The 57,120-nt window shown below is 66.8% G+C and carries 50 protein-coding genes and 2 pseudogenes (2 of these 52 only partly in view); 23 read left to right on the forward strand and 29 right to left on the reverse strand.

The features are described 5' to 3' along the window. From J7I89_RS03260 to J7I89_RS03270, 3 genes are all read left to right on the forward strand, one after another. Nucleotides 1-201 carry the 3' portion of a DUF4244 domain-containing protein gene (locus tag J7I89_RS03260; RefSeq protein ID WP_374101992.1) on the forward strand. It extends 165 nt beyond the left edge of the window, so only the last 201 of its 366 coding nucleotides appear in the window; its start codon lies beyond the left edge, outside the window; it ends in the stop codon at nt 199-201. Nucleotides 202-347: 146 nt separating this feature from the next. Beyond that, a complete protein-coding gene (locus tag J7I89_RS03265) occupies nt 348-746 on the forward strand; it encodes a TadE family type IV pilus minor pilin (protein WP_308159789.1) in 399 nt (132 codons plus the stop codon). Then, nucleotides 743-1,114, forward strand: a complete 372-nt coding sequence (locus J7I89_RS03270) for an Rv3654c family TadE-like protein (RefSeq protein ID WP_214967243.1) — start codon at nt 743-745, stop codon at nt 1,112-1,114. The genes J7I89_RS03265 and J7I89_RS03270 overlap by 4 nt, the downstream gene beginning before the upstream one ends. Before the next feature lie 86 nt (nt 1,115-1,200). Here the strand turns inward: J7I89_RS03270 and J7I89_RS03275 are convergent, their stop codons facing one another. After that, nucleotides 1,201-3,600 (reverse strand): DEAD/DEAH box helicase, encoded by a 2,400-nt coding sequence (locus J7I89_RS03275; RefSeq protein WP_214967244.1) that lies wholly within the window; start codon nt 3,598-3,600, stop codon nt 1,201-1,203. Nucleotides 3,601-3,691: 91 nt separating this feature from the next. Further along, nucleotides 3,692-4,384, reverse strand: coding sequence for a GNAT family N-acetyltransferase (locus J7I89_RS03280; protein ID WP_214967247.1), 693 nt, complete (start codon nt 4,382-4,384; stop codon nt 3,692-3,694). Nucleotides 4,385-4,587: 203 nt separating this feature from the next. Between J7I89_RS03280 and J7I89_RS03285 the strand changes: the two genes are divergently transcribed. After that, nucleotides 4,588-5,481, forward strand: a complete 894-nt coding sequence (locus tag J7I89_RS03285; protein WP_214967248.1) for a rhodanese-related sulfurtransferase — start codon at nt 4,588-4,590, stop codon at nt 5,479-5,481. A gap of 57 nt (nt 5,482-5,538) precedes the next feature. On the opposite strand, the gene J7I89_RS03290 is transcribed toward J7I89_RS03285, so the two are convergent. From J7I89_RS03290 to J7I89_RS03300, 3 genes are all read right to left on the reverse strand, one after another. Continuing rightward, a complete protein-coding gene (locus tag J7I89_RS03290; RefSeq protein WP_214967250.1) occupies nt 5,539-6,102 on the reverse strand; it encodes a hypothetical protein in 564 nt (187 codons plus the stop codon). Nucleotides 6,103-6,308: 206 nt separating this feature from the next. Continuing rightward, complete coding sequence (locus J7I89_RS03295) at nt 6,309-6,752, reverse strand: hypothetical protein (protein WP_214967252.1); 444 nt, start codon at nt 6,750-6,752, stop codon at nt 6,309-6,311. Nucleotides 6,753-7,018: 266 nt separating this feature from the next. Next, nucleotides 7,019-7,567 (reverse strand): hypothetical protein, encoded by a 549-nt coding sequence (locus J7I89_RS03300; protein ID WP_214967254.1) that lies wholly within the window; start codon nt 7,565-7,567, stop codon nt 7,019-7,021. Between the two features lie 180 nt (nt 7,568-7,747). On the opposite strand from J7I89_RS03300, the gene J7I89_RS03305 reads away from it, so the two are divergent. Next, nucleotides 7,748-9,379, forward strand: a complete 1,632-nt coding sequence (locus J7I89_RS03305; protein ID WP_214967255.1) for a methyltransferase — start codon at nt 7,748-7,750, stop codon at nt 9,377-9,379. A 14-nt stretch (nt 9,380-9,393) separates the two neighbouring features. Here J7I89_RS03305 and J7I89_RS03310 read toward each other — a convergent pair whose 3' ends face one another. Next, nucleotides 9,394-9,711 (reverse strand): hypothetical protein, encoded by a 318-nt coding sequence (locus tag J7I89_RS03310; protein WP_214967257.1) that lies wholly within the window; start codon nt 9,709-9,711, stop codon nt 9,394-9,396. 217 nt (nt 9,712-9,928) lie between these two features. Here J7I89_RS03310 and J7I89_RS03315 point away from each other — a divergent pair, with 217 nt between their 5' ends. The 5 genes from J7I89_RS03315 (at nt 9,929) to proC (ending at nt 16,510) form a co-directional block, all read left to right on the forward strand. Beyond that, nucleotides 9,929-10,618 (forward strand): winged helix-turn-helix domain-containing protein, encoded by a 690-nt coding sequence (locus tag J7I89_RS03315; RefSeq protein WP_374101991.1) that lies wholly within the window; start codon nt 9,929-9,931, stop codon nt 10,616-10,618. Between the two features lie 126 nt (nt 10,619-10,744). Next, nucleotides 10,745-13,468 (forward strand): type I DNA topoisomerase, encoded by a 2,724-nt coding sequence (gene topA, locus J7I89_RS03320; protein ID WP_214967259.1) that lies wholly within the window; start codon nt 10,745-10,747, stop codon nt 13,466-13,468. 211 nt (nt 13,469-13,679) lie between these two features. After that, a complete protein-coding gene (locus tag J7I89_RS03325) occupies nt 13,680-14,129 on the forward strand; it encodes an SseB family protein (protein ID WP_214967261.1) in 450 nt (149 codons plus the stop codon). Nucleotides 14,130-14,207: 78 nt separating this feature from the next. Beyond that, complete coding sequence (locus J7I89_RS03330; RefSeq protein ID WP_214967263.1) at nt 14,208-15,197, forward strand: Ppx/GppA phosphatase family protein; 990 nt, start codon at nt 14,208-14,210, stop codon at nt 15,195-15,197. Between the two features lie 479 nt (nt 15,198-15,676). Further along, entirely contained in the window at nt 15,677-16,510 is an 834-nt protein-coding gene (gene proC / locus J7I89_RS03335; RefSeq protein ID WP_214967265.1) for a pyrroline-5-carboxylate reductase, read from the forward strand. Between the two features lie 81 nt (nt 16,511-16,591). Here proC and J7I89_RS03340 read toward each other — a convergent pair whose 3' ends face one another. Further along, entirely contained in the window at nt 16,592-17,278 is a 687-nt protein-coding gene (locus J7I89_RS03340) for a TrkA family potassium uptake protein (RefSeq protein WP_104140747.1), read from the reverse strand. Continuing rightward, entirely contained in the window at nt 17,271-18,704 is a 1,434-nt protein-coding gene (locus J7I89_RS03345; RefSeq protein ID WP_214967267.1) for a TrkH family potassium uptake protein, read from the reverse strand. The genes J7I89_RS03340 and J7I89_RS03345 overlap by 8 nt, the downstream gene beginning before the upstream one ends. Nucleotides 18,705-18,809: 105 nt before the next feature. On the opposite strand from J7I89_RS03345, the gene J7I89_RS03350 reads away from it, so the two are divergent. Beyond that, nucleotides 18,810-20,021: an acetoin utilization protein AcuC gene (locus J7I89_RS03350; RefSeq protein ID WP_214967268.1), complete on the forward strand. Its 1,212-nt coding sequence runs from the start codon at nt 18,810-18,812 to the stop codon at nt 20,019-20,021. 69 nt (nt 20,022-20,090) lie between these two features. Next, the gene (locus J7I89_RS03355; RefSeq protein WP_214967271.1) at nt 20,091-20,735 is read left to right on the forward strand and encodes a helix-turn-helix transcriptional regulator; all 645 of its coding nucleotides are present in this window, start codon (nt 20,091-20,093) and stop codon (nt 20,733-20,735) included. 80 nt (nt 20,736-20,815) lie between these two features. On the opposite strand, the gene J7I89_RS03360 is transcribed toward J7I89_RS03355, so the two are convergent. Then, nucleotides 20,816-22,162: an alpha-hydroxy acid oxidase gene (locus J7I89_RS03360; protein ID WP_285290174.1), complete on the reverse strand. Its 1,347-nt coding sequence runs from the start codon at nt 22,160-22,162 to the stop codon at nt 20,816-20,818. 109 nt (nt 22,163-22,271) lie between these two features. On the opposite strand from J7I89_RS03360, the gene J7I89_RS03365 reads away from it, so the two are divergent. Then, complete coding sequence (locus tag J7I89_RS03365; RefSeq protein ID WP_214967272.1) at nt 22,272-22,964, forward strand: FadR/GntR family transcriptional regulator; 693 nt, start codon at nt 22,272-22,274, stop codon at nt 22,962-22,964. 84 nt (nt 22,965-23,048) lie between these two features. On the opposite strand, the pseudogene J7I89_RS03370 reads toward J7I89_RS03365, so the two are convergent. Continuing rightward, nucleotides 23,049-25,398, reverse strand: a pseudogene (locus J7I89_RS03370) (beta-glucosidase). A gap of 177 nt (nt 25,399-25,575) precedes the next feature. On the opposite strand from J7I89_RS03370, the gene J7I89_RS03375 reads away from it, so the two are divergent. Then, a complete protein-coding gene (locus J7I89_RS03375) occupies nt 25,576-26,166 on the forward strand; it encodes a TetR/AcrR family transcriptional regulator (RefSeq protein ID WP_214967274.1) in 591 nt (196 codons plus the stop codon). Here the strand turns inward: J7I89_RS03375 and J7I89_RS03380 are convergent. Continuing rightward, nucleotides 26,163-27,185 carry a LacI family DNA-binding transcriptional regulator gene (locus J7I89_RS03380; protein ID WP_214967275.1) on the reverse strand — a complete coding sequence of 341 codons (1,023 nt, stop codon included), beginning with the start codon at nt 27,183-27,185 and terminating at the stop codon, nt 26,163-26,165. The genes J7I89_RS03375 and J7I89_RS03380 overlap by 4 nt on opposite strands. Before the next feature lie 180 nt (nt 27,186-27,365). Here J7I89_RS03380 and J7I89_RS03385 point away from each other — a divergent pair, with 180 nt between their 5' ends. The 4 genes from J7I89_RS03385 to J7I89_RS03400 all read left to right on the forward strand — a co-directional run bounded on the left by J7I89_RS03385 (nt 27,366) and on the right by J7I89_RS03400 (nt 31,954). Then, nucleotides 27,366-28,844 carry a Gfo/Idh/MocA family protein gene (locus tag J7I89_RS03385; protein ID WP_214967277.1) on the forward strand — a complete coding sequence of 493 codons (1,479 nt, stop codon included), beginning with the start codon at nt 27,366-27,368 and terminating at the stop codon, nt 28,842-28,844. A 64-nt stretch (nt 28,845-28,908) separates the two neighbouring features. Then, nucleotides 28,909-29,901: an NAD(P)-dependent oxidoreductase gene (locus J7I89_RS03390; RefSeq protein ID WP_214967278.1), complete on the forward strand. Its 993-nt coding sequence runs from the start codon at nt 28,909-28,911 to the stop codon at nt 29,899-29,901. Continuing rightward, nucleotides 29,898-30,803: a 5-dehydro-4-deoxyglucarate dehydratase gene (locus J7I89_RS03395; protein ID WP_214967280.1), complete on the forward strand. Its 906-nt coding sequence runs from the start codon at nt 29,898-29,900 to the stop codon at nt 30,801-30,803. The genes J7I89_RS03390 and J7I89_RS03395 overlap by 4 nt, the downstream gene beginning before the upstream one ends. Beyond that, a complete protein-coding gene (locus tag J7I89_RS03400) occupies nt 30,803-31,954 on the forward strand; it encodes a mandelate racemase/muconate lactonizing enzyme family protein (protein WP_214967281.1) in 1,152 nt (383 codons plus the stop codon). Before J7I89_RS03395 ends, J7I89_RS03400 begins: the two co-directional genes overlap by 1 nt. Nucleotides 31,955-31,978: 24 nt before the next feature. On the opposite strand, the gene J7I89_RS03405 is transcribed toward J7I89_RS03400, so the two are convergent. Genes J7I89_RS03405 through J7I89_RS03415 form a run of 3 tightly spaced genes read right to left on the reverse strand, consistent with a single transcriptional unit; the run spans nt 31,979 to nt 36,641 of the window. Beyond that, entirely contained in the window at nt 31,979-33,115 is a 1,137-nt protein-coding gene (locus J7I89_RS03405) for a Xaa-Pro peptidase family protein (protein WP_214967283.1), read from the reverse strand. Next, on the reverse strand, nt 33,112-35,385 hold the full coding sequence (locus tag J7I89_RS03410) for a DUF6807 family protein (protein ID WP_214967285.1): 2,274 nt from the start codon (nt 35,383-35,385) through the stop codon (nt 33,112-33,114). The genes J7I89_RS03405 and J7I89_RS03410 overlap by 4 nt, the downstream gene beginning before the upstream one ends. 2 nt (nt 35,386-35,387) lie before the next feature. After that, the gene (locus J7I89_RS03415; RefSeq protein ID WP_251044867.1) at nt 35,388-36,641 is read right to left on the reverse strand and encodes an acetylesterase; all 1,254 of its coding nucleotides are present in this window, start codon (nt 36,639-36,641) and stop codon (nt 35,388-35,390) included. A 403-nt stretch (nt 36,642-37,044) separates the two neighbouring features. Here J7I89_RS03415 and J7I89_RS03420 point away from each other — a divergent pair, with 403 nt between their 5' ends. From J7I89_RS03420 to J7I89_RS03430, 3 genes are all read left to right on the forward strand, one after another. Next, nucleotides 37,045-37,989, forward strand: a complete 945-nt coding sequence (locus tag J7I89_RS03420; RefSeq protein ID WP_214967287.1) for a carbohydrate ABC transporter permease — start codon at nt 37,045-37,047, stop codon at nt 37,987-37,989. Then, on the forward strand, nt 37,982-38,935 hold the full coding sequence (locus tag J7I89_RS03425) for a carbohydrate ABC transporter permease (protein ID WP_214967289.1): 954 nt from the start codon (nt 37,982-37,984) through the stop codon (nt 38,933-38,935). The genes J7I89_RS03420 and J7I89_RS03425 overlap by 8 nt, the downstream gene beginning before the upstream one ends. 306 nt (nt 38,936-39,241) lie before the next feature. Beyond that, entirely contained in the window at nt 39,242-40,600 is a 1,359-nt protein-coding gene (locus J7I89_RS03430) for an ABC transporter substrate-binding protein (protein WP_214967290.1), read from the forward strand. 90 nt (nt 40,601-40,690) lie between these two features. Here the strand turns inward: J7I89_RS03430 and J7I89_RS03435 are convergent, their stop codons facing one another. The 12 genes and pseudogenes from J7I89_RS03435 to J7I89_RS03490 all read right to left on the reverse strand — a co-directional run bounded on the left by J7I89_RS03435 (nt 40,691) and on the right by J7I89_RS03490 (nt 54,146). Then, nucleotides 40,691-42,547 carry an HNH endonuclease signature motif containing protein gene (locus tag J7I89_RS03435; RefSeq protein WP_214967292.1) on the reverse strand — a complete coding sequence of 619 codons (1,857 nt, stop codon included), beginning with the start codon at nt 42,545-42,547 and terminating at the stop codon, nt 40,691-40,693. A 163-nt stretch (nt 42,548-42,710) separates the two neighbouring features. After that, complete coding sequence (locus tag J7I89_RS03440) at nt 42,711-42,902, reverse strand: hypothetical protein (RefSeq protein ID WP_214967294.1); 192 nt, start codon at nt 42,900-42,902, stop codon at nt 42,711-42,713. 306 nt (nt 42,903-43,208) lie between these two features. Then, nucleotides 43,209-44,129, reverse strand: a complete 921-nt coding sequence (locus J7I89_RS03445; protein ID WP_214967296.1) for an AEC family transporter — start codon at nt 44,127-44,129, stop codon at nt 43,209-43,211. A 117-nt stretch (nt 44,130-44,246) separates the two neighbouring features. Then, nucleotides 44,247-45,575 carry an enolase C-terminal domain-like protein gene (locus tag J7I89_RS03450; protein ID WP_214967298.1) on the reverse strand — a complete coding sequence of 443 codons (1,329 nt, stop codon included), beginning with the start codon at nt 45,573-45,575 and terminating at the stop codon, nt 44,247-44,249. Beyond that, nucleotides 45,572-47,188 carry an aldehyde dehydrogenase (NADP(+)) gene (locus J7I89_RS03455; protein WP_214967299.1) on the reverse strand — a complete coding sequence of 539 codons (1,617 nt, stop codon included), beginning with the start codon at nt 47,186-47,188 and terminating at the stop codon, nt 45,572-45,574. Before J7I89_RS03455 ends, J7I89_RS03450 begins: the two co-directional genes overlap by 4 nt. A gap of 41 nt (nt 47,189-47,229) precedes the next feature. Next, complete coding sequence (kdgD, locus tag J7I89_RS03460; RefSeq protein WP_214967301.1) at nt 47,230-48,144, reverse strand: 5-dehydro-4-deoxyglucarate dehydratase; 915 nt, start codon at nt 48,142-48,144, stop codon at nt 47,230-47,232. 102 nt (nt 48,145-48,246) lie between these two features. After that, nucleotides 48,247-49,247 (reverse strand): annotated as a pseudogene (locus tag J7I89_RS03465) (mandelate racemase/muconate lactonizing enzyme family protein). Next, nucleotides 49,241-50,533, reverse strand: a complete 1,293-nt coding sequence (locus tag J7I89_RS03470) for a glucarate dehydratase family protein (protein ID WP_308159790.1) — start codon at nt 50,531-50,533, stop codon at nt 49,241-49,243. The pseudogene J7I89_RS03465 and the gene J7I89_RS03470 overlap by 7 nt, the downstream one beginning before the upstream one ends. Before the next feature lie 73 nt (nt 50,534-50,606). Then, nucleotides 50,607-51,008: a universal stress protein gene (locus tag J7I89_RS03475; RefSeq protein WP_214967306.1), complete on the reverse strand. Its 402-nt coding sequence runs from the start codon at nt 51,006-51,008 to the stop codon at nt 50,607-50,609. Further along, entirely contained in the window at nt 51,005-52,537 is a 1,533-nt protein-coding gene (locus tag J7I89_RS03480; protein WP_214967307.1) for a tripartite tricarboxylate transporter permease, read from the reverse strand. Before J7I89_RS03480 ends, J7I89_RS03475 begins: the two co-directional genes overlap by 4 nt. Before the next feature lie 8 nt (nt 52,538-52,545). After that, nucleotides 52,546-53,133 (reverse strand): tripartite tricarboxylate transporter TctB family protein, encoded by a 588-nt coding sequence (locus tag J7I89_RS03485; protein WP_308159791.1) that lies wholly within the window; start codon nt 53,131-53,133, stop codon nt 52,546-52,548. Then, nucleotides 53,130-54,146, reverse strand: coding sequence for a tripartite tricarboxylate transporter substrate binding protein (locus J7I89_RS03490; protein ID WP_251044868.1), 1,017 nt, complete (start codon nt 54,144-54,146; stop codon nt 53,130-53,132). Before J7I89_RS03490 ends, J7I89_RS03485 begins: the two co-directional genes overlap by 4 nt. Nucleotides 54,147-54,295: 149 nt before the next feature. Here J7I89_RS03490 and J7I89_RS03495 point away from each other — a divergent pair, with 149 nt between their 5' ends. Together J7I89_RS03495 and J7I89_RS03500 are read left to right on the forward strand one after the other, a co-directional pair. Then, on the forward strand, nt 54,296-55,177 hold the full coding sequence (locus J7I89_RS03495) for a LysR family transcriptional regulator (RefSeq protein ID WP_214967309.1): 882 nt from the start codon (nt 54,296-54,298) through the stop codon (nt 55,175-55,177). 52 nt (nt 55,178-55,229) lie between these two features. Beyond that, complete coding sequence (locus J7I89_RS03500; RefSeq protein WP_214967479.1) at nt 55,230-56,177, forward strand: hypothetical protein; 948 nt, start codon at nt 55,230-55,232, stop codon at nt 56,175-56,177. Nucleotides 56,178-56,188: 11 nt separating this feature from the next. Here J7I89_RS03500 and J7I89_RS03505 read toward each other — a convergent pair whose 3' ends face one another. The 3 genes in view from J7I89_RS03505 to J7I89_RS03515 are tightly spaced (at most 56 nt apart) and all read right to left on the reverse strand, a layout consistent with a single transcriptional unit that may run on beyond the window. Further along, the gene (locus J7I89_RS03505) at nt 56,189-56,464 is read right to left on the reverse strand and encodes a DUF1387 domain-containing protein (protein ID WP_214967311.1); all 276 of its coding nucleotides are present in this window, start codon (nt 56,462-56,464) and stop codon (nt 56,189-56,191) included. Nucleotides 56,465-56,484: 20 nt separating this feature from the next. Continuing rightward, entirely contained in the window at nt 56,485-56,949 is a 465-nt protein-coding gene (locus J7I89_RS03510; RefSeq protein ID WP_214967313.1) for a DUF6194 family protein, read from the reverse strand. Between the two features lie 56 nt (nt 56,950-57,005). Continuing rightward, on the reverse strand, nt 57,006-57,120 hold the 3' end of the coding sequence (locus tag J7I89_RS03515; protein ID WP_214967315.1) for an alpha/beta fold hydrolase. It continues 698 nt past the right edge of the window; only the last 115 of its 813 coding nucleotides appear in the window; the start codon falls outside the window, past its right edge; the stop codon is at nt 57,006-57,008.

Genomic DNA, 57,120 nt, shown 5'->3' on the forward strand with positions numbered 1-57,120 from the left:
GGAGCCAGTTCTGCGCCTCGCATCAAAGCGCGCACGCGGCGGCGCCTCATGGCCTCCGAGGCCGGGATGGCGACGGCCGAGTATGCCATAGCCACCCTGGCCGCGGTCGGATTCGCCGGGCTCCTCGTGTTCATCCTGCGCAGCGACGAAGTCCGAGGCTTCCTGCTCAACCTGATCCGTACGGCGCTGGCTTTGCCGTGAGCCTGCTACCGCAGGCCCCACTGGCGGCGGCACCGCCGTCGGGGACCGGACGCTCCCGGGGCAGGACGGTGCAGCAGCGATTGGGCCGCTGGGCGGGGAATCCCCGCGGCCGGGGGAGGGCCCGCGGAAGGAACACCCGCGGTGCCGTGACCGCGGAATTCGCAGTCGCACTTCCTGCCGTCCTGCTGCTCCTGGCCATGCTGCTGGCGGGGTCTGCGGCAGGAATTACCCAGCTCCGGCTGGAGGAGGCGGCCCGGGCCGGCGCCCGGGCGCTGGCCCGCGGAGAGGAGCCGCTCGCCGTCGAGGGAACGGTCAGGAAGCTGGCGGGTGCCACGGCATCATCAGCTGTGGTGGCGGACGGCGAATGGCTGAGCGTTACAGTGTCGGACCGTGTGGCCGGACCCTTTGGCACCGTGGTTCCGTGGACACTGACAGCCAAGGCCGAGGCCCGGGGCGAAACGGCAGAATCCGTGTCATTCCCGCCTACCGTCGCTCCGGCCGTGCCCGGCACATGGGAGGGCCCTTCCGCGAGGGGGCACGCATGAGCCGTGGCAAACAGCCGGACGGGGAACAGGATCCGGAGCGGGGCTCGGGCACCGTGCTGGCTGCAGGCCTCGGCCTGGTGGTCCTTGCGGCCATGGTCATGCTCCTCCTGCTGGCGCAGGCAGCGGTGATGGCCTCCAGGGCAGCGGCCGCGGCCGATCTCGCCGCCCTGGCGGCTGCGGACGCACTGCGTGGTGTTTCTGCCGGGGAACCCTGCCTGGTAGCGGCAGCCGTGGCAGCCCGGCACGATGCGAGGCTGGTCAGTTGTGTCGAGGGAGGTGATCAGTCCGTTGAGGTTCGCACCGAACTGATAGCCGGTGCCATTCTCGGCGCGGCCGCCGGGCATGCCCGGGCCGGGCCGCCGCCCTAAGGGGCGGCAGCCCAAAAGCCGCGGCCCTGACGGGGTTGCAGCGGAAGGCCGGGCCCTAAAGAGGCGGCAGACCAAAGGCCGCGGCCCTAAAGGGCAGTGGACGCGCGAGGATCCGCCGCACGTTCATGCGGCGGGGCCGCGGTCTCCGTCGCGTCCCGGAGCAGGACGTCGATCAGCGTCACGGCGGCGTCCTTGTCCAGCGGGTTGTTCTTGTTCCCACATTTCGGAGACTGGACACACGAGGGACATCCGGACTCGCACTCGCATGCCTCGATGGCGTCCCTTGTGGCAGTAAGCCACACCTTGGCCTTGTCGAAGCCCCGCTCCGCAAAGCCCGCGCCGCCGGGGTGCCCGTCGTACACAAATATGGTGGGCACGCCGGTGTCCGCGTGGATCGCGGTGGAAACGCCGCCGATGTCCCAGCGGTCGCTCGACGCAACCAGCGGCAGCAGCCCGATGGCGGCGTGCTCTGCGGCGTGGAGGGCGCCGGGGAACTGTGCCTCGATCAGGCCGGCTCCGGTGAGCGACCGGTTGTCCATGACGAACCACACGGCCTTCGTAAACAGCTCCCGTGCGCCGAGCTCCAGGGGCTCCTCGCCCAGCACCTCATTCGAAATCAGTGCCTTCCGCTGAAATGAGACCACCTGTGTCGTTACCTTCACATCGCCGAAGTGCACGGCGACGTCCCCCCACTGGACCGACCGCCGGGTTTCGAGCACCTCAATCTGGGTTATGTCCCGGGCGGTGGTGTAGTAGTCGGGGTTGGCTCGGCGCACCACCACGCAGTGATCGGCCTCGTTCAGGTCCTCCACCACATAGCTGTCGCCCTGATGGACATAGATGGCGCCGGTGTGCGCCTGGTAATGGGTCTGCGGCGAATCCATGGTCCCCAGCAGTGACCCCGTGTCTGCGTCAACGATGCTCACCGGTCCTCCGCCGTCGGCCCTCAGGTTCACCATGCCGGCCGCGCTCTGGGGATGAGTCCAGAACCATCCGGCCGGGCGTCGCCGCAGGTAGCCCTGGGCTACCAGCTGTCCGAGGAGCTTCTCGGCCGTGGCACCGAAAAGAGGCAGCTCCGCCACGCCCACCGGAAGCTCGGCAGCGGCGGCGCACAGATGGGGTCCGAGCACGTAGGGGTTCGACGGGTCAAAGACGGTTGCCTCGACCGACACGTCGAAGATGGCCTCGGGATGGTTCACCAAGTAGGTGTCCAGCGGGTCGTCGCTGGCCACGAAGGCGGCGATCGCATCCTGCCCGGCGCGGCCCGCCCTGCCGATCTGCTGGAAAAGGGATGCCCTGGTCCCGGGCCAGCCGGCGACCAGCACCGCGTCAAGCCCAGAGATGTCGATGCCCAGCTCGAGGGCTGATGTGCTCGAAATGCCTAGCAGCTGGCCTGCCCTCAGCGCCTTTTCCAGGGCGCGGCGTTCCTCCGGGAGATAGCCGGACCGGTACGCGGCCACTCGTTGGGGCAGGCTCGGATCAACCTCGTCAAGCAGCCGTTTAGCGATCGACGAGATGGTTTCGGCGCCCCGCCTGGACTTGATGAAAGCGATGGTACGGATCCGGGAAGAGACAAGGTTCGCGAGCAGGTCGGCGGTCTCGGCCACGGCAGTCCGGCGTTCCTTGGCGCCGTTCTCGCCCCGCACCTCGGTCAGCGCGGGCTCCCAGAACGCCACTGTGGTGGCGCCGTGCGGTGAGAAATCTTCGGCCACGCCGCGGACGGGCGCGCCGATCAGCCGGCCAAATGAGGTCTCGGGTTCCGACGCCGTGGCGGAAGCCGCGATGAAGACCGGGCCGGGGAAGGACGTGCCGGCTCCGTAGTAGGCGCAGATGCGCCGCAGCCGCCGCATCAGGTTGGCCACGTGGGATCCGAAGACACCCCGGTAGCTGTGGGCCTCGTCCACGATCACGTAGCGCAGCCGCCGGAAAAACCCCGCCCACCAGGCATGGTTGGGCAGGATTCCGAAGTGCAGCATGTCAGGGTTGGCCAGGATGAAGTTGGCGTGGTCCCGGATCCATCGCCGCGAGGCCTGGTCCGTGTCGCCGTCGTAGGTTTCGGCCCGGACGGTCGGGAGCTTCAACGAGCGGATCGCCGCGAGCTGGTCGGCGGCCAGCGCCTTGGTGGGGGAGAGATAGAGTGTCACGGCGCCGTCGTCGTGGATTTTTCCGGGCTCGGAGAGGACGCGGAGCTCGGAACGGTGGATCGCGTCCAGCGCCGGCAGCTGGTAGGCCAGCGACTTTCCGGACGCCGTGCCGGTGGCGATCACGACGTGCTCGCCGGCATGGGCAATGTTGGCCGCCCGGACCTGATGACGGTAGGGCTGCTGGATGCCCAGATTGCCGTAAGCCCTCACAATGTCCGGATGGGCCCAGTCAGGCCACGGTTCGTGCACCGCCTCGCGGGCCGGGATGGTCCGCACATGCCGGAGCTGCTCCGGGTCCGGGCCGCGGCCCAGCAAAGGAATCAGCGAGTCATGGGGGTTCACCCCAACATTGTTTCATCCGGGTAAAAATCGCCGCCGAAACCCAATCCGGTACCCAGGCCGGAGCCTGCCCGGAGCCGCGTGGAGAGGACTGTCAGCTTACGGAAAGGTCGGCGCCCTCATCGGAGGCGGAGAGCATCAGGACGTGGCATACCGAGGTCCAGCCAAGGTGCGAGTACAGCTTCTGTCCGTCGAGGGACGCCAGCAACAGGCCGTCCTCCACGTCATGCTCGAACGCCTGGGCCGCCAGCGCCTTCATGATGAAGCTGCCCAGCCCGCGACGTTGGAAGGCCGGCTCGGTCACGATCTTGTCGAACACCGCGGTCCCGTTGACAACGAAGACCTGCCCGCTCGCCGCCAGCGTGTCGCCGGCGCGCACCACGGCATGGTGAACGCCGTTGGATTCTGTCGTTTCCAGCGACAGTTCATCGTCGGATAGCCACGGATCCTCGGCGTCCTGGGTTTCCATGTCCACGACCATCATGCTCTGGGACGCCGACGTGACGTTGAGCCCGTGCTGCTCTGCCAAGGTCTTGTAGCGAAGTACATCATTGGTCAGGATGGTTAGCACCCGGGCCGGAACCTCGGCCGTCTTGGCGGCCAGCGCAGTAAACTCAGTGTCCGAGGGGTCTGACGCAAAATACTCCCAGTCCCCGGTGGTGTCGGCACGCAGGGCGGCCGGGAACCGACCTTCTGTGGCGGTCTCGTAGCCCCGGCAGCCAGCCCAGCCGGCTACCCAGACTTCAAGCAGATGGGTGATATCTCCAACCATGGCTTCTGGCGTCATGTGATGAGACTATTCCAGCGCTGTCACAAGTAACAGGGCTTTGGAACTTGCTTATGCAATTGTGATGGGCTGGGCCCGGCAACGTGGCGGCCCGTCGTGGGGCTCCCTCGCGGACGCCCCGAAAACCGGAGTGCCGTACCTCGTGCCTTCGCCTTCAGTCCCCTGAGTCCGGAGGTTTCTATGCACCAAGTACCCTTAAATACGTGGCTTTGAACCGAATCGTGCTCTTTTACGGCTTTACCCCCATCGCGGACCCGGACGCCGTCCGGCTCTGGCAGCGAGCTCTCTGCGAAAAGCTCGGTCTGACCGGGCGCATCCTCATCTCCAGGGACGGCATCAATGCCACCGTCGGCGGTGAGCTTAACGCCGTCAAGCAGTACGTGAAGACCACCCGTGAATACAAGGGCTTCCACGGCATCGACGTGAAGTGGTCCGACGGCGGGGCGGAGGACTTCCCGCGGCTGAGCGTCAAGGTCCGCGACGAGATCGTTTCCTTCGGCGCCCCGGGGGAGCTGAAGGTGAACGAGAACGGCGTCGTGGGCGGCGGAACGCACCTTAAGCCCGAGGAGCTCCACGAGCTGGTGGACGCAAAGAAGCAGAGCGGCGAAGAGGTTGTCTTCTTCGACGGGCGCAACGCCTTCGAGGCGCAGATCGGCAAGTTCAAGGATGCGATTGTCCCGGATGTCGCCACCACGCATGACTTCATCAAGGAACTCGACTCCGGCAAGTACGACTCCCTCAAGGACAAGCCGGTGGTCACCTACTGCACTGGCGGCATCCGCTGCGAGGTGCTCTCCAGCCTCATGGTGAACCGGGGCTTTAAGGAGGTGTACCAGCTTGACGGCGGCATCGTCCGGTACGGCGAAGCGTTCAAGGACCAGGGCCTCTGGGAAGGCTCGCTGTACGTCTTTGACAAGCGCATGCACCTTGAATTTAGCGAGGACGCCAAGACCATCGGCGAGTGCGTCCGCTGTGCGGCACCCACGAACAAATTCGAGAACTGTTCGAACCCCAGCTGCCGCACGCTCACGCTGTACTGCGCCGGGTGCGCCTCCAGCCCGGAAACCCTGCGCTGCCCGGACGGTTGCGCGGCCTGACCCCGCCCGGCCCCCCGCGTGCCTGAGCGTCACTGGCACCGGCGCACTGGCAACCCGTCAGATCCTGCTGATGCGGTAGGCGAAGTTTGCGTCCGACCTGGCCTCCACCGTCATCCGGAGCACGGAGTCCTTAGAAAGGTGCACAACGTTGACCCGCGACGTGCCGCACCGCAGGCTGAGGTCCACCAGCGCGAATTCGGCGTCGCGCACCGTGAAGGAGACTCTCCGCTCGCTCCGGCAGGCCAGCGTGAGGGAGTATGTTCCGCTGGGCAGCTGTCCCGTGGTCCCGGTCTTTTGGCGGCCCGCGGTCACGGTCCCGTAGTTAATGTGAAAAACCTGCCCCTCGGCGTCCGGCAGTACCTCCTTGGCCCACGCGTCGAGCTCGGCGCCCGAGACGGGCCGGTCTTGGAGGGGATCCCGCGGTATCGCCGCGTCGGTCACCACAGGGGCTCGGGGGAGCTCGCCGCGGCCGTCGTCGTAACTGTATTCACATCCGGCCAGGGCGGCTGCGGCGGCCAGCACAGCGGAAACCACGACGGCGGCTGCCGGGTTCCGCTGTCGCGGAACCCGCGGATACCGCCCAACGAGACAATGCACGGAGAACATCCGCACCGTGGGCATACTCCGACTTTAAGCCTGCCGGTGGCGCGAGACCATAGGCGGATGAACACCTGGCTGCAAGCGCATGTCGGCGGAGTTCAGCGCAGCCCGCCGTCCCGTGGGGCATGGTTCCCGACTGTGACCTGGAACCTGGGAACTTGCAAGGGGGCGAAGCCTTCCGGCACGGCCTCGGGCCGGTGATGAACAGAAAGCTGATGAACAGAAAGCTACTGAACGGGGACCAGCTGGTACGCGTAAATAAGCGGGGCGTCCACGCTGGACGTGCTGATCTCCACCGGCCCGGGTTCCGGCACCGTGATCTTCACGGTTTCCCGGCTGCCGTTGCACGCTGCGCCGGCGTCCGCGAGCTCTTTCCCTGCCAGTGTCACGGCGAAGAACGCCTTGCCGCCGCCGTCGCACGTCATGGTCAGCGTGTAGCGGCCCGCCGGCACATTGGCTGCCTCGCGGATGATCCGGTCCCGGTTGAGAATCTTGCCGGCGTCCTCAAGCACCGCGCCGCTGACGGACGGCAGCGCAGTGGCCTTCCACGCGGGCACGTCGGCGTTTTCGATCGAGACCACGGGCGAGCAGGCGGGCACCGCCAGCAAAAGGAGGGCAGCTGCCGCGGCACCGGACAGGACACGGCGCATCGCAGGGGAACGTTCAGCCATGCCTCCAACTTACCTGCTGAAACGGCTGCCCGGCGTCAACCGGAGCTGCCCGGCCGGAGCTGCCCGGCGTCAACCGGAGCTGCCCGGCCGGAGCTGCCCGGCCTCAACCGGAGCCCCCTGCCCAGCCGGAGCTGCCGGGCCTGAGCCTCCTGCCCGGCCGGAGACGCCCCGTCCCAGCCTGAGCCGCCGGGGCATCGCCCTGACCTTGTGGGCGGCAGCTCCGCCATCGTCGGCGTCACCGCCTGAGCCTGCGGACGCCGAGTTTGTCAGCGTCCGGCATGCCGCGATCCCACGAAAGAGACAAGTCTGTCTGCCTCCGTCAGGGCCTGCGCCATGCCGGTGGAAGTGGCGAATACCCGCTCGCCACGGGACTCGAGCTGAACCGGAATAACGTCGGCGCGGGCTGCGGGCCCGTGCTCCGGAGGATGCGTTGACGGCCAGGGGGTGTGGCCCGGCGCTGCGCTCGGTTCGTGGTCGGCGCTTGCCTCCGAAAGCGTCAGGGCGTCGATCTTGGCGCCGCCGATCTTGTCCAGCATCTGGTAGTCCTCGTTGGTGCAGAGATCGCTGGTGGCCAGGTGCTTGAGCGTGATCAGGCCTACGATGGCCCGGCTGAAGTCACGGTCCATGGCAAGGTCGATGGCCCACTGCGTCCGTTGCCACCACTGGTCGCGCCGGTCCGCTTCACGCCGCTGGGCCAGGGTCCGCCACGCTATCCATCCGGCGATTATGGCCGCCACAAGGGTGCTGAGGGGGGCGAATGCGGCCACGTACTGCAGCCATCCGGGATCAGCCACCGCTGCCTGGGTTCCGAGCATGGCCCCACTTTAGCCTCCCGCCCCGACAATATAGACGCGACATAGACGCGACAAAATAGACCCGGCAAACAGGCCCGGCATTGCACAGCCAAGACCGGCAGGCAGACCCGCCAATCTGGCCAGGCCATCTGGGAGGAGCCGCGGCATCCGGCCGCCGGGCACGGGAAATAGACTTGCCCGGTGACTGAATCAACGCGCTTCACGGCCGGAAACACGCCCGACGCCCCCCGCAGCGACCTGCCCGATCTCCTGGCCGCCCTGGCTGCTGACCTGCGGGACGTCGACTACACGGTGGACGGTGTCGCTGACCTGCTCGGCGCGTCGGCGTACTCGGCACTGAGCCGGGACCAACTGATTCCTGCGCTGATCGTCACCGAAGCAGCCGCCACCGGTGAGCCGCGCGCGGCGGCGCTCGCCGCCGTCGTGCGTTTGTGGCTCCTGGCCGTCCCGCAGGACGCGGAGGCTCTGGACGCCGCCCTGCCGCGCGTCCGGACGGAAGGGCTGGTGGCGCTGCGGCTGGCCGAGACCGTGGAGGGCCAGATCGCGGCCGCAGCGGACCTGCGGCCCTACGGCTGGGAAGCTACCGCAGGGGAGGGCAGCGGCGGCGCTGAACTCTGGGTGGCCAGCGACCTCGCCGCGCACCAGCGCGCGGGCGTCCTGCGGCATGACCACGTCCTCGGCATCGGGCAGGCCTCCACCACCCTGGTGCAGACCACCATCCGGCGGCACGCCGCCCGTGCCCTGGACCTGGGCGCCGGGTGCGGCATCCAGACGTTCCACCTCCTGCATCACAGCGAGCACGTCACGGCGACCGATATTTCGGAGCGCGCCCTCGCGTTCACGCGGTTCAACCTCCTGCTCAATGCCGAGGCCCTGTACGTGGACCGGGCACGGCCGGAGGAACGGGTGAGCCTTCGTCTCGGATCCCTCCTGGAGCCCGTGGCCGGCGAGGAATTCGACCTCGTGGTGTCCAATCCGCCGTTCGTCATCACGCCGCGCAGCACCGGCGAAGCGGCTGCGGACCAATTCACGTACCGCGACGGCGGCCTGCCCGGCGATGACATCGTGGCGTCGCTGGTCCGGTCCCTGCCCGGTGTGCTTGCCCCTGGCGGAACAGCCCAACTTTTAGGCAACTGGGAGATTGCGGCGGGCACTTCCTGGGAGGAACGGCCGCAAAGCTGGGCCAGTCCGGACACGGATGTCTGGTTCATCCAGCGCGAGCAGCTCGGCCCTGAGCAGTATGCCGAGACCTGGCTGCAGGACGCCTCGGAAAACCGGGACCGGCGGCACTACCAGGACGCCTACGCCGCGTACCTGGACGACTTTGCCTCGCGGGATGTGGGCGGGGTCGGATTCGGAATGATCTGGCTGCGGCGGCCCGCCAGGGGAGAGCCTAGGGTTTACCGGTTCGAGGAGATCACCTATCCGATCGAGCAGCCCGTGGGGCCGCACCTTGGCGCCGGCGTCGACCGCGAGGACTGGCTGGCCGCCAATGACCTGTCGGCGGCACACCTGCTCGTGGCTGACGACGTCACCGAGGAACGCCACCAGCGCCCCGGTGCCGAACATCCCGGTGTCATCCTGCTGCGGCAGGGAGCCGGACTCCGCCGGACCAACCTCCTGAGCACCGAGCTGGCCGGCTTCGTGTCAGCATGCGACGGCGACCTCTCCGTCGGGCAGATCATGGGCGCCCTCGAGGCCCTGCTGGGCGGGGCGGATGGGTTCGACGGCGATGCCTTCCGCGCCGGGCTGCTGTCCGAAGTCGCGAACCTGGTCCGCGACGGCTTCCTGCTTCCGTCCGACGATGCCTAGAGCGGCTGGCTCCCTCAGCTAGCGGCCGCTAATTCCACGGCGGCCGAAGGCGCGTCCATGGTGAAACCGCACATGCAGCGGTATGTGATCACATCGTCTGCCGCCGGACCCTTCGGCAAGCGAATTGGGTGGGAACCGTCGACATGGAGCGCCATGTCCAGGGACACTCGTTCCCGGTCCACGCGCTGCATCGGTTTGCGGCAATGCAGCCTGGTGCTAAAGGTAGCCAGCAACCCGTCATCTTCAGCCGCGCCGGCTTCGGTGCCTGGGCCGCTCCCTTCCGCGGCAAAGGCATCGGCCGCCGGGAGGGCATCTTCTGTGAGGGTAATCATGGCTGTCCTTTGGGCTTTTCACGGGGCCGCCAGCCTTGGCGGCCCCGCCGCGAACTGCTTGCGGGAGGTCTGCTTACCCAATAAGGAAAGCATGCTTAGTAATTTTTGGGCAAACCGGAAGCGGCTAATGTCCGGCGGGTTGCCAGGCTCATTTCTGCCGCGTCGAGAATGTCAAGCATTTATTTCATAACTCATTCCTGCTGGGTAGACTGGGAAAGTGAGTACTGAGACGCCCTCCGCGGAGCCGGCAAACAACATGACGCCCGGTGCGAATACGGGATCGATGCGCAGGCCACGCCAGGAAAAGAAAGTGGAGATCACCGACCCCAAGGCAATCCGGGCGCTGGCCCATGCCGCGCGGCTCGAAGTGATTTCGGAGCTGTACTCCACGCAGTCCAGCCGCACGGCCACGGAACTGGCCCAGCAGACCGGGCTGACTCCGAGCGCCATGAGCTACCACCTGCGGGCCCTCCAGAAGTGGGGGATCGTGGTGCCGGCCGAGACCGCCGGTGACGCCCGCGAACGCCGCTGGAAGGCTGCCGGCACGGACTTCGCCATCAACTCGGGCGGGCGTGTGGCCAGCCCCGAGTTCGCGGTGATCGATCTCGAGCTGGATGCCTTCCGCCGCCGCACCCACGCCTACGCCGGGGTCCGGAACGAGCAGCGCCAGCGCGGCGAGTCTCCGGAGTCCTCGTCGGTGGTCCTGGCCAGCAACCTCCTGTACCTGACACCGGGGCAGCGCAGTGAACTCAGCAGGCGAGTCTTCGAATTGCTGCGCGAATATGAGCTTGAGGATCCGAGTGTCATCCCCCCGGGAGCTGAGCGGACCGCCACGATGTGGTCCATGATTCCGGACGACCGCGGGGTGGCAGGGGCGGCCCGGAACGGTGCATCCGGCGGGAGTTAAGTAGGCCCGCTCGGCAGTGACGGTGGCCACCTCTTTTCCACATGACAGCGCATGATTCTCCAAAATATGGTGAACTAGGCCAATATGGGCTCATCTGCCCGAGCAACCTTTTTCTGTAGGAGCACTGTGCCAAGCAAGGCCAAAACCGGCAAGAAACTCGTGATCGTGGAGTCTCCGGCCAAGAGCAAGACCATCGCCAAGTACCTGGGCGAGGGCTTCATCGTTGAGGCCTCCATCGGTCACATCCGCGACCTGCCGCAGCCGTCGGAACTCCCCGCGGAGCTGAAGAAGACCTCCGTGGGCAAGTTCGCCGTCGACGTCGAAAACGGCTTCAAGCCGTACTACGTGGTGTCCCCGGACAAGAAGAAAAAGGTGGCCGAGCTCAAGGCCCAGCTCAAGGACGCTGACGCCCTCTATCTCGCAACCGATGGGGACCGCGAGGGCGAGGCCATCGCGTGGCACCTGCTGGAGGTCCTCAAGCCGAAGGTCCCGGTGTACCGGATGACCTTCGGTGAAATCACCAAGGAAGCCATCCACCGCGCCATGGACAACCTGCGCGATGTCGATGCCGCGCTGGTGGACGCACAGGAAACCCGGCGCATCTTGGACCGCCTCTACGGCTACGAGATTTCCCCGGTGCTGTGGCGCAAGGTGGCGCGCGGCCTGTCCGCCGGCCGCGTGCAGTCCGTGGTGACCCGCATGGTGGTTGACCGTGAACGGGAGCGCATGGCCTTCAAGGCGGCGTCCTACTGGGACCTGACCGGACAGTTCGGTGCCGATTCCGGCTCGTTCAAGGCGAAGCTCGCCGCGGTTGACGGCGCCAAGGTCGCCACCGGCCGTGACTTTAACGACGACGGCGAACTCACCTCCCGCAATGTGGCCCACCTCAACGAGGAACTCGCCACGTCCCTGGCGGCCGCGCTGCAGGACGCCGATTTCCGCGTCCGCTCCGTCGACACTAAGCCCTACACGCGCCGTCCGGCCGCGCCGTTCACCACCTCCACGCTGCAGCAGGAGGCGGGCCGCAAGCTGCGCTTCTCGTCCAAGAGCACCATGCAGGTGGCCCAGCGCCTGTATGAAAACGGCTACATCACCTATATGCGTACCGATTCGTCGGCGCTGAGCGACGAGGCCGTCACGGCCGCACGGCGCCAGGCCTCCGAGCTGTACGGTCCCGAGTACGTTCCGCAGTCGCCCCGCGTGTACACCAGCAAAGCCGCGAACGCGCAGGAGGCCCACGAGGCCATCCGTCCCGCCGGTGACTCCTTCCGCACTCCGGCGCAGGTTGCCAAGCAGCTCAGCGGCGATGAATTCCGGCTGTACGAGCTGATCTGGAAGCGCACCGTAGCGTCCCAGATGGGCGATGCCAAGGGATCCACGGCCACCATCCGCCTGGGTGCCGTGGCCTCCGACGGCCGCGACGCAGAGTTCTCGGCCTCCGGCACCGTGATCACCTTCCCCGGCTTCCTCGCCGCCTATGAGGAAGGCAAGGACGAAAGCCGCGGAGACGACGAGTCCGAGGAAGCGCGCCGCCTGCCCAACGTGGCCAAGGATGATTCCCTCACCGCCGCTGACATCATTGCTGTGGGTCACGAGACGTCGCCGCCGCCGCGCTTCACCGAAGCTTCGCTGACGGCCGAGCTGGAAAAGAAGGGCATCGGCCGCCCGTCCACGTACGCCTCCACGATCTCCACCATCCAGGACCGCGGGTATGTGCGTAAGCAGGGCTCGGCGCTGGTCCCCAGCTGGATCGCGTTCTCGGTGATCCGGCTGCTCGAGCAGCACTTCCATGACTATGTGGACTACGAGTTCACTGCCGACATGGAAGGCGACCTCGACAAGATCGCCAACGGCCAGGCCGTTGGCTCCGCCTGGCTCAAGCACTTCTACTACGGCGAAGACGCCGATCCCGGGCTGCTGAGCATCGTGAACAACCTGGGCGAAATCGATGCCCGGGAAATCAACTCGGTGCCCATCGCCGAGGGCATCACGCTGCGCGTCGGCAAGTTCGGGCCCTACCTGGAAAGCTCGGTCCCCACGGTCGATCCCAAGACCGGCGAGGTCGTGGAGTCTGCACGCGCCAATGTCCCCGAGGACCTTGCCCCGGATGAGCTCACCGCCGCCAAGGCCGTGGAGCTCATGGAAACCGCAGCGCCGGAGGAACGGGTGCTGGGCGCCGATCCGCACACCGGGCACACCGTGGTGGCGAAGAACGGCCGCTACGGCGCCTACGTCACCGAGGTTATCCCGGAGATGACCGAGGAGCAGTTGGCCAACCAGCCGGTTGAGTACTACAAGAACGGCAAGCCCAAGCCGCCGAAGAAGCCCGTGAAGGCCAAGCCGCGCACCGGTTCGCTGTTCAAGTCCATGACCGTGGATTCCATCACCTTGGACGAGGCGCTGCAGCTCATGAGCCTTCCGCGGGCGCTGGGCACGGACGCCGAGGGCAACGTGATCACGGTCCAGAACGGCCGCTTCGGACCGTACCTGAAGATGGGCACGGACTCGCGCTCCATCGGCTCGGAAGAGGAAATCTTCACCATTACGCTGGATCAGGCGCTGGAGATCTACTCCCAGCCCAAGCAGCGTGGTGCCCGCGCCGCCGTGCCGCCGCTGGCGGAGTTCGGCCCGGACCCGGTCTCGGAGAAGAACATCGTGGTGAAGGAAGGCCGCTTCGGGCCGTACATCACCGACGGCGTCACCAATATCACCGTGCCCCGGAGCACCTCCCTGGAGGAACTGACGCGGGAACAGGCTGTCGAACTTTTGGCGGAAAAGCGGGCCAAGGGCCCGGTCAAGCGCACCACCACGCGCAAGGCACCCGCCAAGAAGGCAGCGGCCAAGAAGTAAGGCGCGACCGGCTCGGGACGCGAGCCATCCTCGGCGTGCTCGCTCGTTCTCCCCACCGTCTCCCTGACCGAGCTTGCGAGGTTAGGGTGCGGGTGGGGAGCGCAACCTGCCGGGTCTCGACAGGCTCGACCCGCGCTCAGGGGCGGACTTCAGGCGGGGGCGAAACCGGGCTGGAATTGCGCCGCTGTGCTCAACGTGGTCGAGTAGATACATGACTGAACAGCCCGGACCCGCAGACACCACGCCGCTGAACGACCTCGAAGAGAAGCTGGCCCTCGGGGACCAGCCGGACGCCAACCCGGTGGATGTCATCCTCTCCTTCCTCAACAACGAGGTCTACATCATCAGCTCCGACGCCCTCGAAGGCGAGGACTCCCAAGTGGAGCCGCTCGTGCTCGGCAACGCGGAGGGCCAGCCCGTTTTGGCCGTGTTCTCGCACCCCAGCCGCGTTGACGAGCAGTACCTTGAAGCGGCCCCGAACGTGCTGGGCACGCAGGGCGCCGCGATCATCGCGAACATCGGGGACGAACTCGGCATGGTCATCAACCCGGGCGCCGTGTACGGTTTCGAAATCAACCCGGAGGGCATCGCCAACATCAAGCGGGACTTCAAGCGCGCCGATGAAGCTGATGCCGACCCGGCCGGCCTCGAAGGCGAATAGCCCGGCTCCGGGAACCGTGGCCCGCGAAATGTGATTGCCCGGTTACACCTGCTGCTCCTCCGGGGGAATAATGGCAGGATGCGGCTAGGCGTCCTCGATATCGGGTCCAATACTGTCCACCTCCTGCTCGTTGACGCCCACCCCGGCGCGCGACCGGTACCTTTTGCTTCACATAAGCGACCCCTCTCGCTCGTGCAGTATCTCGACGGCGACGGCAACATCACCGACGCCGGTCAGCATGAGCTGACGGAGTTCGTCCTTGAGGCCTGGGAATTCGCCGCCAGGCACAAAGCGGACGACCTGCTCGCCTTTTGTACCTCGGCCATCCGTGAGGCCACCAACGGCCCCGCCGTGCTGGCACGCGTGAAGCATGAAACCACGGTCACCCTGCAGGAACTGACCGGCAGCGAGGAAGCGTCCATGACGTTCTTTGCCGTCCGACGCTGGTACGGCTGGGGTGCCGGACCCGTCCTGAACCTGGACATCGGCGGCGGCTCCTTCGAAATGGCCTCCGGCCAGGACGAGCTGCCGGAGCTGGCCACGTCAGTGCCCTTGGGCGCCAGCCGCCTCACACGGGACTGGCTGGACCAGGATCCTCCCTCGGCGAGGAGCGTGAAGGAGCTTCGGCGCTACATCCGTGCAACCCTCAAGCCGGCGGTCCGAAGCTTCGACGCGGTCGGCCGCGCGAACCTGGTGGCCGGGACGTCTAAGACGTTCCGTTCGCTGGCGCGGATCGCAGGAGCGGCGCCCAGCGCTGCTGGTCCGTACGTCAAGCGCGAACTGCTCGCCACGGACCTCGGAATCTGGGCGCAGCGGATTTCGGCCATGAAAACGGAGGACAGGCTGCACCTCCCGGGAGTCTCGGAGGCGCGTGCCAACCAGCTCCTCGCGGGGGCGCTCGTGGCTGAGGCAGCCCTCGAACTCTTCGCATTCAAGAAGATCAGGATCTGCCCTTGGGCCCTCCGCGAAGGCCTCATCCTGCGCCGGCTGGACCAGCTGGTCTTTGACGGGCTGGAACCCGCCCCGCACGTGGGGGCCCAGCAGCCCGCGACGTTGCCCGCCGTCTAAATGATTGCCGGCATAAACGTCCAACGTTGGCGTCTTAAACAACGTTGACGTCTTAAGCGAGGAAGCGCCGGACGGTTTCGCAGAAGGAGCTGGGGGGAACACTCCTGCAACCGACCGGCGCCGTGCCAGTCCCTGGGGACCGGCTCCATCACTCGCACCTTGTGAGGCGTTAACGACACTAGCGAGCGAGTTTGAGTGTTCAGCGGGTTTTTCCTGAATGCCCGCTGGGAATCCTGCCGAGCTGAACCTGCAACCTTAAAAAGCGAAGGCACCGACGGCCTGCTGCAGGAAAATGGGTAAAACTGCTGCAGGCCGTCGGTGCCAGGCAAACATCCCCATGCTTGCCTCATCACTCGCACCCTCAATGAGGTAATAACAAACCTAGGGCCCAATTTTGTGTGAAACCTTCGGCCAACATGTGAGCTTCCTGTGAATGGCGCGGGCCTGCATCGCGGACGGTGAACTGCAATGATGGAGCCATGAGCAACCGAATCGCATTCCTTGGCTGTGGATCAATGAACGAGGCAATCATGGGCGGCCTCCTGGAAGCGGGCACAGACCCCATGGAGGTCGTGGCAACGGTCCGGCGCGCCGAGCGGGCCGCCGAGCTGGCGCAGCGCCATCAGGGCATTACCGCCATCGCCGGAGAGGAAGAGCCTGACAACAACAAACAGGCGGCGAAGGGATCCGGCGTCGTGATTCTCGGCGTGAAGCCGGTCGGCATCGCCGACCTGGCCCGCGAAATCAGTGGCTCTCTTTCCCGCGATGCAATCGTCATCAGCGTCGCCGCCGCAGTTTCCATTGCCCAGCTTGAAGCCGCCCTGCCGCCCGGCCAGCCGGTGATCCGGACAATGCCCAACACACCGGCAAAGCTGGGCCGCGGAGTGGTTTCCGTGTCCGCGGGCACCAGCTGCACGCCCGAGCAGCTCCAGCAGGCGAAGGACATCCTCTCCGCCGTGGGAACCGTCGTCGAAATTCCGGAAGAGCAGGTGGACGCACTGGGCGCCATCAGCGGCTCCGGCCCCGCTTACGCGTTCTACCTTGCGGAGGCCATGGCGGCTGCGGGGGTTGAACTCGGACTCGACGAGGAGCTGTCGCTCCTGCTGGCACGCGAAACCGTTGCCGGAGCAGGGTTCATGCTGGCGGAACCCGGCGCCGTGCCGGCTGCCCTGCGCAAGGCCGTGACCAGCCCGAACGGCACCACGGAACGTGCCATTGCCACGTTCGATGAGCGCGGCATGCCGGCAATCATCGCGGCCGGCGCACGTGCCGCGGCCGACCGCGCGGCCGAGATGACGAAGCAGCTGGGCTAGACTTCAGAACCACAAAACCCGGGCACCGCGGTGTCCGGGTTTTTCTGTGGTGAAGTCTGCCGCTGTTGGCGTAGCGGCGGGTTACGGCCGGGCGGCGAAGCGCTCCAGCAGGTCCACGTGCCCCGAGACGATCAGCATGTCGCGGGCGGATACCTTGGTTTCCGGGCGGGCGTAGGTGAAGTCCTCGCCCGGCGACTTCACGCCCACGATCGTCACGCCGTACTTGGAACGGACCTTGGATTCCTCAAGGGTGAAACCTACGGTCTCGCGCGGCGGGTACATCTTCACGATCGCGTAGTCGTCCTCGAACTCGATGAAGTCCAGCATGCGCCCGGAGACCAGGTGCGCGGCGCGGACACCGGCGTCGGCCTCCGGATAGATGACGTGGTTGGCGCCGATCCGGGTCAGGATCTTGCCGTGCGAGGGTGTGATCGCCTTGACCCAGAGGTGCTCGATGCCGAGGTCCACCAGGTTGACCGTGATCAGCACGGAGGACTCGATCGACGTGCCCACGCCCACGACGGCGGAACTGAACTCCTGCGCGCCGAGCTGGCGCAGGGCGTCGATGTTGGTGGCGTCCGCCTCCACGACGTGGGTGAGGACGGGGGACCACTTCTGAACGAGCGTGCGGTCGCGCTCGATGGCCAGCACTTCGCGGCCCTGCTTGACCAGCTGCTCCGCGGTGGCGGAGCCGAAGCGGCCGAGTCCGATCACCAGAACAGGAGCATTATGGGCGGGGCGGTTGACGGCGCCTGACGTACTAGCCAATGATTGGCCTCTCTTCCGGGTAGTGGTACAACTGGCTGCGCTGGCGCAGGGCAAGTGCAGCCGCAAGCGTGACGGTGCCGACGCGGCCGGCGAACATCAGGGCGGAGAGCACGTAGACGCCCGACGGCGGCACCTCGGCACTGAGGTTCGTGCTGAGTCCCACCGTGGCGAAGGCCGAAATGGTCTCGAACAGCACCCGGTCCAGTGATGCCCCGCTGATGTGCAGCAGCAGGAATGCCGAGACGGACACCAGCGTTGCACCGGCGACGATGACCGAGATGGCCACGCGCATGGTGCCCTCGGGGATGGTCCGGCCGTAGACCTTAACGTCCGCGTCACCGCGGGCTTCCGCCACGATGGCCAGGAACATGACGGCGATGGTGGTCACCTTGATGCCGCCGGCCGTGGATGCGGAACCGCCGCCGGCGAACATGAGGGCGTCCGTGAGGAGCATGGTGGTGGACTCCATCTGGTTCTGGTCCACGAGGTTGAAGCCGCCCGAGCGCGTCATGACGGAGGCAAACAGCGAGTGCGTGATCTTGTCGCCGAGGGCCATTCCTCCGATGGTCCGGGCGTTGTCCCACTCCATCAGCCCCCACAGCAGCGTTCCGGCAGCCAGCAGGATGAACGACACCTGGATGGTCAGCTTGGTGTGCAGGTTCCAGCGCTTCCAGTTGAGGCCGTTCTGCTGCAGGACCATGACCACGGGGAAGCCGAGGCTGCCGAAGAACACGCCCAGCATGAGCGGAGTGAGGATCCACAGGTCTGTCTCGTAGGGGACGATGCCGTCCGAATGTGGTGTGAAGCCGGCGTTGTTGAAGGACGAGATCGAGTAGAAAATGCCGTGCCAGACGGCCTGCCAGAACGGCTCGCCCAGGGTCAGGAACCGGGGGACCAGAGCCAGCGCGAGCACGCCCTCAATGATGACGGATGTGGTGATGACGATCCGCAGCAGCGTGCCCACCTCGCCCAGGCGGCCCGCGTTGTTCATGGCTTCCTGGGCGATGAGCTTGCCGCGGACACCGAGTTTCTTGCTCACCATCAGGGCCAGCAGCGACGCCAGCGTCAACGTGCCCAGGCCGCCGACGAAGATGCCGATCAGGATGATTAGCTGCCCGAAGAAGGACCAGTGGACCGCCGTAGACACCACGGTAAGCCCGGTAACGCAGACGGCGGAGACAGCCGTGAAAAGGGCCTGGTGGATCGGCGTGAAGTCGCCGGTGGCCGAGGCGGCCGGCAGCGACAGCAGCCCGGTGAAGAGGACGATCACCACAACGAACGCGCTCAGGGCCAGCCGGGCAGGCGATGTGTTGGCGATGTCATCGATAAAGTCGCGTAGCCGCGTGAAAATCCAGAGGCCTTCGCGTTCGGGTGCGGCAGGCTGCCAGCTCGCCGGGCTCTTTGACCTCGACTGGCTTTGCGTCATGTGTGGCTTTTCCTCGGTTGACTCTGCTTCCTCAAGTAGTAAACCACTAAAGTCCGGGCCGTGGCCGGGCTGAGGGCGGAAGCCGGCTCGGGTAGCCTGTCAGTGATGACTTTCGCCCACGGACTCAGCCTCCCCGCACTGCCAACGACGGTGGTGTGGGACGCTGCCATGACGGCGTACAACTTCGGCCCGGGCCACCCGATGGCGCCGGACCGGATGGACCTCACCGCCCGGCTGGCCCGGAGCCTGGGGCTGCTGGACCTCGACCACGTTCTGCTCGCAGCACCAGAGGTGGCCGGCGACGACGAACTGACGGCCGTTCACAGCCCGGAGTTCGTTGCCGCGGTCCGCCGGGTCAGCGAAAATCCGTGGACCGCTGACGAGGTCCACGGGCTGGGCACGGAGGATGATCCGGCCTTTGCCGGAATGCACGAGGCCGCCGCGCGCCTGGCCGGCGGCTCGCTGCTCGCGGCCAGCTCGATCCTGGACGGTTCGGCAGTCCGGGCCGTGAACTTCGGCGGCGGGCTGCACCACGCCTCCCGTGACCGCGCCAGCGGCTTCTGCATCTACAACGACGCCGCCCTCGCCGTCAGCAGACTGCTCGACGGCGGTGTGCAGCGCGTGGCATATATCGACATTGACGCCCATCACGGGGACGGGACGCAGAGCATCTTCTGGAACGACCCGCGGGTCCTCACCATCTCGCTGCACGAGTCCGGCATGACCCTGTTCCCCGGCACCGGTTTCGCCAACGAGATCGGCGGTCCGGACGCTTTGGGCAGCGCCGTCAATGTCGCACTGCCCGCGGGGACCGGGGACGCCGGCTGGCTGCGGGCATTCCACGCGGTGGTTCCGCAGCTCGTCAGGGCGTTCCAGCCCGAGGTGATCGTAAGCCAGCACGGCTGCGATTCGCACCGCCTGGATCCCCTGACGCACCTCAACGTCAGCGTGGACGGGCAGCGTGAGGCGGCCACCGCCGTCGCGAACCTCGCCGCCCGCCACTGCGACAACCGCTGGATCGCCACGGGCGGCGGCGGATACCACATCACGGGCGTGGTGCCGCGGGCCTGGAGCCACCTGATCGGCATCGCCGCGGGCCGCCCCGTGCCGCTGCGCACCCCGGTGCCGGAGGCGTGGCGGACGTACGTGAAGGAGCGGTACGGGATTGCCGCGCCCGAGCTCATGGGGGATGACGCGGACGTGTGGTGGCGGTCCTGGGAGGTCGGCTTCGACCCCAATGACGATATCGACCGAACCGTGATGGCCACCCGCAAGGAAGTTTTCCCGCTGTACGGGCTGGATCCCTGGTTTGACTGACCCGCTGCCGCTCGGCGACCGGCGAAATAGTAGATGCCATCCGGCGTATATGTCGCTAGGGTGGGACACATGGTGACAGACGACGTATTTGCCGTCATTGCTGAGGCAACACGGCGTGACATTCTCGTATCCCTCCGCAAGGGGGACAAAGCAGTGGGGGAGCTGGTCGAGGAGCTCGCTGCCAGCCAGCCCACCATCTCCAAGCACCTCAAAGTGTTGCGCGAGGCCGACCTCGTGAGCATGCGCGCGCAGGGCCAGAAACGCTATTACGCGCTCAACCCGAAGCCGCTGGCCGGGATCGCCAGCTGGCTGGAGACGTTCGACGTCGGGCCGGCAGCCGCCGTCGCGAAGTCGCCGGAGGCGGACAGCCGCCCGGGCGCAGCCGAGGAATCCCAGACTGCCCGCCCCCAGGCCGCGTCCCGGCAACCGGCCACTGCATCCGCCGGCTCTGCCGCGGAGGTGCCGGAGCCGTTCGCGGCAGCACATTCCGGCGGAGCCCCGGGTGCTGCCGCGGCGGAACAGGCCACGCACGCGCCCGGACGTCCCGGCAGCGGGCAGCTGAGTCCCGCCGTCGTGGTTCCGGGAGGCACCGTTCCAGGCGGCGCCGCGCACGACGACACCGTCCCGCAGCAGATCGGCCGCACCGTGGGCCGCGGCGCCAAGAAGGCAGCGGACCTCCTGGCCAACCTGCCGAAGTTCGGCCGCAAGAAATAGCCCAACTGACTCGCAATAAGTGTCGTTTTGACGGCTCAAAACGACAACAACTGCGAGTCAGTTGGGCGGGCGGGACCGGCTTACTTGCCGAGGATCCGCACGTGGTCCGGCGTGAGCTCGGAGAGTTTGCTGACGCCGAGCAGTGCCGTGGTGCGCACCATGTCTTTTTCGAGGATCTGCAGGGCGCGGTCAACGCCGGCCCGTCCGCCGGCCATGAGCCCGTACAGGTAGGCGCGGCCAATCAGCGTGAAGTCCGCACCCTGGGCCAGGGCGGCGATGATGTCCGCCCCGCTCATGATGCCGGTGTCCAGGATGATGGCGGCGTCGGAGTTGTCCTTGGTGAAGGCTTCCTTGACGTCCGGCAGCAGGTGGAACGGGATGGGTGCGCGGTCCAGCTGGCGGCCGCCGTGGTTGGAGAGCACCACGCCGTCGGCGCCGTGGTCCACCACCTTGCGGGCGTCTTCGACGGTCTGGATGCCCTTGACCACGAGCTTGCCCTTCCAGGTTTCGCGCAGCCAGTCGAGGTCCTCGAAGGTCAGGGTGGGGTCGAACATGGAGTTGATCAGGTCCGCCACGGTGCCCGTGAAGCGGGACAGAGACGCGAACGTGAGCGGCTCGTGGGTCAGGAAGTTGAACCACCAGGCCGGGCGGTAGGACGCATCAAGGACGGTCTTCAGCGTCAGCGCCGGCGGAATCGTCATGCCGTTGCGGACGTCGCGCAGGCGGGCACCGGCCACCGCCGTGTCCACGGTGACCATGAGCGTGTCGTTGCCGGCCTTCGCGGCGCGCTCGATCAGTTCGAGGGAGCGGTCGCGGTCCGTCCACAGGTACAGCTGAAACCAGTTCCGGCCGTTGGGCGCCGCTGCGGCCACGTCCTCGATGGAGGCCGTGCCCATGGTGGAGAGCGTGTAGGGTATGCCTGCCGCTTCGGCGGCCTGCGATCCGGCGTACTCGCCCTCGGACTGCATCATGCGGGTGAAGCCGGTCGGGGCGATGCCCACCGGGAGCCGTGAGGGCTTGCCCAAAATGTCGGTGCTCAGGTCGATGCTGGAGACGTTCCGCAGGATGCCAGGCCGGAACTCAATGTCCAGGAACGCCTCGCGTGCGCGGCGCAGGGTGATCTCGGCTTCCGCCGCGCCGTCGGTGTAGTCGAACGGGGCCTGTGGCGTGCGGCGCTTTGCCATGTCCCGGAGCTCCCAGATGGTGCTGGCACGCTGGAGCTTCGCGGCGCGGCTGAACTCCGGCTTCTTGAACTGCATGAGCGGGGCGAGGTCCGAGTACTTCGGGATCCGGCGCTTGAGGGCGGCCGGAACCAGGGGAGCGGCTGACACGCCACCGGGCCCGGCGTATCCTGCTGCGGCAGGGGTATCCGTCGCCTCCGGCGCCGGAGTGGTTTCAGGATTGCTCGGCTGGATGGTGTGGGTCATGGCTTCCTCCGATGGTGGGCCGGGACGTTAGTCAGCTGGACCGGTGCCCCTGTGTGGTCTAACCACACTGTAGGCCATGTGGTCCAACCACATCAAGTACCATTGGCACATGCGCACGCACCAACTTGTCCTGCACTGGATCGAGGACCAGCTCTCCGGCGGCCAGGTGGCGGTGGGCGGGCGCCTCCCCGCCGAACGGAGCCTGGCCGAGCAGCTCGGCGTCTCCCGCACGTCAGTCCGCGAGGCCATCCGGATCCTGGAGGCCATGGGGGTGGTGCGCGCCGGCGTTGGTTCCGGCCCCGACGCCGGGACCGTCGTGATTTCAGACCCGACGGCGGCCCTCGGCTCGGCGCTGCGGCTGCACGTTGCCACCCAGCACCTTCCGGTGGCGGACATCGTGGAAACCCGCGTGCTGCTGGAATCCTGGGCCGCGGCACGCGCGAAGCCCGGAGCCCCGGAGCTCGACCTCGCGGCCACGTTGCTGGACGACATGGACTCGGACCACGGCGTGGATGATTTCCTGGCCCTCGACGTCCGCTTCCACCTGGCCGTGGCCGATGCCGCCGGCAATGCCGTGGTCAGCGCAATGATGGGTTCCCTCCGCGAGGCCATTCAGGGCTACGCGGAGAAGCTGACCGCCAACCTGCCCGACTGGGACGCCACCGCGGCGCGCCTGCGGACGGAGCACCGGGAAATCCTGGCGGCCATTATGAACGACGACGGCGGCCGTGCGGCCAAGCTGGTGGCTGCCCACATCGAGGGCTACTACAAAGAGGCGGGGCTGGGGCGCGAACACCACTGACACGGCTTCCCCAACTGGCTCGCAGTTAATGTCGTTATGAGCCGTCAAAACGACGACAACTGCGAGCCAGTTGGGCTGAAGGTGCTAGCGGACCTCGATCTCCAGCGCCTGGAAGTCGTCCGCCGCGTGGCGTCCCACCAGCAGCCGGAAGGATCCGCGCTCGTACTGCCACCCGCCGTCGTAGTGGCCGAACACCCTGGCCGGGATCCTGACGTCGACGCTTTCCGCGCCGCCAGCCGGCAGGTGCGTTCCGGCGAAGCCCGCCAACCAGCGGACCGGCCGCTCCACCGCGGAGTCCTCACGGGAAACGTAGACCTGCACCACTTCGCGGCCCGCGCGTGCGCCGGTGTTCCGGACGGGAACGTGCACCACGACGTCCTGGCCCGCGGGAACCGACTGCGGCGCATGTGCCCCGCCGAGTTCGAACGTGGTGTAGCCCAGGCCGAAACCGAACGGCAGCAGCGGTGCGGCGCCCCCGCCGGCCTGCTGCCTGAGCCAGGCGGGAGCCCACATGGATGCCCTCGATGTAGACCACCCTGCCGTCCACGGGCGTGGTGTTCAGCACGGGCACGTCGCCGAGCGCCGCGGGCCAGGTGGTGGGCAGGCGTCCGCCGGGCTCTTCATTGCCGAGCAGGATGTCCGCGATGGCCGCCCCGAACTCCTGGCCGCCGAACCAGCCGAGCAGCACGGCGCCGACCTCCTCCAGCCACGGCATCAGCACCGGCGAACCGGAGTTCACCACCACAACGGTGCGCGGATTGACTGCCGCCACGGCCTCGACCAGCTCGTTCTGGTGCCCGGGCAGGTCAAGGTCCTTGCGGTCGAAGCCTTCGGATTCGATGGCGGCGTTGGTGCCCACCACCACGATGGCGACGTCGGCCGTGCGGGCCGCTTCGACGGCCGCCCGGATCTCCGCCTGGGGGTCGGCGACGACGGTCTCCTCGCCGAGCAGGATGGCGGTGAGTGGGATTTCCTGCTGCGCCGGCAACTGGTAGAGCGCCTCGATGCCGACCCGCTGGCCGACGGTGGTCTCCACGGAGTGGACGGTCTGCGGCGGATCGAAGAGCGCCGCGCCGAGGACGTCGGTATCGTCCTCCAGCTCTCCGTTGAACACGTCGGTGCTGTCAACCGAGAGGGCGATCTGGCCCACCGTGCGCACGCCGAGGTGGTGGATGCCGGCCGTTTCGGCGGTCCATTCCGTCTGCATCCGGATGGCCGCGGTGCCTTCGGGGATGCCCACGCCGAACCAGATCAAGTGCGAAGCCAGCCGGTCCTCTCCGGAGATCTCCTTGCCCTCGGCATCGAGGAAGGTCACCCGCATTCCCGGGACGCCGCTGACGGGGTTGTGCAGCGACTTCCTGGGGAACGGCTGCAGCCCCTCGGCAACCTTGGCGCCGCGCGCATAGGTGACCGTGACGTCGTCGGGCAGTGCCGTTCGCAGGCCCTCCAGCGGCGAGACGGTGTACTTGGGCATGACGGTGGCACTGCCGCCGCCCTGCGTGCGGGCTTCCTCGGCGTTGTGGCCGATCACGGCCACGCTGCCCAGCGCAGCGGCGTCGAGCGGGAGGAGGCCGCCTTCGTTGCGGACCAGCACGGCGCCGCGGACGGCCACCTCGCGGGCCACCAGGGCGCCGTCGAGCGTGCCGGGGACCTCCGTCACCGCGGGATCGAAGCCCGCCAGCGAGCCGACGCGCGCCGCGAGGCGCAGGATGCGCGTGACCTTCTCAATGATCGCCTCGCGGCTGACGCGGCCGTCTTCGACGGCGGCGAGCAGCTTGGCGCCCCAGTGGCCCACGGGGCCCGGCATCTCCAGGTCCTGGTGTGCGTTGGCCGCCTCCACGGAGCGCACTCCGGTCCAGTCGGAAACCACGACGCCGTCGAAGCCCCACTCACTGGACAGCGGCGTTTCCAGGAGCGTGTTCTCGCTGGCGGTGGTGCCGTTGATGGAGTTGTAGGAGCTCATCACCAGCCAGGCGCGGGCCTCGGTGATGGCGTCCTCGAAGGCGGCGAGGTACAGCTCACGCAGGGCTCGCTCGTCCACTACGGAGTCAGCGGTGAAGCGGTCCGTTTCGGCGTCATTGGCCACGTAGTGCTTGGGCGTGGCACCGACGCCCATGGACTGCACGCCCGAGACGTAGCCAGCGGCCAGGGTGGCGGTTAGCCGCGGATCCTCGCTCATGCATTCGAAGTGGCGTCCGCCCAGCGGTGACCGGTGCAGGTTGATGGTTGGCCCCAGGACGGCGTGGACGCCCTTGCGGCGCGCCTCCTGCCCCAGAACCTGGCCGTACCGGCGGGCGATGTCCACGCTCCACGTGGCGGACAGGGCGGACGACGACGGCAGGGAGACTGAGTCGTGGCGCTCGTCGAAGTCTTCGCCGCGGACGCCTGCGGGACCGTCGGAGAGCACGATGCGCTTGAGGCCGATTTCCGGCAGGGCGTGCGTGGACCAGACGTCCGCGCCGGTTTACGGGTAACGAGGGCCTTGACGGCCACATTGCCTGCTGACGGAAACTGACCCTCCGTTGGGCCGTGGGGAAAATCGTACCAGCAGAAATCTAGTATGACTAGGTTTTTGTGGGATCGGCCTGCGGCATTGAAATAAACTGGCGGAATGTCTACTACGAAGCCGCGCGGGCAGTACGCGAAGGGTGCGGAACGCCGCGAGCAGATCGTCCAGACGGCCACCGATGTTTTCGCCACCGAGGGGTTTGAAGGCACGGCGCTGAAGCGCGTGGCCGAGCTGGTGGGTGTCAAGGAAGCCACCCTGTTCCACTACTTCAGCGGCAAGCAGGAGCTGCTGACGGCGGTGCTCGCGGAACGGGACCGGCGCGGCAAAGAGCTCGGCGGGACGGCCGAATTCGGTCTGGAGGCCCTAGTGCCGGTGGCGGAACGGAACCGCCTGGAGCCGGGGCTCACCACGCTGTACGCGGTCGCCTCCGCAACAGCCAATGACCCCGGGCACGCCCCGCATGGTTATTTTCAGGACAGGTACGCCAGGCTGGTCGAGGAGCTCGCCCAGGATGTCGGTCGGCGCCAGGAGTCCGGCGCGATCCGGACGGACGTCGGGGCCGAGTACCTGGCGCGCCTGATCATCGCGGCCTTCGACGGCCTCCAGCTCCAGTGGCTGTATGACAAGAGTGTGGACATGGCTGCGGGGCTGAGGGAGCTCGTCGACGTCCTTCTCGCGCCCCCAGCGCGCTAGGCTTTCGCCGGCCCCGTGCTGCCCCGGACTTCGAGCCGGGGCAGGAATATCGTGGGTCCTTCGGTGCCGGCGTCGGGGGACACGTTCCGGATCAGGTCCCGCATCCGGTGCCACGCCTGCTGGCCGAGCTCGTTGATGGGAACGGCGGCGGTGCTGAGCGTCGGGGTGGTGTAGCGCGCAAAGGGGATGTCATCGAAGCCGGTCACGGAGATGTCCTCGGGGACCCGGACGCCGCGCTCGTGAAGCCCGCTCAGCAGGCCCATGGCCACGAGGTCGTTGAACGCCATGACGCCGGTGGCCCCGCTGGCCAGGACCGAATCCACGGACTGGTGGCCCGCCTCGAAGCTGGAGCCGGCGTCGAGCATCCGGAGGTTGATCTCCGGGTGGGCCGCCTTGAACTTTTCCAGCCCCTGCAGGCGCAGCCCGTTCGAGGCGCTCCGCGTGGGTCCGGCCAGGAATGCCAACCGTGTGTGGCCCAGCCCCACCAAAAGCTCTGCCAGTTCCTGGATCCCCTGGCCGTAGTCCACCATGAGGCTGGGCGCCCTGGTGTCCAAGGTGCTGCGGTTGATCAGCACCATGGGATGAAGTGACGGCGCAAGCTCTTCCAGCTCGGCATCGCCCATGCGCGGGGCGCACAGCACCAGGCCGTCGCAACGCCGCCGTGCCTCGCCGGCAAGGATGGCCTCCTCGCTGGAAACCTCCGAGGAATCGGCAATCAGCACCCGGTAGCCATCCTGCGCCGCGGCCATGCTGAGGCCGCGGAGGATGGCCTGGAAAGTGGGGTTGGAGAGGTCCGGCACCACAATCCCGATGGTGTCCGTCTTGCCCAGGGCCAGGCTGCGGCCGACAGGGTTCGGCTGGTAGTTCAGTTCGGTGGCTGCGGCCCGCACCCGCTCGGCGATCGCGGGGTCCACAGTGAAGTTGCCGTTCATGACACGCGACACCGTGGCATGCGAAACGCCGGCCTTGAGTGCGACGTCGGCGATGCCGATGCGCCGCGTGGTGGCTCTCCTGCCCATGCTGCCCCTTTCCGGGCTGTCTCTGGCCCCCGCCCCGTTCAGGGCGACGGTTGACGCGGCTGCCAGAGTGTTGATACAAAGCTTATAACGCTCTGAGAAAACGCTTTCTCACTATTCTTCCCGCACCACTCCGGGCCGTCAAGCGGCCAGCGTTTCTGCCTTCCGAAAGGGATTCACCGCATGGGCAACACAGCCAACACTGCCACCCCCGGCAGCAGTATCGACGTCGACGCAGCCCCGGCCGCCGCCCCGTCCGGTGCCGCGGCCCGCAGGGCGCGGATCGCCCTGATCGGCACGGGCGGACGTTCCGAAATGTACATCCGGGCCATCTACGGCCGGCATGCGGACACGGCCGAGCTGGTGGGCTTGTCGGACGTCAACCCGGGCCGCGTGGAGTTTTACCAGAAGCTCATCCGCGACCTCGGTGCGGCGGAACCGGTGAAAGCCTTCGAACCGGGGCAGCTGACGGCATTCATCACGGAGAACGGAATCGAGCGGGTGGTGGTCACGACGCCCGACTACACCCACGCTGACTACATCGTGGAGGGCCTCGAGGCCGGCGCCGACGTCGTGGTGGAGAAGCCGCTGACCATCAACGCTGAAGGGTGCCGGCGGATCACCGACGCTGTGGCGCGGACCGGCCGCAACGTGGTGGTCACGTTCAACTACCGCTACTCGCCGCGCAACAGCGCCCTCAAGGAAATCATCCAGGGCGGCGTGATCGGCAAGGTCACGTCCATCGACTTCAGCTGGGTCCTGGACACGGTGCACGGCGCCGACTACTTCCGCCGCTGGCACCGGGAAAAGGAGAACTCCGGCGGCCTGCTGGTCCACAAGTCCTCCCACCACTTCGACCTCGTCAACTGGTGGATCGACGACGTTCCGGAGCGGGTGTTCGCATCAGGCGGCCTGAAGTTCTACGGGGACACGAACGCCGCGGAGCGCGGCCTCGGTGCCCGGCCCGAGCGAGGCACCCCGGACGCCGGCGCCGGCGCGGACGCCGGCACCCCGGACGCCGGCGCCGGCACGGACACAGTCGACAAGGACCCCTTCGTCCTGGACCTGCGGGAGGACGAACGCCTGCGCGCGCTGTACTACGACAACGAGCACTTCGACGGCTACCGCCGCGACCAGGATGTCTTCACGTCCGGCATCACCATCGAGGACAACCTGGCGCTCGTGGTGGACTACCAGGGCGGGCCCGTCCTCAGCTACTCGCTCAACGCGCACAGTCCGTGGGAGGGCTACCGCGTGGCGGTGAACGGAACCGAGGGACGGGCGGAGCTGGAAGTGGTGGAGCGCGCCGCGGTCCAGCACAGCACGGACAAGAAGACGGTGGTCGATCCGAGCGCCACGCCCGTGGAGGAGGACGACCAGGTCCGGCGCAACGGCGAACGCCTGGTGGTCCAGCGGCACTGGGAGCCGGCCTACGAGGTCCCGATCATCAACGGCGAAGGCGGCCACGGCGGCGGAGACGAACTCCTCCTGTCCGATCTGTTCAATGGCCCCGGCGAGGACCCCCTGGGAAGGCCGTCCGGTTACCTGGACGGACTTCGCTCCGTGTCCGTCGGCATCGCGGGCAACGAGTCGCTGGAATCCGGGCTGCCTGTCCGCACCGCGGACCTGGGGCTCGGCGTCGACCTTCGCCGCGGCCAGTGACCCGAGTCCAGTGACCCGAGCCCAGTGACCTGCGCCAACAGACCCGAGTAAGGAACCGATCACTATGAGCAGGATTTTCGTCACCGGCGGTTCAGGCCGGCTGGGGCGCAGCGTTGTGGCCGGCCTCGCCGGCGCAGGCCACCATGTCATCTCCGTGGACCGAGACGCTGTTCCCGCCGCCCAGCTGCCCGACGGCGTCGAGCAGCGCACTGCCGACCTCCTGGCGCCGGGGGAGGCCTTGCGCCTCCTGCGGGCGACAGCGCCCGACGCCGTCATCCACCTTGCCGCGATCGCCGTGCCGTTCAGCGCGCCGGAAGACGTCATCCTCAGCACCAACACCAGGCTTGCTTACGCGGTCATCGGTGCGGCGACGGAACTGCGCATCGGCAAGATCATCACGGCGAGCAGCCCCACCGTGCTGGGCTACGGCTCGCCCGCGGGCTGGCTGCCGGACAGCTTCCCGGTGGACGAAGAAACCACCCCGCGGCCGTGGAACACCTATGCGCTGTCCAAGCTCATCGCCGAGCAGACCGTGCAGATGTTTGCCGCCGCCCAGGGGGACGCCATCCGCTACGCGGCTTTCCGGCCCTGCTATGTCATTTCGCCGGAGGAGTGGGCCGGCGCGCCCACCCAGCAGGGTCACACGGTCCGCGAACGGCTGGCCGATCCGGCACTGTCCGCGCCGGCCCTCTTCAACTATGTGGATGCACGCGACGTGGCCGACTTCCTGGACGTGCTGCTGGCGAAGATGGACACCATCCCCAACGGCCAGACCTTCTTCGTGGGGGCCGCCGACGCGCTGGCCGCCGCGCCGCTTGCCGAACTGATGCCGCAGTTCCTGCCCGGCAGCTCGCACCTTGCCGCCGGGCTCACGGGCACCAGCCCGGCATTCTCGATTGCCAAGGCCCGCGAACTGCTCGGCTGGGAGCCCAGGCGGAGCTGGCGGACCGAGCTTGCCGAGCCTCTTAACGCGCTGCCGCCCACTGCACTGCCCCTCAACGATGAGACCTCCGCCGCGCTTGTCGCGGCCGGCACAGGATCCAAGGAGACCCCATGAAATTCGACGGCGTACTGTTCTTTCCCGTCACACCCTTCACGCCGGGAGGAGCAGTGGACGTGGAAGTCCTCAAGGAGCACATCACGTCCCGCCTGCCGCACGGTCCGGGCGGCGTCTTCCCCGCCTGCGGCACCGGGGAGTTCCATGCCCTGAGCATTGACGAGGTGCGCACCGTGGTGACTGCCGCCGTCGAGGCCGTGGCGGGCCAGGTGCCGGTGGTTGCCGGTGCCGGCGGACCCCTGGGCCACGCGGTCGCCGCCGCGCGGGTGGCCGAGGAAGCGGGAGCCGATGCCCTGCTGGTCCTCCCGCCGTACCTGGTGACCGGTCCCACCGACGGCCTGGTGGCGTACATCGAGGCGGTGGCAGCTGCCAGCAGCCTGCCGGTGATCGTCTACCACCGCGGGAACGCCAAATACACGGCCGCCTCGATGGCACGCCTGGCCGCCAACCCCAAGGTGATCGGCTTCAAGGACGGCCTCGGCGACGTCGGGCTGGCTCAGGAAATCGTCAGTGCCATCAACGCCAGCGGACGCGAAGACTTCCTGCTGTTCAACGGCCTGCTCACCGCCGAACTCACCCAGGGCGCCTACCGTGGCCTGGGCATCCCGCTCTACTCCTCGGCCGCGTTCGCCATGGCCCCGGAAATCGCCAACGCCTACTACGACGCCTACACCTCCGGCGACGAGGACCGGCGGAACGCACTGCTGGAAGGCTTCTACGCTCCGCTGGTCCGGCTGCGCGACCAGACTCCCGGGTTCGGCGTCTCCCTCATCAAGGCCGGGCTGCGCCTTGGCGGTCTGCCGGTGGGACCGGTCCGGGCGCCGCTCGTTGACCCCACCGAAGACCAGCTGCTCCAGCTCAAGGCCATCCTGGCCAGGGGCTACGAGCTGGCCGGCCGCTGATGGGCTCGCCAGTTGCCGAAGCGCGAATTGCCGCAGCGCCAGCTGCCGAAGCGGTCCGGGCGGTGCCCCGGATTACCGGGCTTTCCACGCGCCACGTGACCGTTCCGCTGCTGCGAAGCTGGGGCGAGGAAGCGCCGGAGAACCATGTGATCGTCACCGAAATCCAGACGGACGACGGCGGCGCGGGTCGCGGGTTCTCCTGGACGCCCACTATCGGTCCGCAGGCCATCAAAGCCCTCCTGGACTTAGACGTCGCGCCTTTCATCACGGGGCTCGAAGCCAACCCCGAGGGAGTATGGGACCAGCTGTGGAAGCGGCTGCACGAAGCCGGTGGCGGGGGACTCACCACTATCGCCATGGCGGGAGTGGACCTTGCGCTGTGGGACCTGCAGGCCAGCCGGGCCGGCACCTCCGTCACCGGGCTTCTGGGGCAGCGCCAGGATTCTGTGGAGGTATACGGTTCCGGCGTGAACCTGCACTACACCCTCGAGGAGCTCGTGGCGCAGGTGGAACGCTGGGTGTCCGCCGGCCACAGCGCCGTCAAGATCAAGGTGGGCAAGCCGGACATCCGGGAGGACGCCGAACGCGTATCTGCGGTCAGGGCTGTCCTGGGTCCGGGCCGGAAGCTCATGATCGACGCCAACCAGCGCTGGGACCTGCCCGCCACATTCCGCGCCCTGGAGGTGCTGGGGGAGTTCGGACTGGAATGGCTGGAGGAGCCCCTGCGGGCGGATGACCTCTGGGCCTACCGCAGGCTGCGGAAACATTCACCGGTGCCCATCGCGCTCGGTGAGAACCTGCACAACATCTACCGGTTCCGCGACTTCATCGAGGCCGGGGCGGTGGACATCATCCAGCCCAACATCATCCGGGTCGGCGGCATCACCCCGTTTCGCCGCATCGTGGAACTGGCCCGCGCCCACAGCATCAGGGTCATGCCGCACCTGCTGCCGGAACTGTCCGGCCAGCTCGCACTGACCATGGCCGAACCCACCCTGGTGGAGGACGTCGAGGACGCCTCCTTTGAGCAGCTTGGCGTGCTGGAGGGGCCCTCGCCCGTGCAGGTCAGCAACAGCCGGCTCACGCTCGCGGGCCGGCCGGGGCTGGGCTTCGATTTCCGCCAGCCATCTCCGGATCTTCAGACCTCGTAGGCGCTGGATTACAGCGCCCGAGGGTCAGCGTTCCAACGTCAGTGGACGCTGGATTCCGTTCACCAGGGCCGCAGGCCAGCGGGGATCGACGCTCAGGACGGAGATACCGGATTCCGTGAGCTGCACCGTATCTTCGATCTTCACTCCCGGTCCTGAGGGGTTCCACGTAAACGTCTGGTTGAGGACCACTGCGTCATCGGTCGCGGGAGTGGCGCGGGGATCCCGGCCTGCATAGCCCGCCGGACCGCCTTGGTGGTGGAGGGTCCACTGGCCCGCTCCGAATCCATGCCGGCCGTAGGCTTCCCGGATTTCGGCGAAGACACCGTTCAGCCGGGCACCTGGAACGGTCGCATCAAAGATATCGGCCTCCACCGCGGCAATCCGGGCTTCGGCGTCGAGCTCCCCGGGTGTCCCGGCGTCGAACCTGACCCAGCGGGTCACGTTGGCCACCAGCCCGTTCCGCCGCGCGCAGACCACAGCCATGGCCCGCCGCCCGATCGGCGAGTGCGTAGGCAGCGGATGCCGGAACTCGCTGCGGCCGGCTCCGCTGCAAAGGAGCACCAACGGTTCAGCTCCCATGCCGACGATCCGCGAAGCCAAGGCGGAGGCCACGCCAAACTCCGTGGTTTCGGGCGTCGCCTCCGAGAGGACATCGGTCAAGGCGGCAGCAGTTTCGGCGCAGAGCCGGGCATACCGGGCGCTTTCGCCGGGAAGGAATTGCTGCCGCGCAGCCCTCAGCTCGGCAGTAACCTCGGCCTCGGCCAGCGGGTTGCCCCCGGGCGACAACATGGCCGCCGCGGCGTGCAGCTGCCCGTGCCAGGGCACCGAGTGGAGCTCGACGCCGTCGGGCAGTTCCTCAGCGGCGATCCGGGCAGCCTCGTTGCTAAATGTGACAAGGTGGTCGCCGTCGCGGTCCACGAGCATCGCTGCGATGGGATCGCCGGCAAGGCTGATGTGGACCCGGCTCCCGTCCAGATACCAAGTCAGCGCCGTGTTGGTGGTGAGCAGGAGCGAGTCCCGGCCGGCGTCGGCGAGGATGTCCAGCACGCGCTGCCTCTTGACGGCGCGGTCGGCGATGTTCCCCGGGGCCGCGTCCGCGGCGGCGGTGCCGCGCAGCGCCTCCGCTGTGGCGGTCACGGCGGTGTTCACGGTCGCGTTCATACGGATTCCCCCAAAGTTGTGATGAGCTGTTCGATGTCCATAGTGGACAGGAGGCCGTCGGCCACCAGCACCGTGACTGTTCGGCGAAGCGGGTTGTCGTGGCTGGCCGTCGCCGCGTGTTCCCACGCCAGGGACAGTCCGACGCCGGGATACCCGGCCATGCGGACGAACCACGGATCCTGCGGCTCCGTAGCCCCTGCCGGACGGGGCAGGAACACCAGGGTGGCCGGACCGCCGTCGGGCTCTCCCTTCCGGAACATGCCGGACCACGCCAGCCACGGAGCCTCTGGACAGGGGAGCGCACCGTGCACCGCGTCTTCACCTTCCGCGATTGCGGTCCATACACTCGCCTCGTCGCCTGCCGGCAGGCGCCAGAAGAAGCCGCCGTAGCCGCCCTGCGGCCTGCCGTTGGAACCGGGGCTGCCGAGAGTGACCGGATCAGATCCTGCCGGAGTGAGCTCGAAGTCGAGCGTTAGCCGCCAACTGGAGGAGCCGACGGCGGCCCAGCTCCACTTCCGCCGTTCGCTCAGCAGGGGAGCGCCGTCCGGTGCCAGCCACCTAAGGGTTTCGGTCCGCGAATGCTCGCCCTGTGTTGCGGCTGACGCCGTCTCTGCATTTTCCGCCGCGACGGTGATGATCCGGCCGTGGTCCTTGCGCCAGACGTAGGCCCCGGCATCGCGGGTGTAGGTGCGCCCGCCCCAGAAATTGACGCCGTCCACGTCCTGGATGGCAACGCCCACGCCGAGGTGCCATACGTGGTCCTCAGGCATGTGATCGGTAACCGTGGTGCCGGCCAGGGTGCTGAGCGGATGGAGGTAGGGGCGGGGAGACGACGTGGGGCTGATCCGGGTGCCGTCAGTCGACCGGGCCACCACTTTCCCGTTCACGGTGAACGCCGGCTGCGAACCTGTCCCGGGGCCGGCGGTCCCTGAGAGGGCGGTCCCGGGGCCGGGCGTCCCGGCCAGGGCGTGCCCCGGCCCAGGCAGTTCCCGGGCCCAGGGCGCGCCGAGCTCCGCGAAGGTTGCCTGCGCTGCCGCGGCCCTGCGCACCAGCTGGCCGATGCCGTGCACCACGGGATGGGCGTCGTCGCCGTCGCCTTTCCATGTGACATGCCCGGGGCCGATGCCTCGTGGAGGTTCCGCTGTCCGGATGGCCTCCAACACCCGCATGAAAGCCCCATTGCCGGCCAGCGGGCTCAGCAGAGGGGTGCCGAGGTCGCCGGAACGGCGGGCCGCCAGCAGGTTCTCCAGCAGGTCGGTCCGGCCGAACGTCTCCGTGCGCTCGCCGTCGGGCGTTGAAACCGTCAGCCGGTCCTCGGTGTAGAAGAATTCGGCCTGCCCCCTGGTGCCGTGGACGGTCACCGACGGCGGAGTCTGTTCCTCCGCGCACAGCGTCAGGGCGCACATCAGGACCGTGCCCGCGGCGGTCCGCACGCGGATGACGGACGTGTCGTCGCTTTCGGTCGCGTGCGCCCGGTAGAGATCCGTCTCGACGGACGCGACGTCGGCCGCTGAAGCCGCGCCTGCGATTCTCAGTCCGGTGGCCACCGCATGCGCCATGGCGTTGGTGGCCACACCGTCCACCACGTCCGTGCCGTCCAGGCTGCGCTTGCCCGCCCAGCGGGAGCGTTTGAAGTAGCCGGTGGTGCGCACCCACGTGCCGACGGCGCTGACGCCCCGGACATCGCCGATTTCTCCGTCCGCCACCAGCCGGTCCAGGGCGGTCAACGCGTGCGAGCCGAGGCTCTGGAAGCCGACCTGGACAAGGCGGCCAGCCTCTTCTGCGGCGGCCAGCACGTCGTCGTACTGGGCCAAGGAGGCCATCGGTGGCTTCTCCACGTAGACATCGGCACCCGCCGCGAGGGCAGCAAGTGCCAGCGGGGCATGCGTCTGGATGGGGGTGGCCAAGATGACGACGTCCGGCGCCGGGCACGTGGCCAGAAGCTCCTCCAAGGACGGGAACGTAGCAACACCGTCAGGCAGGGTGCCTTCGGCCGGCGGACGGGGGTCCGCTACTGCGACGAGGTCAACTTGGGTGAGCGCGGCGAGGCGGGCAAGGTTCTCCAGATGCCGCGCGCCGTAGCCGTGGGCGCCCACGAGGGCGATCCGCGGTGACGGGGGACCAGCTGCCGCCGGAGTGTCCGGGGCGGAATTCAGTGCGGCCGCCGTGTCCTGGCGAAGAGAAGTTTCCGGTTGAAAAGAAGTGTCCGGTTGAAGAGACGTGTCCGGAGGAGATGCGGGCGCCGAAGCGCCGGGGGAGCTGCGTGTCATGTCTAACCGTCCTGGCTGGCTTGCGGAGAAGGAACCGGGGCGGCGCCCGCGGACAAGGAACCCGACAGGGAGCCTGACAGTGGGCCCGACAAGGAACCCGACAGTGAGCCTGCCAGATCATCCGCGATGTGGCTCGGCCGGGGCAGGGCGGGCACATCCGACCGTGAACCGGACAGCGACCCGGCCAGGAAGCCGGCGGCTTCGCCCTGCATGCCGGTGCTGAAGGCGTGTCCTCTAGGCCAGAAGCTTCCCGTGTAGCGGCCGGGCGCGAGCTTCGCACGCAGCATCGCGTCGGCGTCGCGCATGCCGTCCTCCGGGAACAGTTCGTCGGCGAGCCCGTACTGCACCAGGAAGCGGTCCGCCGTCGAGCGGGCTGCCAACTCGGGATATTCGCCCAGCCGTGACAGTCCCGGTGTCTGAAGCAGCCACGAGTGGGCATCCAGGTACGCCGGGAAGAGCGAGCGGTACGTGGTCATCATGCACGACACCACGCAAGTGCGGACCAGCGGGCTGAGCGCGGCCAGCATGAGGGACCGGCCGCCACCTCCGGAGAAGCCGATTGTGCCCAGCCGGCCGGCGTCCACGCCCGGAAGACCCGCAAGGACGCGGAGGGCCGCGAGGTCGTCGTGCGCCACCATCCCGGCGAAGCTCGTGCCCAGAAGGCCGGCTGCCTTCGCCACGGTGTCCTCGTGCGCCGCCGCGGCGGCGTCGTACTGTTCCTCTTCGGACGGCACGACGCCGGCCTCCCGCCATAGTGCCTTGCGGCCCTCGACGACGGCGGCTGCCCGCCACGGGGGCGTGCCGAGGTCGAAGCGGCGGCTGCCCCAGGCGAAGGTGTCGTGGGCCAGGACGGCAAAGCCCTGTAATGCTAGCCAGGTGGCAAAGGGTCTGCCGCCGTAGAGCCGTCGCTGGAGATCCATGCGGGCCTTCCCCGCAGCGGCGTCCGCGGAAGACGTCCCGGGGACTGCGCCCACAGCCAGCAGGCGTGCCGCGCCGTCCGACTTGACGCCGGCGTGGCAGTGGAGTGCCAGGACTCCCGGCAGCGGGCCGGTCTCACCGGCGGGACGCAGGTACCAGGCGCTGGTGCGGGGACCCAAGCCCAACTGCCAGCTGACCCGAGAAGTAGTGACGCCGTCGTGCGTTTCAGCCGACTCCAGCACAGCGCGCGGAGCCTCGGGAACGGCAGGAACCCCGAGGGCGTCGGCCAGCTCCTGCGATGGCACGGAGCCTGCCGCATGCCGCGGTCGGGAACGCATGAATGCGGGCCAGTCCTCATAGCCGCCAATGGCGCTTGGCCGTGGTGCGTCATTTATCAGACCAGAATTCATCGGCTCGGCCTGCCCGGTGCAAACATGGTTGTCCTGCCTCTCGCAGCTGCTCTGATACGGAGTTGGTCGAATTTGGAAAACGCTTTCCTAAAAATTAGCAAAAGGGTGTACAGCGGTCAAGAAAGCGTTTACTTTGGTACAAAGCCGCTGTTGGCCCGGTCACTCCGGAAGCCATGAGGCGGGTGGTGCCGGACCTCTTCGGCGCCGCCCGGGACGGCAAGAGCACTTCACCCAGCACGCCGTGGAAGGCCACGATGACCAAAGGAGACCGCATGGCCGCACAGCATCACCGCGGGACGCCGGCAGGCGTCCGTCCACCGAGGGGGAGGCAATGAGCGCCATCAGCGAACTGTCCTCCATGAGCCGGCGAAAACGGCCGGCGACTGCCGAGGAAAAACGCGCCAACCGCCGTGATAACAAGGCGGCCTACATCTTCCTGCTGCCGTGGCTGATCGGCCTCGTGGCAATCACGGTCGGCCCCATGTTCATGTCCCTCTATTTGTCCTTTACGGACTACAACCTGCTGCAGCCGCCGGAATGGACCGGGCTGGATAACTTCACCCGCATGCTTGGCGATGCGCGGCTACACAATTCCCTGCGGGTGACCTTCACCTATGTCCTGGTGGGAGTTCCGCTGCAGCTTGCGGTGGCACTCCTTATTGCCCTGGTGCTGGACAAAGGCCTCCGCGGCCTGCCGTTCTACCGGTCCATCTTCTACTTGCCGTCCCTGCTCGGCGGCTCCGTCGCCGTCGCGATCCTCTGGAAGCAGATCTTCGGAACCTCCGGCCTTGTGAACCAGGTGCTGGCCATGTTCGGGATCACGGGACCGGGCTGGATCTCGGACCCGTCCACGTCACTCGGTTCCATCATCCTGCTCCACGTCTGGACTTTCGGGAGCCCCATGATCATCTTCCTAGCCGGGCTGCGCCAGATTCCGAACATGTACTACGAAGCGGCCGAAGTGGACGGGGCCACCACGCTCCAGAAGTTTTGGCGGATCACGTTGCCGATGCTGAGCCCGATCATCTTCTTCAACCTGGTCCTGCAGATCATCGGCTCCTTCCAGTCCTTCACCCAGGCGTTCATTGTCTCGGGAGGCAACGGCGGGCCGTCCGACTCCACCATGTTCTTCACGCTTTACCTGTACCAGAAGGGATTCGGCCAGTTCGAGATGGGTTATGCCTCGGCGATGGCCTGGTTCCTGCTGGTGATCATCGGCGCCTTTACGGCCATCAACTTCATCGCTTCAAAGTATTGGGTGTTCTACGATGACTGAACTACGGACCTTGCCGGCTCCGGAGAAAGTGCCGGCCTCCGGCGGGAAGTCGAGGGGCGGGAGCCCCCGGGCCGGCGGCCGGAAGCGCGAATCCCGCGGCACCCTCGCCTTTAGCCGCAGCGCGCGCCTCAAGGCCATGGCGAAGCACGCCGTCCTGATCATCGCCGGCGGCATCATGATTTACCCGTTGCTGTGGATGGTGGTTTCATCGCTGCGGCCCAACGAGCTGATTTTCCGTGAGCCCGGCCTCTGGTTGAACAGCCTGGAGATGGGCAACTACACCGACGGATGGTCGGCCCTGACCCACCCGTTTGGGCATTACATGCTCAATTCGGCCGTGGTGGTCATCGGTTCCATCCTGGGCAACCTGATCTCCTGTTCCATGGCCGCCTATGCGTTCGCCCGGCTGCAGTTCAGCGGCAAGAAACTGTTCTTCGGCATCATGCTGCTGACCATCATGCTGCCGTTCCACGTGATCATCGTGCCGCAGTACATCCTCTTCTCGCAGATCGGCTGGGTGAACACGTTCTGGCCGCTCATTGTGCCCAAGCTCCTGGCAACGGACGCATTCTTCGTTTTCCTCATGGTGCAGTTCATCCGCGGTATTCCCACGGAACTGGATGAGGCCGCGCGGATCGACGGTGCCGGCCACCCCCGCATCTTCCTGCGGGTCATCCTGCCGCTGATGGTTCCGGCCCTCGCCACGACCACCATCTTCACGTTCATCTGGACGTGGAACGACTTCTTCGGTGCCCTGATCTACCTCACGGATCCCGAGATGTTCACCGTGCCGGTTGCCCTGCGGGCGTTTGTGGACTCACAGTCCGCCACCAGCTGGGGCTCGCTCTTCGCGATGTCCATTGTGTCGCTGCTGCCCGTGTTCCTGGTGTTCCTGTTCGGCCAGCGGTTCCTCATCAAGGGGATCGCGACCACCGGAATTAAGTAAGGCTTTCCGCGGTCCTCTGTAGGTACTTCATGCCGCGGCGAGTGATGCCGGAACTAAGACCCAGGATCTACGCCAAAAACAGCTTGTAGTACAAGTATCTTGCTTGTATGATCAGCTATCAGAAAGCGCTTTCCCAACTCTCTTCCGCAGTCAGTTCAGCACCCAGAGCCACTGAGCTTTCAACTCAATCCAGCTTTCAACGCAGTCCAGATTCACCTCAGCTAGCTATCAACGCAATCCAAATTCCCCTCAGTCAGACATTGATTCAGTCCAGCTTTTCAAGATCAAAGAAGATCGGAGAATACAGTGCCATTTTCCCGCCATTCCAAAGCCGCCAATCCCGGCGCGGCCGAGGCAAGATCCACGAAGCCTGCGCGGAGGTTGCGCCGAACCGGCGCGGTGGCCGCAGCGGCCGCCGTCGTCCTCGCCCTCAGCGCCTGTGGCGGCGGAGCCGCCCCCACGAGTGCCGACGGCAAAGTCGAACTGCGGTTTTCCTGGTGGGGAGGCGACAAGCGGGCGCAGCTGACGCAGGATGCAATCGCCGCCTTCGAAGCGGAGAACCCGAACATCAAGATCAAGCCGGAGTTCGGCGACTGGAGCGGATACTGGGACAAGCTCGCCACCCAGGTTGCCGCCAACGACGCCCCGGACATCATCCAGATGGACGAAAAGTTCATCACGGAATACTCCACCCGTGGCGCCCTTCTCGACCTCTCCAAGTACGACGTCGACACCTCCAAATTCGATGAAGCAGCGCTCAACGCGGGCAAGGGGAGCAAAGGCCTCACCGGCATCGCGGCCGGCATCAACGCCGCCACGATCCTTGCCAACCCGGCAGTCTTCAAGGCGGCCGGAGTAGCCCTGCCGGACGATTCCAAATGGACGTGGGAGGACTTCGGGCGCATCGCCGCCGAGGTCACAGCGAAATCGCCCAAAGGCACGTATGGGGCGGCAGCCTATGGCACCGATGAGGCCTCCCTGGGCGTGTGGCTCCGTCAGGACGGAAAGTCGCTGTACACCCAGGATGGCAAGCTCGGATTCGAGTCGGGGGACATTGCATCGTGGTGGTCGCTGCTCAAGGAACTGAGCGCGAAGAAGGCAGTGCCTTCGGCTTCTGAAGTGGTAGAAGCGGAGGCTGCACCGCTGGACCAGAGCGGCCTGGCGACAGGGAAAAACGGCATGGCCTTCTGGTGGTCCAACCAGTTGCCCGCGCTGGAGAAGGCGACCGGCAGCCACCTGAAGATCCTCCGCATGCCGTCCAAGACGGGGGATTCCGCAGACACCAAACTCTGGTACAAAGCTTCGCAGTTCTGGTCGGCGTCGTCCCGCACCAAGCACCCCGAGGAGACTGCCAAGTTCATCAACTTCCTGGCGAACAACGTCAAGGCCGGCGAAGCCCTGCTCGCCGACCGGGGCGTGGCACCGAACTCCGAGGTTCGCGAGGCCATCGCCTCGAAACTGACTCCGGCGGACGTCAAGGTGGTTGGCTTCATCGACCAGATCAAGGGCGAACTCGGTGAGGCCCCGGCTCCGCCGCCGAAGGGTGCGGGCGCCATCCAGGAAATCGTCAAGCGGTACACCTCCGAGGTCCTGTTCGACAGGCTCTCACCGGAGGAAGCCGGCCAGAAGGCCGTGGATGAAATGAAATCCGCCATCAGCAGCTAGCGGAAGCAGCGCCGCCCTGCTGATGTCGCGGTCAGAATGTGCCCCAACCGGATCAAGCATCCGGTTGGGGCACATTTGCGTTGCTGGCTGTCAGATCCGGAATTGGTGGTTGCGGCGGGGTGTTTGTTTGGGGTCGATGTGGGGTGGCGGGATGAACCAGGGGATGCCTGATCGTATGTGGATGGTCCATTGTTCTTTGTGGATGAGGTGGTGGTGGTGGGTGCAGAGGAGGGTGCCGTTGTCGGTGTTGGTGGGTCCGCCGTGTGACCAGTAGGTGGTGTGGTGGGCTTCGCACCAGGGGGCGGGGATGGTGCAGTTGGGGAAGGCGCAGCCTTGGTCGCGGGCGGTGATGGCTTTGCGGATGTGGGGCGGGAAGATTCTGGTGGTGCGGCCGATGTCGAGGATGCGGCCTTCGCTGCCGAGCAGGACGGGGATGATGTCGGCGTCGCAGGCGATTTTGCGGATGGTGGCGGGGGTGACGGGGCCGGTGAAGGTGAACGTTCCGGTGCCGGTCGCGGTGCCGGGAGGCCCGTCTGCCAGGGACGGGTGGTTGCCGCGGGTGGGGCTAGGGTTTCCGGTGGTGTAGCGGGGTCCGTTGGTTGCGGTGGTTTCGAGGCGGTTGAGGAGGTCCTGGTAGCTGATGGTGACCATGACCTGGGGTCGGAGGCCGCCGGTGGCGGGCAGGGTTCCGGTGGCGAGGGCAGCCTTGCAGGCGCCGATGAGGCCGTCGAGGAGTTGCTGGGGCCGGGTGCGGCGTTCCAGCGGCGCGTCTGCGGCGGCGGTTTCGGCCTCCTCGCCGAACCCGGGCCCCGGTAGTGCGCCGTCCGCGTTGTCGGTTCCGCTGTCTCCGCCGTCTCCGCCGTCTCCGCCGTCTCCGCCTGTGCCTGCATCGGGGCTGGGTGTGGGTTGGGTGCGGGGGTTGGTGGCGGTGTTCATGACGGTGAGGAGGTGTTCGTATTGGTCGGGGGTGGCGAAGATTTCGAGGTGGTGGAGTCCGCGGCGGGGGCGGCGGAGGAAGGCGCCTTGGCGGTGGCGGAGGTCTTCTTCGGTGGGTCCGGTGCCGTCCTGGTCGATGGCGTCGGCCCAGCGGTGGGCGATGCGGGTGAGGAAGTCGTGGTCGTTCTGGATCGCGGTGCGGGTGAGGGTGTGTTCCATCCGGGCGAGGTCGGCGGGGGCGGCGAGGTGGCGGACGCGGTCCAGGGCGGTGGTGATGATGGTTCCGGCGCGGGAGGCGATGGTCCCGTTGGTGAGGGCGGCGGCGGTTTCTTCGTAGGCCGGGGGCATGGGCTGGCCGGTGATGCCGGTGCGGGGGAGTATGGCGGAGGCGAGGGCGAGGCGGCGGCGGGCTTCTCCGGCGCCGATCCTTAGCCGGGTCCTGAGGAACTCGGCGGTGTTGCGGGATCCGTCATCGGCCGGCGACACCGCCGGGACCGGGACGGAGACCGACGTGGAAGTGGCAGCGGAGCCGGAGGCAGCAGCGGCTTCGGTGCCGTCGTCCGTGCCTGTGCCCCAGCCGGTGGTCCAGCCCGCGGCTTTGCTCGCGGGTCCGGCGGCGCTGATCGCCTCGGTGCGGGTCCGGTCCACCGCGGCTGCGCCGAGCAGCTGCAGGTACTCGGCACCGCGGGAGATCTCCTCGGCCAGCCCGGCGAAATCCGCGGCGGCCGGGAAATCGGCCAGGGCCAGCTCACCGGGTGCGGACGCGATCGCTGCCCCCAGCAGGTCCAGGCAGCGTTTGAGGCTGTCGGTTGCCCCCGTAGTCATGGCATCCCCGCCGGCGGTACCAACGCCGGCGGCAGCACCGCCGTCGGAAGCCAGGCAATCCGTGCGGGAGGCGGAAGCAGGAACGCTGCGAAGCCGGCGGCCCCGCAGCAGGGCAGCTGCGCTAGGGCCCGGCGTGACCGCTTGCCCCGCGGTGTGATCCGCTGCGCCTTCCCCAATGGCTTCCATATGGAAACTCTGTCAGAGGGGTCTGACATTTAACGGGGACAGCCAATGTCGCAGACGAGGCTTGCACACGAGGGCAGGGCGGTTCTCGCCAATATCGCAACACCGACCGAGAGTGGCGTTGGTTTATGGGACGTTCGGCACGCCGGGGGCGTTAGTGCGTGGCCTATCCTACGGCGACTTGTGCGTCAATGCCCTGTCCGTAGCGGGCAATTAGCTGACGCCTGACCGCATCAATGTCGCTGGCTCCGAGTACGTCCACCAGGACGGTGTCGCCATTCGTGGTAATGCCGGTGGCCGTTATGGTGATTGCCTGCGTGCGAAGATGGTCCGTGTCACCGTCCACGCGGCGTTGCACTGCCTTGGCTTCCTCCAAGCTCCGAAAAGCGTTTCTTATCCCGACGGTAAATCCCTTGGCGGCAGCCGAGGTGTGGGTGGTTGATCAGCCCCGACAGGGGCACAGCCAGCCAGCACAGCGCTGGCTATGCTCATCCAGGCGATCGATCTGACATTGCGTATGTTGACCCTGAACGACTCCGGGGAGCGGTAACGGCGACTCATGTTCCATACGAGACTGGCCACGCATGTCGGCTGACCCGAGAATGTATGCGAAGCATATCTCCGGCTGACACCGCGACCAAGAGTTCTGCCAACGCCCCTGTACCTATCCGACCGCCCATGCGACCACCAGCAGTGCGCCCACGCTGAGCAGCGTGGTGCAGAGGATGACGTCCCGGGCCACGCTCATGCCCCGGCCGTAGGGCGACGCGAAAAGAAAGACGTTCTGGGCGGTGGGGAGCGTGGCCATGATCACGCTGGCGAGCAGGTGCTGCCCCTCGAGTCCGAAGACGAAGCGGCCCAGCACCCAGACAATGAGTGGCATCACGGCGATCTTGAGGAAGGTTGCCACGAGCGTTTCGGTGCGGCCGTCGTCCTTTTGCAGGGGAGCCTTGCCGGCCAGTGACAGTCCGAACGCGAGCAGGACCATGGGGACTGCGCCGCCGGCCAGCATGTCGATCGGCTTCTGCAGCAAGTCCGGCGCTGTCCAGCCGGTCAGTGCCACGGCGGCGCCGAGCCCCGAGGCGATGATCATCGGGTTGGCGAACGGCTGGACCAGCAGCCGCTTCCAGGAAATCTTAGAGCCCCCTGCCAACCCCAGGACGGTGAGGTAGAACGGGGCCATGACAAGGATCTGCACCAGCAGCACCGGCGCCACATGCTGGGCCGTGCCCACCGCGTAGAGGGAGACGGGAATGCCGATGTTGTTGGCGTTGGCGTAGCTGCTGGCCATGGCGCCCACTGCCGTTTCGGCGGCGGGCCGGCGGAAGAACAGGAAGCTCAGCAGGCAATAAAGGAGTCCCACTATCGCCGCTGAGAGCAGCGCGAGCGGGGCATCGGTTCCGAGGGCTGCCCGGATATCGCTGCCGGCCACCACCGTGAAGAGGAGGGCCGGGTTGGTGATATAGAAGGCCGTGCGGGTCAACGCGCCCTGGACCTCGGGGCCCAGGATCCGCAGCCTGGCCGCCAGATAGCCGACGGCGATGACCACGGAGACGATGAGTATTCCGGAGACAACGCCGAGCACTCTGCGCCCTTCTATTTATCTGTGTACACGTGGCTCCGCACAGCCGGGCCTCCTGTTGCGGGGGAGGTCCGGCCGTGCGGAAGGTCTAGTAACTTTCTACCGCATCGTGGATCCGGGCTACCGCACCAGGCAGGGCCGCTTCGGATCGAAGGACCAGCCGTCGATGTAGAACTGCATGCCGATGCTGTCGTCGCGGGCGTCGAGTCCGTGTTCAAGGTACAGCTGGTGGGCCTTGTCCAGCGCCTCGCGGCCCAGCTCGATGCCGAGACCCGGAGCATCCGGAACCTCGATGGCGCCGCCCTTGATCTGCAGCGGCTGCTTGGTGAGGCCCTGGCCATCCTGCCAGATCCAGTGCGTGTCCAGTGCCGTGATCTCGCCTGGTGCGGCCGCACCGGTGTGGGTGAACATGGCCAGCGAGATGTCGAAGTGGTTGTTCGAGTGCGAGCCCCAGGTGAGGCCGAACTCGTGGCACATCTGCGCCACCCGGACGGACCCGTGCATAGTCCAGAAATGCGGGTCGGCCAGCGGGATGTCGACGGCGTTGCTGCGGATGGCGTGCGACATCTCCCGCCAGTCCGTGGCGATCATGTTCGTGGCGGTCTTCAGGCCGGTGGCGCGGCGGAACTCGGCCATGACCTCGCGTCCGGAGAAGCGCCCTTCGGCGCCGCAAGGGTCCTCGGCGTAGGCAACGACACCCTGCATCCGCTTGCCGAGCCGGATGGCTTCCTCAAGAAGCCAGCCGCCGTTGGGGTCGAGCGTGACGCGTGCCTCGGGGAAGCGCTTGGCCAGGGCCGTGACCACGTCAACCTCGTCATCACCGGACAGCACCCCGCCCTTGAGCTTGAAGTCGCTGAATCCGTAGCGCTCCTGGGCGGCCTCGGCCAGGGCAACCACGGCCTCCGGGGTCATGGCCTCCTGGCGGCGCAGCTTTTCCCACCGGTCCGACGGCGCGTCCTCCACGAGGTACGGCAGATTGGTCCTGCTGTGGTCGCCGATAAAGAAGAGGTAGCCCAGCATGGGCACGGACGTGCGCTGCTGCCCGTCGCCCAGCAGTTCCGCGACCGGCACGCCGAGGAACTGGCCGTGGAGGTCCAGCAGTGCGGATTCGACGGCGGTGACGGCGTGGACGGTGGTGCGCAGGTCGAACGTCTGCAGGCCCCGGCCGCCGGCGTCGCGGTCCGCGAATTCCGCTGCGATCTCGCGCAGCAGGGAACGGTAGCGGGCCACCGGTTTGCCGGTGATGAATGCTCCGGCCTCCTCGATGGTGGTGCGGATCTTCTCCCCGCCGGGCACTTCGCCGAGGCCGGTGCGGCCGTCCGAGTCCGTAATGATGACGACGTTGCGCGTGAAGAACGGTCCGTGCGCGCCGCTGAGGTTCATCAGCATGCTGTCGTGCCCGGCGACCGGGACCACTTCGACGCGGGCAACGCTTGGCTGGGTGCTCATGCGTTGACCTCGTGCCTTGCGTCGGCTGCGGCTTCTACAGTGCCGTCGATCCGGCGGTTCAACTGCCACGGGTTGGCGTCCTGGAGCGACGCCGGCAGCAGTTCCTGCGGCAGGTTCTGGTAGGCGACAGGCCGCAGGAAGCGGTTGATGGCCAGAGTGCCCACGGACGTGGTGCGCGTGTCGGAGGTCGCCGGGAAGGGACCGCCGTGGACCATGGCGTGGCCCACTTCGACGCCGGTGGGCCAGCCGTTGACAATGATCCGGCCGACCTTCTGCTCGAGTGCGGGCAGAAGCTGCGCCGCCGTCGGGTAGTCCTCTTCGGTGAGCTGCAGGGAAGCGGTGAGCTGCCCTTCGATCCGCTTGGTCGCCTGGATGAGTTCCTCGGCGGTGGAGTAGCGGATCACCAGGCTGGCCGCACCGAAGATTTCGGCGTGCAGCACATCGTTGGACACGAAGTCTGAGATATCGGTTCCGAAGATGGTGGGCGCCGGCGCATTCTTCGTGGCACCTTCGGTGCCTTTGCCGACGACGCTGACGTTGTCGGCGCCGCCGAGCGCCTCGGCACCGGAATTCCAGGACACAGCGATGCCTTCGGTCAGCATTGTCTGGCCCGCACAGGCGGAGACGGCGCGGCCGACGGCGGCAGCCAGTTTGTCGCCTGCCTCGCCGACGGGGGCGAACAGCAGGCCGGGGGAGGTGCAGAGCTGCCCGGAGCTGCCGGTGACAGCGGTGACGTACTGCCGGGCGAGTGCGTCAATTTGTTCGGCGGAGCCGTTCAGGGCGCCGGGGAAGACGAACACGGGGTTGAGGGAGGACATTTCCGCATAGACCGGGATGGGCTCGGGGCGCGCGGCCGCGGTGCGCATCAGGGAGATGCCGGCGCTCTGGGAGCCGGTGAAGCCGACGGCCTTGATGGCCGGGTCCGCCACGAGGGCCTGGCCAATGCTGCTGCCGGGGCCGTAGATCAGGGAGAAGACGCCGGGGTGAAGCCCGAAGTCCTTGACCGCCTTCACGATGGCCTGGCCGACCAGTTCGCTCGTGCCGGGGTGGGCGTTGTGGGCCTTGAAGACCACGGGGCAGCCGGCGGCGAGGGCGGAGGCGGTGTCTCCTCCCGCCGTCGAGAAGGCCAGTGGGAAGTTGCTGGCGCCGAAAACGGCCACCGGGCCGAGCGGGATCTGGCGCTGGCGGATATCGGCGCGAGGCAGGGGCGTGCGGTCCGGCAGGGCCGGATCAATCCGGACGCCGCGGAAGTCGCCCTGGCGGACCACGTTGGCGAACAGCCGCAGCTGGCCGGTGGTGCGCGCCCGCTCACCCTGCAGGCGGGCTGCCGGCAGGCCGGTTTCGCGGCCAGCACGGATGATGAGTTCGTCGCCGATGGCTTCTATGTTGTCAGCGATGGCTTCAAGGAAGGCGGCGTGCGTCTCGGGGTCCAGTGCGCTGAAGGACTCGAAGGCCTCCGCCGCGGCTGCGGTTGCGGCCTTGAGCTGTTCCTCGGTGATCAGCCTGTACGCGGGTTCGAGCTGTTCGTTGGTGGCGGGATCGAAGCCGAAGGCGGTTTTGCCTTCGCCGGCGACCGGTTGCCCGGCAATCAGGGAGTGTCCGGTGAGGGTCACGGTGGTTCCTCCTAGGAGTCGGTGGATCAGGAGAGGGTGGATCAGGAGACGGTGGCGATGAGGGCCTTGAGATCGGCGAGGTCCTGGGGCGCCAGGTTCTGCAGCGGGGGGCGAACTCCGCCGGCCGAGCGGCCGATCGCGTCAAGGCCGCCCTTGACGATGGAGACAGCGTAGCCCTTGACCCGGTCGCGGATGTCCAGGTACGGAATGACGAACTCGTTGAGCTTCTTGTTGACCGCCACGCGGTCGTGGTTGCGGACGTCCTGGTAGAAATCGAGGGCGAACTGCGGGACGAAGTTGTACATGGCGCTGGAGTAGGTGCTCATGCCCAGCTGCAGCAGCGGAAGCGCGAAGGTTTCGGCCGTGGGGAGCCCGCCGAGGTAGAACAGGCGGTCCCCGAGCTTGGCGTAGACGCGGGCGTCGTGTTCGAGGTCGCCCACGCCGTCCTTGAAGCCGATCAGGTTTTCGTGGCGGTCGGCCAGCGTGGCCACCGTGGTGTCCTTGTAGATCGCGTTGGCGCGGTTGTAGATGATCACGCCGAGCGACGTGGCCTTGCAGATGGCGCTGACGTGCTCGATCAGGCCGCCCTGGTCTGCTTCGGTCAGGTACGGCGGGAGGAGCAGGATGCCTTCGGCCCCGGCGGCTTCGGCCGCTTTGGCGTTTTCGATGGCCTGGGCCGTGGATCCGCCGGCCGAGGCCAGCACAGGAACCAGGTGTCCGACTTCCTCGACGGCGGCACGCACCACGCGCTCGGACTCGGCAGGCGTGAGGGAAAAGCCTTCGCCCGTGCCGCCGGCTGCGAACAGGCCCGCCACCGGGTAGCTGGCCTGCCAGGCCAGGTGCTTGCGGTAGTTCTCTTCGTCGAACTGCAGCTGGGCGTCGAAGGATGTCACCGGGAAGGAGAGCAGCCCTTCCTTGAGGACGTTAGCGAGTTCCTGGGGTGAGTATTTTGCCACGGGATGGTCCTTGGAGTTGGCGCCGCGGGCGGCGGAGGTGGTGTGGTTCGTCTTCAGCCTAGGCAGCTAATTCATGCCTGTCTAAGCCTATTTATGTATTGATTAATACCCTTTAGGCATTGCTGTCCTGCGGGTTCGGCCGGTGCGTCTCGGTGAACGTGTCCGTCGTGACCGTCCATGACCTGGCCTGTTCGCGATGCTGAATCCGAGCCCGGGACGGGAGGGCACATGCATGTGCCCGCCGCTGATCTCGAGGCGCTCGTCGAAGAGCGGCTCCAGCCAGTCGAAGTGCTCCACCCACGTATCCAGTTCGTAGGCGGCCGACAGGTGGATATGGATTTCCATGGCAAAGTGCGGCGCCATGTCCATCTTGGCCTGTTCCCCCAGCGCCATGATCTTCAGGAACGGCGTAATGCCTCCGACCCGCGGAGCGTCAGGCTGGATGAAGTCCACGGCGCCGCGCCGGATGAGTTCGTAGTGGTCGGCGGTACTGGTGAGCATTTCACCGGTGGCTATCGGAGTTGCGAGTTGGCGGGCGAGTTCGGCGTGGCCGTCGGCATCGTAGGCATCCAGCGGCTCCTCGATCCAGGTCAGCCCGTGTTCCTCAAGGGCGAGCCCCATGCGGATTGCGGTGGTGCGGTTCCACTGCTGGCATCGACCATCAGCGGGACATCGTCGCCCAGGGCCGACCGGACGGCGGCAACACGGCTGAGGTCCAGCCGGCGGTCAGGCTGGCCGACCTTGATCTTGATCCCGCCGATGCCGGCGGCGAGTGATGCCTGGGCGTTGGTGATCAACTCATCGATGGGCGTGGAAAGATATCCGCCCGACGTGTTGTAGCAGGGGACCGAGTCCCGGTGCGCACCGATCAGTGCGGGAGCGAGTTCCCGTGCGTGGGCGTACAGGGCCGGCGCGCCTGCCCGCAGGGCATAGCTGTAGCCGACGCCTTCGTGGCCCTCCTCGGACTGGATTTCCGCGAACAGGAACGCCACCTCGGAGAGCGGCTTCTGCTTCCCGGTGAGCACCTTGGCGTCACTGGCGGGCTTCTGCAGGGGCAGGATCACCAGGGACACCTTGACGGAACTGATCCGGTCATTCACCATCGCGGGGATTCCAGTTCGTAGTCGGGGTGGAGGCTCTGCATGTAACCGGTGTCGTCACGGCTGAGCATGCCGGACTTCAGGTACTGCTCGTGGAGGCGGGCCAGGGCATCGCGGTCCAGTTCCACGCCCAGTCCGGGCGCGGTGGGAACACCGACGGCCCCGTTCCGGAAAACCAGCGGTCCGGGCACGATGACATCTTCCCCGGCGTCTTTCCACGGCCAGTGCGTATCGCAGGCGTAGTCCAGGTTTGGCGTGGCGGCGGCCAGATGAACCATGGCCGCCAGGCTGATGCCCAGGTGCGAGTTGGAGTGCATGGACAGCCCTAGGCCGAAGGTTTCCGATATGCCGGCCAGGGCCTGAGAGCGGCGGAGGCCGCCCCAGAAGTGGTGGTCCGAGAGGACGACGTCGACGGCGCCGGCCGCAACGGACGGGGGCACGTCGCCGAAGCTGACCACGCACATGTTGGTTGCGAGGGGCATGGACACGTTGCGTCGCACCTCGGCCATCCCGGCGAGGCCCGGCGTGGGGTCCTCAAGGTATTCCAGGACCCCGTCGAGTTCCTTGCCCACCCGAATGGACGTGTCCACAGTCCAGGCGGCATTGGGGTCGATTCGCAGCGGCAGGTCCGGGAACTCGGCCCGGAGAGCCCGGATGGCGTCCACTTCCTGCTCGGGAGGGAACACGCCGGCCTTGAGCTTCAGGGCCGTGAAGCCGTATTCATCCACCATGCGGCGGGCCTGGCGCACTATTCCTTCCGGATCCAGTGCCGCTCCCCAAGAATCCTCCTCGTGGCCGGGATGCCCCGCCCATTTGTAAAAGAGGTAGCCGCTGAACGGGATCTCGTCCCGGACCGCGCCTCCGAGCAGGTCGCTCACAGGACGTCCGAGGACCTTTCCCTGGATATCCAGCGCAGCCACATCGAAGGGGGACAACACCCGGTCCGGCGTGCTGGAACCGGTCACCATTCCCGACATCCCGTGGCCGCCGACGGTGGTGTCGGCGGTGAGGGCCCTGGTGACCCGCTGGCGCATCTCGTTGATGTTGAAGACATCGGTCCCGGCCAGGGCTTCCGCGGCGAGCTGCAGCCGCTTCAGGTGCGGGGCGTCCCCGTAGGTCTCTCCGAGGCCCGAGATGCCGGTGTCGGTGGTGACCTCCACGATGGCACGCAGCGCAAACGGCTCGTGCACGCCAACCGCGTTAAGAAGGGGTGGATCCTTGAATGCCACCGGGGTGATGGCGATGTCCTTGATGCGGTGTGGCCCGGCGGGGCTGAGGGGGTGGTTCACGGCTCTGGTTGCTCCTGGCTTCTTAGCCTGGCGCATGACGTTCGCGCCGGGCGTGGACTGCGATGGGGTGGGGTTAGGATTTTTCCCGGACTTTGACCGCCAGCACTGGCCGGTCTGCCTGCAGCAGGATCCGCTGGGAGTGGCTTCCGAGGATGAACTTTCCTACCTGGGACCTCCTGCGGAGGCCAATGACGATCAGGGAGGCGTCGATTTCGTCGGCGATGTCAATGAACTCGTCGGTCAGGTCGTCGGTGTGGGCAGGCTGCCGGATTGTGGCCTGGACTCCGGCCACTTCGGCCCGACGCAGCAGCTCGGCGACCTGTTCCACGGAGGCGAGGGCAGCGTCCACCGGCGCTCCCTTGCGCGGTGAATTGAGGATGACGATGCTCTCGCGTCGTAGCTGGCCTTCGGCGATGCCCGCTTCGAGGGCCGCCTCGCCTTCGGGCGTGGGCAGGTAGCCGATCAGAATGGTCATACTTTTTCCTTTTCATCGTGCAGGGCCTCGACGGCGGGTGCGGTGGTCCGGGTCCTCTTGAAGGCCTTCTGGAGCAGCGGCAAGAACATCACCACTACGAAGACGAGCAGCAGGATTCCGGAGATGGGCCGGGTAACGAAGCCGGCGGCGTCGCCTCCGAAGACGAGGAGGGAGCGCCTCAGGTTTTCCTCGAGGAGGGAACCGAGGACAAAAGCCAGTACCAGCGGACCGGGCTCGAAGCCGAACTTCTTCATCAGGTATCCGAGAATGCCGAAGACAATGACCAGCCAGATATCGAAGATGCTGTTGTTGATGGTGTAGACACCGATCAGCGTGATGAGCACCGTGATCGGGGCGAGGATGGCCGCCCGGACCCGCAGGATCTTCACGAAGATGCCGACCAGGGGGATGCTCATGATGAGCAGGAGGATGTTGCCGATGTACATCGAGTTGACCACGCCCCAGAAAAGTTCCGGATCGTTCTGAACGAGCTGGGGCCCGGGGGTGACGCCCTGGATCAGCAGCGCGCCGAAGATGATGGCCATGGTGGCGTTGGCGGGAATGCCGAGGGTCAGCAGCGGGATGAAGGAGGACGTCGCGGCGGCGTTGTTGGCGCTTTCCGGCGCAGCGACGCCTTCGACGGCGCCGCGGCCGAAGCGTTCGGGGTTCTTGGCCCGCTTCTTTTCCATGGCGTAGGCCGCGAGTGAGGCGATTGTTGCGCCGCCGCCGGGCAGGATCCCGAGGAAGAAGCCCAGCAGGGATCCCCGGCCGATTGCACCGGAAGATTCCTTCAGGTCCTTGCGGGAGGGCCAGACGTTCGCCACCTTGGCCGGCGCCTGGACCTTGTTGTGCCGTTCCTCCAGGTTGTACAGGATCTCACCCAGGCCGAAGATGCCCATGGCGATCGGCACGAAGTCGAGGCCGTCGGCGAGGGACAGGTTGTCGAACGTGAAGCGTGCCTCGCCCGTGAACGTGTCGCGGCCGACCGTGGCCAGCATCAGCCCGAGCGACGCGGCGATGATGGATTTCAGCTTGCTGCCGTTGCTGACCGTCGCCACCAGCAGGATGCCAAGCATGGCCAGGGCGGTGTATTCCGGGGGCCCGAAGTCGAGGGCGAACCCGGCGACGATCGGTGCCAGAAGGGTCAGCCCGATAATGGAGACCGTGCCGCCGAAGAAGGATCCGATGGCTGCGATGCCGAGGGCCGTGCCGGCCCGTCCCTGGCGGGCAAGGGCAAAGCCGTCAAAGACGGTCACCACCGAGGATGCTTCGCCGGGCAGCCGGAGAAGCACGGACGTGATGGTTCCACCGTACTGGGCCCCGTAGAAGATGCCCGAGAGCATGATGATGGCTGTCACGGGCTCGACGCCGTAGGTCAGCGGAAGGAGGATGGCGATGGTGGCTGCCGGACCCAGGCCGGGCAGGACGCCGATGAGCATTCCGATGACGACGCCGATGAGGCAATAGAGGAGGTTCATCGGTTCCAGCACGACGCCGAAACCATTGATGACCGGTGCAAGAAAGTCCATGAGGTTCCCTAGAACAGATGTGGGATGGGCACGCTAAGCGCCACGACGAAGATCAGGTAGAAGGCCGCTGTCACGGCGAAGCTGAGCAGGACGGACATCCGCCAGGTTTCCTTGCCCAGGAATCTCAACCAGACAAAGGTCAGGAGCAGGGCGGGGATTTCAAAGCCCGCCACTCCGACCACCAGGACGAACCCGACGAGAGTCGCTACTCCGGCGGCGACTTGCCAGCTTGACGATGAGAATGCCTCGGCGTCCAGCTTCTTCCGTCCGAAAACGAGGAGGGCCACGGACATGGCGATCATGACGAGGCTGATGATGAACGGCCACAGTCCCGGTTCGGGTTTTTCGGGGCTGCCGAGCCCCATGCCCGCCGACATTGCCAGGCCGGCGATGCCAAGCGCAGCGGCGGCGACGGCCGCGGCCACGTTGGCGAGCGGACCGGCGTGCGGGGGACGTTCCTCGTCCCACTCCGCGGCCAGCTGTTCCGGTGTCAGCGGCTCCACGAGGTCGTCGGCGATTCCGGGAGAAGTGCCGTTCCCGGCGGCAGCGTGCTTAAGGCTGCCGCCGGGGACTGCTTCATTTGATGCGGAAATCACTTGCCGCCGCCAAGATCGACGTCGTACTTCACGGTCAGTTCCTTGTACTTGGCCGCGTTGGCTGACCAGTCTTTGGCGACCTGATCGCCGTCGATCTCTGCCGCGGTGAAAAGGTTCTGCTTGTTGAAGGCCTTGTAGGCCTCGGATTCGAACGCCTTCTTGAAGGACTCACGCAGCTTCGTCAGGACAGCTTCGGGGGTGCCCTTCGGTGCGGCTACCGCGCGGAACTGGGACACCGGCACGTCATAGCCGGCTTCGACGGCGGTGGGGGTGTCGGGCAGGTACTGGTTGCGTTCCTTCGAGAAGACCACGATCGGGTTGAGCTTGCCGGCCTTGATCTGGGGCATGGCTTCGGCGAGCTGGATGGTGGCCAGATCAACCTGGTTTCCCAGCAGCGCCGTCATGGCGGGGGATCCGCCGTCGAACGGAACGTCGGTGCCGTCGATCTTTGCCTGCTTGAACAGCAATGCCTGTGCCAGCTGGCTTCCGGTTCCGACGCCGGTTGTGGCGAAGTTGAACTTCTTGCCCGCCTTGGTCAGGTCATCCATGGTCTTCATGCCTGAGCTCGCATTGGAGACCAGGACGTAGTCGTCCTGCGAGATTCCGGTGATGACCTCGTAGTCCTCGATCTTGACCGTCTCGCCGGCGGAAACCGCCAGCGGGGTGATGGCAAACAGGGAGGCGTTCAGGATGACGAGCGTCTGTCCGTCCGCTTTCGAGGCGCCGACTTCCTTCGTCGCCAGGGCGCCGTTCGCGCCCGGCTTGTTGACGACCGGGATCGGAGCTCCGAGCGCACCGCTGGCGTTCTCAGCCAGTGCACGGCCGATCAGGTCTGTGCTGCCGCCGGGATCGGCGCCGATGGTGAGGGTGACCGGGCCCGCCGGGAACTTGCTGGCGTCCGCCGTCGAGCTGCTGCCCGCGACGTTCCCGCCGCAGGCAGTCAGTGCCAGCGCGAGGGCAAGGCCAGACCCCGTAGCCAGAATGGACCGACGTGTGAATGCCGACTTGATCATGAATTCTCCTTTGAACATTTGCCGCTGGGGGGAGCGGAAATCCTGCGCCCGTGAGCTCCGTCACTCCGAAGGCTGCTACTGAAGATTAGAGTGGTCCAGTAATGCATGTCCAAGTTCATTTCTGCATTGCGTGATACCCTCACGGTATTATGTATTCCTTGGACCAGTTACGCGGCTTCGTGGCCGTCGCAGAAGAGCTGCACTTCGGCCGCGCGGCCGCTCGCCTGAACATGACCCAGCCGCCGTTGAGCCGGCAGATCCAGAAACTGGAAAAGGCCATTGGGGTGCAGCTGTTTGACCGCGACAACCGCGGCGTCACCCTGACCGCCGCCGGCACGGCCTTTCTGGCGGACGCACTCAAGCTGCTGGAACTCGCCGAGGCCGCCCCGAGCCTCGCACGGCGGATATCCGCGGGCTCCGCCGGCGCCGTCCGGATCGGATTCACCGCCGCGTCCACGTTCGGGCTCCTCGGTGCCCTCCTGAACGAAATCTCCGGTGCGCTGCCCGATGTGGACATCGACCTCAGGGAGATGGTGACCAAGGACCAGACGGCGGCGCTCATCAACGGCGACATCGACCTTGGGCTGGCACGTCCGCCGTTCGACGACGAGCTGTTTGATTCCCGCCTGCTGTACCGTGAGCCGATCATGGTGGCAGTTCCGTCAGGTCACCGTTTGACGCAGCTGAACCGGCAGCTGACGGCGGAGGACCTGCACGGTGAGGACCTCATCATGCACTCACCCACGCAGGCGCGCTACTTCTACGACCTGGTGATCAGCCTGGTGTCCTCGCACCGGACGTTCGTGCACACCGTCAGCCAGATCCTGACCATGATTTTTCTCGTGGCCGCGGGCCGCGGCGTTGCGCTTGTGCCCCAGTCGGCAACAGTCCTGGGCATTGACGGGGTGGAATACGTCGAGCTGGGCGGCTTCGAGGTGGATCCGGTGGAGCTCCACGCCATCTGGATGCGCAACTCCCGCAACCCGGCACTGCACCGCGTGCTCGAGGTCATCAACGAACAGGGTGACTAGGACTTCCGGGTGAATGGCGCCACGCGATCGCGTGCGCGTGTATTTTGAGGGGATGGAGGTCCTGGACTGGCTGCTCGACTCTGACCCCTCGATCCGGTGGCAGGTCCTGCGCGACCTCACCGACGCGCCGGCAGAGGACGTCCTGGCCGAACGGGCCCGTGTCGCCACCGAAGGCTGGGGCGCCCGGCTGCTCGCGCTGCAAGGCGACGACGGCCAGTGGGGCGGGGGCACCTACTTTCCGTGGCCGTTCGATGACTCCGAGGAGGGCCAGCCCTGGACCGCGACGACCTACAGCCTGCTGCTCCTGCGTGACTTCGGGATCGAACCCGGCAGCGACGAAGCCCGCCGCGCGGTCAAGCTCGTCCGGGAGAACAGCCGCTGGGAGGAGGGCGGCCAGCCGTTCTTCGAAGGGGAAGTGGAGCCGTGCATCAACGGCATGGCAGTCACTCTCGGGGCCTATTTCGGCGAGAACGTCGACGGCGTGGTCGCGCGGCTGCTCGGGGAGCAGCTCGCGGACGGCGGCTGGAACTGCGAGGCGGAGCGGGGCTCCGTAAGGTCATCCTTCGGGAGCACGATCAACGTGCTCGAAGGCCTGCTGGAACATGAATGCGCCACCGGCGGGACGCCGGCATCGGTGGCCGCCCGGCAGCGCGCTGGGGAGTACCTGCTCGAGCGCGCACTCCTCCGGCGCAAGAGCACCGGCGAGCTGATCGACGCGGACTGGCTGGAGTTCTCGTACCCGACGCGGTGGTTCTACGATGTGCTCCGCGGCCTGGACTACTTCCGGGATGCCGGCGGCGCCCCGGACCAACGCCTCGCCGAGGCTGTCGGGGTGCTGCGCTCGAAACGGCAACCCGACGGCACCTGGCTGCTGGAAAACACCCATCCCGGACGGATCCACTTCGCACTCGAGGACGGCGACGGGCGACCGAGCAGGTGGAACACCCTCAGGGCGCTGCGAGTGCTCAAGTGGTACGAGCAGGCGCAGGCCGCTACTTAACCCCGTCAGACCTAGTCCTCGTCGGGGGCTTCCTCCGCCAGCTCCGCGAGAACATCGGCCGCGTCACTGTTGCCGCCTGCGGCGAGGCGCCCAAGCTCGTTCACGTCGCCCTTTTCTGCGGCGAGCTCAACCAGCTGATCCACAGCATCGCTGCTGCCGGCGTCGGCAAGACGCCGCAGCTCCCCGAAATCCTCCCGCTCGGCGGCAAGCTCGACGAGTTCCCCGACGGCGTCGAGGTCACCGCGGGCGGCTCGTTCCCGCAAGGCGGCGAGATCAGAATCAGACATTGTGCGGTCCTTCCATGGAGCTAAATGGACATTCTGCGTTCATAACGGGAGCGGGCGAGTTCGTATGCCTTGCGGAGCATATTCCGCGTAACCTGAGTAGTCGCCGGTCCCGGGTTGACAACAGCCAGCCACCCCAGGGATCCGTACACAGGATGGGCAAATATAGTGTCAGGCACGCTCGGGTCGACATCATCCGCCGGCTCGCCTGGCTGGTGGCCGGTCCACTCAACGAAGGCAGGCTTTCCGGCAGCGACGTTGACGCGGAAGGATCCTGGCCGATCAAGCTGTGACCGCTCGTCGTCGGGATAGTTCTTCGTCACGATGGTCGCAAACGGCTGAGTCGCCTTGGGCATGGTGCCGTCCGGGGCGTAATAGAAGAAGACATCACCCCAGGCAATTTCGGGCGAGCCATCTCCCGGGCCGGGCATGACTGCCAGTGTGCCGTCGGTGCTTTTCACGAATTCAACAACCTCATCCATGGTCATGCCTCAAGGGTTGCAAACCAGTCCCGTTTGAGGAACCCGCACCTCGGTCGACTACGTCATGTCATCGAGCGCTCACGAACGCGCGCCAGCCATTCGGCAACGAGGGCCTGCGCGAGGTCGGGTTGCTCGTGTAGCAGAGCGTGGCCGGCGCGATCGAGTACGGCAAAGGTG

This window comes from Arthrobacter sp. ISL-5, from assembly GCF_018613835.1.
GTDB lineage: Bacteria > Actinomycetota > Actinomycetes > Actinomycetales > Micrococcaceae > Arthrobacter.

Excerpts from the sequence above, each read along its gene's own strand:
- J7I89_RS03400 (WP_214967281.1), top strand. The coding sequence starts at position 30,803 with ATGGGCTCGCCAGTTGCCGAAGCGCGAATTGCCGCAGCGCCAGCTGCC.
- J7I89_RS03395 (WP_214967280.1), top strand. The coding sequence starts at position 29,898 with ATGAAATTCGACGGCGTACTGTTCTTTCCCGTCACACCCTTCACGCCG.
- J7I89_RS03330 (WP_214967263.1), top strand. The coding sequence starts at position 14,208 with ATGCGGCTAGGCGTCCTCGATATCGGGTCCAATACTGTCCACCTCCTG.
- J7I89_RS03415 (WP_251044867.1), bottom strand. The coding sequence starts at position 36,641 with ATGCGTTCCCGACCGCGGCATGCGGCAGGCTCCGTGCCATCGCAGGAG.
- J7I89_RS03355 (WP_214967271.1), top strand. The coding sequence starts at position 20,091 with ATGGTGACAGACGACGTATTTGCCGTCATTGCTGAGGCAACACGGCGT.
- J7I89_RS03360 (WP_285290174.1), bottom strand. The coding sequence starts at position 22,162 with ATGACCCACACCATCCAGCCGAGCAATCCTGAAACCACTCCGGCGCCG.
- J7I89_RS03380 (WP_214967275.1), bottom strand. The coding sequence starts at position 27,185 with ATGGGCAGGAGAGCCACCACGCGGCGCATCGGCATCGCCGACGTCGCA.
- J7I89_RS03300 (WP_214967254.1), bottom strand. The coding sequence starts at position 7,567 with ATGCTCGGAACCCAGGCAGCGGTGGCTGATCCCGGATGGCTGCAGTAC.
- J7I89_RS03475 (WP_214967306.1), bottom strand. The coding sequence starts at position 51,008 with ATGACCATTCTGATCGGCTACCTGCCCACGCCCGAAGGCGAGGCGGCC.
- J7I89_RS03350 (WP_214967268.1), top strand. The coding sequence starts at position 18,810 with ATGACTTTCGCCCACGGACTCAGCCTCCCCGCACTGCCAACGACGGTG.
- J7I89_RS03490 (WP_251044868.1), bottom strand. The coding sequence starts at position 54,146 with ATGATCAAGTCGGCATTCACACGTCGGTCCATTCTGGCTACGGGGTCT.
- J7I89_RS03505 (WP_214967311.1), bottom strand. The coding sequence starts at position 56,464 with ATGTCTGATTCTGATCTCGCCGCCTTGCGGGAACGAGCCGCCCGCGGT.
- J7I89_RS03495 (WP_214967309.1), top strand. The coding sequence starts at position 54,296 with ATGTATTCCTTGGACCAGTTACGCGGCTTCGTGGCCGTCGCAGAAGAG.
- J7I89_RS03385 (WP_214967277.1), top strand. The coding sequence starts at position 27,366 with ATGGGCAACACAGCCAACACTGCCACCCCCGGCAGCAGTATCGACGTC.
- J7I89_RS03310 (WP_214967257.1), bottom strand. The coding sequence starts at position 9,711 with ATGATTACCCTCACAGAAGATGCCCTCCCGGCGGCCGATGCCTTTGCC.
- J7I89_RS03405 (WP_214967283.1), bottom strand. The coding sequence starts at position 33,115 with ATGAACGCGACCGTGAACACCGCCGTGACCGCCACAGCGGAGGCGCTG.
- J7I89_RS03375 (WP_214967274.1), top strand. The coding sequence starts at position 25,576 with ATGTCTACTACGAAGCCGCGCGGGCAGTACGCGAAGGGTGCGGAACGC.
- J7I89_RS03280 (WP_214967247.1), bottom strand. The coding sequence starts at position 4,384 with ATGACGCCAGAAGCCATGGTTGGAGATATCACCCATCTGCTTGAAGTC.
- J7I89_RS03345 (WP_214967267.1), bottom strand. The coding sequence starts at position 18,704 with ATGACGCAAAGCCAGTCGAGGTCAAAGAGCCCGGCGAGCTGGCAGCCT.
- J7I89_RS03450 (WP_214967298.1), bottom strand. The coding sequence starts at position 45,575 with ATGAGCACCCAGCCAAGCGTTGCCCGCGTCGAAGTGGTCCCGGTCGCC.
- J7I89_RS03425 (WP_214967289.1), top strand. The coding sequence starts at position 37,982 with ATGACTGAACTACGGACCTTGCCGGCTCCGGAGAAAGTGCCGGCCTCC.
- J7I89_RS03290 (WP_214967250.1), bottom strand. The coding sequence starts at position 6,102 with ATGCCCACGGTGCGGATGTTCTCCGTGCATTGTCTCGTTGGGCGGTAT.
- J7I89_RS03435 (WP_214967292.1), bottom strand. The coding sequence starts at position 42,547 with ATGGAAGCCATTGGGGAAGGCGCAGCGGATCACACCGCGGGGCAAGCG.
- J7I89_RS03480 (WP_214967307.1), bottom strand. The coding sequence starts at position 52,537 with ATGGACTTTCTTGCACCGGTCATCAATGGTTTCGGCGTCGTGCTGGAA.
- J7I89_RS03410 (WP_214967285.1), bottom strand. The coding sequence starts at position 35,385 with ATGACACGCAGCTCCCCCGGCGCTTCGGCGCCCGCATCTCCTCCGGAC.
- J7I89_RS03510 (WP_214967313.1), bottom strand. The coding sequence starts at position 56,949 with ATGACCATGGATGAGGTTGTTGAATTCGTGAAAAGCACCGACGGCACA.
- J7I89_RS03270 (WP_214967243.1), top strand. The coding sequence starts at position 743 with ATGAGCCGTGGCAAACAGCCGGACGGGGAACAGGATCCGGAGCGGGGC.
- J7I89_RS03365 (WP_214967272.1), top strand. The coding sequence starts at position 22,272 with ATGCGCACGCACCAACTTGTCCTGCACTGGATCGAGGACCAGCTCTCC.
- J7I89_RS03500 (WP_214967479.1), top strand. The coding sequence starts at position 55,230 with ATGGAGGTCCTGGACTGGCTGCTCGACTCTGACCCCTCGATCCGGTGG.
- J7I89_RS03325 (WP_214967261.1), top strand. The coding sequence starts at position 13,680 with ATGACTGAACAGCCCGGACCCGCAGACACCACGCCGCTGAACGACCTC.
- J7I89_RS03390 (WP_214967278.1), top strand. The coding sequence starts at position 28,909 with ATGAGCAGGATTTTCGTCACCGGCGGTTCAGGCCGGCTGGGGCGCAGC.
- J7I89_RS03295 (WP_214967252.1), bottom strand. The coding sequence starts at position 6,752 with ATGGCTGAACGTTCCCCTGCGATGCGCCGTGTCCTGTCCGGTGCCGCG.
- J7I89_RS03420 (WP_214967287.1), top strand. The coding sequence starts at position 37,045 with ATGAGCGCCATCAGCGAACTGTCCTCCATGAGCCGGCGAAAACGGCCG.
- proC (WP_214967265.1), top strand. The coding sequence starts at position 15,677 with ATGAGCAACCGAATCGCATTCCTTGGCTGTGGATCAATGAACGAGGCA.